Below are 57,236 nucleotides of genomic sequence, written 5' to 3' on the forward strand. Positions count from 1 at the left end.
TGCCCGGGCACGATCACGCCGGACGAACTGAAGATCGGCATCATGCCGGGTCACATCCACCGCAAGGGCCGCATCGGCGTCGTGTCGCGTTCGGGCACGCTGACGTATGAAGCAGTTGGCCAGCTGACCGCGATCGGCCTCGGCCAGTCGTCGGCAGTCGGTATCGGCGGCGACCCGATCAACGGTCTGAAGCACATCGACGTGATGAAGATGTTCAACGACGATCCCGACACGGACGCCGTGATCATGATCGGCGAAATCGGTGGCCCGGACGAAGCGAACGCTGCTTACTGGATCAAGGACAACATGAAGAAGCCGGTGGTTGGCTTCATCGCTGGCGTCACGGCGCCTCCGGGCAAGCGCATGGGCCACGCCGGCGCGCTGATCTCGGGTGGTGCGGATACGGCCGACGCGAAGCTGGAAATCATGGACGCCTGCGGTATCAAGGTCACGAAGAACCCGTCGGAAATGGCGCGTCTTCTGAAGGCGATGCTGTAAGAAGTGTTGCGATAAGCTCAAGAAACGTCGGCTATTGCTGACGTTTTTTGATACTCTTACGAAGGCCTTTCGTAAGACGCGACGACAAGCGAGGGAGCGAGCAATTGCTGCCTCGCTTTTTTGTTGCCGTTCGCTTTCGCTACCTTCTATCCTGCTTTCCATGCTCGAATTCCTCACCACGCTCCATTGGGGCGCCGTCTTCCAGATCATCGTCATCGACATCCTGCTGGGTGGCGACAACGCTGTCGTGATCGCGCTCGCCTGCCGCAACCTGCCACCCGCGCAGCGCACCAAGGGCGTGCTGTGGGGCACACTGGGCGCCATTCTGCTGCGCGTGGCGCTGATCGCGTTCGCCGTCGCGCTGCTCGACGTGCCGTTGCTCAAATTCGCGGGCGGCATGCTGCTGCTGTGGATCGGCGTGCGCCTGCTGGCACCCGCGCCCGACGCGCACGCGAATGTCAAACCCGCCGACAAGTTGGTCGCGGCCATCAAGACGATCATCGTGGCCGACGCCGTGATGAGCCTCGACAACGTGATCGCGATTGCCGGCGCCGCCGAGGCCGCCGAGCCGCATCACCGCATCGCCCTCGTCGTGTTCGGGTTGATCGTCAGCATTCCGCTGATCGTCTGGGGCAGCCAGCTCGTGCTGAAGCTGCTGGACCGTTACCCCTTCGTCATTACGCTGGGCGGCGCGCTGCTCGGCTGGATCGCGGGCGGCCTCATCATCAACGACCCGGCGGGCGACCGTTGGCCCGTGCTCGATACGCCGGTTGCCGAGTACGGCATGAGCATCGCTTGCGCGCTGTTCGTCGTGATCCTTGGTTATGCGATGAAGCGGCGCAACGCCCACCGCATCGCCGGCGACACGCCGCCGGGAACGCATTGACCGCACTCACTCTACCGATGCATCCGCCCGCGCACCATTAGCCATTCGGCCGACTGCCGGCGCGATTCGCGGCTCGCTACGATCGAAGCGCCTGTCCTGATTCCCCGGGGCAGGCGCTTTCGTTTTGAGGAGTCTGCTGATGACCGCTATCGTTGCCGTTGCTTCGTTGTCCACGTTTTGTGCGCCCTGGATGCGCGCCCACTCGCCGCGCACATGGCCTGTCCCGCTTGCTAGCGTCAGGCGTTGGTGGGGCTTCACGCTGATCGAGCTGATGATCGTGCTGGCCATCGTCGGCGTGATCGCCGCGTATGCGATTCCCGCGTATCAGGACTATCTCGCGCGAAGCCGCGTCGGCGAGGGGTTGTCGCTGGCGTCGGCGGCGCAGTTGACCGTCGGTGAGAACGCCGGCAGCGGCAATGCATTCGGCAGCGGCTACGCGTCGCCGCCCGCCACACGCAACGTGCAGTCGATCCATATCGATGACGACACGGGCCAGATCACCGTCGCGTTCACGGCGCGCGTCTCGGACGAAGGCGCGAACACGATCGTGTTCGTGCCGTCTGCGCCCGACAGCGCCGACACGCCCACAGCCCGCGTCGCGCTGACGAAAGGCGCGGCGCAGAAGGGGACCATCACATGGGAATGCTTCGCGGGCGGCAAGGCTGCCTCGTCGCTGCCGGCTCCGGGAGCCGGTCCGTTGCCCGCCGATGCGCCGACGCTGCCGTCGAATCTCGCGCCGCCCGAGTGCCGCAGCTGAGCGAACGTGGGAGATTCGCGACGTAAGTCGGGCGTGAGCCCGGCATGAGCCCGGTATAAACCGAACCCGCATCAAAGGCCGTGGCAAAAGTGTCCATGCCACGGCCGGATTCCGGGTTATTTCCGCCGAGCCGGCGCACAGCGTAAGGATTTTTTTGTATAGTGCGCCGGTTGCTGACGTCCCCGGTTACTCATGCCCAACCCTTTCGCACGCTATCTTTCACTGTTCCTATTGGCGTGTGCGTTGATCCTGCCGTATGCAGTCGTCAACCACACGTATCCGATTCCGACCTTCTACGCCGAGTTTACGGCGCTGTCGCTCTATCTGCTGCTGGGCGCGGGCATCGCGTTTCTGGTGTCGACGGCACGGCCGCGCGTCGCGTTCGCTTCGCCCGTCGTCGCGCTGGTGCCGCTGGGGTTCGGCCTCGTGCTGGTCGCGCAGTCGCTCGTGCTGCCCGTCGCGCAACCGTCGATGAACTGGCTCGGCGCCGGCTTCCTGCTCGCCGCATTCATGGCGACACACGCCGGCTTCGGTTTCAGCAGGGCGAATCTGGCGGAGAACGCGTTCACGGTGGCGGCGTTCGCGCTGGTCGTGGGCGGCCTCTTTGCCGTGTTCTGCCAGACGATCCAGCTGTTTCACCTCGAGGTGAAGGTGACTCCACTCGTGGTCGCCTACAGCGTGATGACCGAGCGCCGTCCGTTCGGCAACATGGCGCAGGCCAATCACCTCGCGACGTACATCGCGTTCGCAACGGCAGGCGCGATGTACCTCGTGCAGACGCGGCGTATCAACGTGCTCATCTGGCTGCTCGTCACGGCGATTTTTTCGGGCGGCCTGGCGTTGACGGTGTCCCGCGGACCTTGGCTGCAGATGGGCGTGATCGTCGTCGCCGGTTTCTGGATGGCGTTTGCCGAGCAGCGCCGCAATCCTTCGCGCCGTCGTAGCAATCGCGAGTGGCTGATTCCCGTCGTGCTTGCCGTGTTGTTTTTCGCGGTGAATGCGGCGATCCGCTGGGCGAACGTTCACTACGATCTCGGTCTGGCCCAGTCGGCTGCCGAGCGCATGAAGGATTCGAGCCAGATCGCGCCGCGTCTCGCGCTGTGGAAGTACGGCTGGACGATGTTCCGCACGCATCCGTTGCTGGGCGTTGGTTGGGGCGAATTTCCGCGCTATCAGTTCGATCTGGCGAAAGCGCTGGGCGGCGTCGAGATTGCCAATAACTCGCACGACATCTTCATCGATCTACTCGCAAAGACGGGCCTGATCGGACTGGGTATCGTGCTGCTCGGTCTCGCTGCGTGGTTCGTGCGCGTCGTGCGCGCGCCGCATACGGCCGCGCGCGTGTTCGGTCTTGCGCTGATCGGCGTGCTGGTGATGCATGCGCTCGTCGAGTATCCGCAGCAGTACATGTTCTTCCTGCTGCCGGCGATGTTCGTGATCGGCCTGCTCGACACGAAGCCGCTGCGGCTGATTCCGGGCGGCATGTCGTTCGGCGCGTTCCTTGTGATCGTGTTCGGCGGACTGGCTGCGCTGTATCCGATCTATCGCGACTATGCGCGCTCCGAAGTGCTGTATTACGGCTCGCATCCGTTCGACCAGTATCGTGAAGACCCGTCGTTCCTGTTCGGCGCGTGGGGCGAGTACGGGATGGCGACGCTCCTGCCGATGAACTCCCAGGATCTGCCGCACAAGCTCGCGATGCATCGCCAGGCAATGGCGCTGTTGCCGGGCGAAACGGTGCTGCGCCGTTATGCCGTGTTGCAGGCGTTGAGCGGCGACACCAACGGCGCGTTCGATACCGTCGACCGTCTGAAGATCTTCGCCGAGGAGCTGCACGACTGGCCTTCGCAGCTCGCGTATCTGTACGATTTGTGCGATCAGCAGAAGACGCTGGGGGCGTTCAAGGCGGAACTGATGAAGAAGTACGGCACGCCGCCGAAGGACATCAACAACGACGACGAAGAGGGCGACGACGAGGATTGATGCGTTGGCCGTCAAATACGAAAGCGGCGCGTTGGACGCGCCGCTGATTCAGCGAAGAGTGAGGCCAGGTCTAGCGGCAAGCGCGCCGCAAATCCTCACTCCGCCACCCAATCCCCCGACTTTCCCCCATGCTTCTCCATCACCTTCACATCGGTGATGGTCATCCCGCGATCGACTGCCTTGCACATGTCATAGACCGTCAGCAGTCCGACCTGCACGGCCGTCAGCGCTTCCATCTCGACCCCCGTCCTGCCGAGCGTCTCGACCTGCACGCGGCAATGCACCGCTGGGCCCGACTCGTCGAGCTCGAAATCGACCGCAACGCGGGTGAGCGCCAGCGGATGACACAAGGGAATCAGATCGGCGGTGCGCTTCGCGCCCTGGATCGCGGCGATACGCGCGATGCCGATCACGTCGCCTTTCTTCGCTTCGCCTTTGCGGATCAGATCGAACGTGGCGGGCAGCATGCGGATCGTTCCGCGCGCGATCGCGATGCGTTTCGTCTCCGCCTTGCCGCCGACGTCGACCATATGCGCCTGGCCGGCTGCATCGAAATGAGTGAGTTCGGGCATGGTTGGCTCCTACAGAGGGCGCCTATCATAGCAGCGTGAGCGCCGCGGGGCAGTCGGGCGCAGGACGGCGAAGAGTCACGATAGCGCACAAAGCGTGCGGATGCCCGACTGTGGGCAACCCGCCATCCATGAACTGACGAGGAAGCCGAAGCACCCACATCACCCGGTACAATCAAAAACAAGGCCCATTCCTTCCGGCACCTTACGCCGCTTTCGATTTCGCACATCGTCCGCAATGCGTCTGAAACGGTTTCTCGCTGCATTGTTGTCCGTCACGCTCGCCGTCCCGCCCGCGATCATCGCGCAGCCGTCGAACCTGTCGGAACTGCCGCTCGTCACCGGGCCGCTCGACACGTATGGCGCGACAGCCGTGCCGCCCGACATCGCGCCAGGCGTGTTCGGCCTCTACGGCGGCGCGCAGTCGCGCTTCTCGGGCAATCCCGGCGGCAACGCGAGCCTGCGCGCGCCAATGTCGACGCAACAGTTGCCCGATCTCGGCGACGGCTCGGGCGGTTCGCTCACGCCGCAAGCCGAACGCAAGCTCGGCGAGCGCGTGATGCGCGAAGTCCGCGCAGATCCTGACTATATCGACGACTGGCTCGTGCGGGACTATCTGAACTCGATCTCCGAAAAGCTCGCGGCGGCTGCAAGTGCGCAGTTCATCGGCGGCTATCGTCCGGACTTCGATCTATTCGCGATGCGCGACGCGCAGATCAACGCCTTCTCGCTGCCGGGCGGCTTTATCGGCGTGAACACCGGGCTGATCGTCACGACGCAGACGGAATCGGAGCTCGCGTCCGTCGTCGGGCACGAAATGGGTCACGTGCTGCAACGGCACATCGCGCGGATGATCACGGCGGGCGAGCATAGCGGCTACGCGGCGCTCGCGGGCATGCTGCTCGGCGTGCTGGCGGGCGTCCTCGCGCATAGCGGCGATCTGGGCAGCGCGATCGCCATCGGCGGGCAGGCCTATGCCGTTGACAACCAGTTGCGCTTCTCGCGCGCGGCCGAGCACGAAGCGGACCGCGTCGGCTTCCAGATGCTCGCGGGTGCGGGTTACGACCCATACGGGATGGTGTCGTTCTTCGAGCGGCTCGATCGCGCGTCGATGAGCGACGCGGGCGCGCCCGCCTACGCGCGCACGCACCCGCTGACGGGCGAGCGTATCGCCGACATGTCCGATCGCGCGCGCCGCACGCCGTATCGGCAGCCGCGCCAGTCGTCGGAATACACGTTCGTGCGCGCGCGGGCGCGCGTGCTGCAGGACCGCTCGCGCAGCGAATACGCGGACGACATCTCGCGGATGCGCTCCGAGATCGAAGATCGCACCGCGCTCAACGTGGCGGGCAACTGGTACGGCATCGCGTACGCGCAGATGCTGCTCGAGCGATACGACGACGCTTCGGCTTCCCTGGCGACCGCGCGCTCTGCGTTCGACGCCAACGTGCGCGCCGAGGGCGATCCTTCGCGCAGTTCGCCGAGCCTCGATGTGCTCGCCGTCGATATCGCCCGGCGCGCCGGACGCAACGACGAAGCCGTGCGTCTCGCGGAAATCGCGCAAAAGCGCTGGCCGCAATCGCACGCGGCCATCGAGATGCGTCTGCAGACGCTGCTTACCGCACGCCGTTTCGGCGAAGCGCAAGCGCAGGCGCAGCGCGAGACGCGCGCCGATCCGCAGCAGCCCGTCTGGTGGCGTTATCTCGCGCAGGCGAGCGTCGGTACGGGGGACGCGCTGACGCAGCATCGCGCGCTCGCCGAGAAGTTCGCGCTGGAAGGGGCGTGGCCGTCGGCGATCCGGCAGTTGAAGGAAGCGCGCGACATCAAATCGGTCGGCTACTACGACCTCGCGACGATCGACGCGCGACTGCATGAGTTCGAGGCGCGCTATAAGGAAGAGCGCGAGGACGAGAAGAACAGCAGCTAGCGGTTGTCTTAGGAGGAGGTGCCGCCCGCAGCGACACGCGCTGCAGGACTTGCGACGAATCCGAAGCGCTTCTCAACCTCGGCCTTGCGCAAGGGTTCGAGCTTCAAGATCTCACTGTCACGCCAGCGGAAGTCACCGCTTTGGCCGTCGCTCGCAAGATCCGTGTGCTCGGAGAAGAGATCGAGATCGTGATCGTGCAGCACCGCGGTACGCGCGGGTGTGGAGCGATCGATGAAAAGAATGCCGCCTTCGTCATCGAGATACGCGGCGGCCGGTTCGAACGCCTTGCCACCCTGATCCGTCAGCAAGAGCTTTCCGCTTACGTCATCGCGAGCGAGCCGCACGACGAACGGCGTGTAGCCGAGTTCGACATACACGCGCTGCGGTCCGTTCTGGAAGAACCATTGGCCTGTCTGATCGGCTTCGTAGTTGCGGTTGATGAAGCCGAGCAGGGCCGTATGCCGGATCGGCTCGCCGGGCGCGCCTGCGGCTTGCGCCGCTTCGTCGCGCATACGCCAGTTGCCGCGCCGGTCGAGCAGCAGCCAGCCTGTGCAATGCGGCACGTTCGGCCATTTGGCCAATGCCTGCTTGACGATGTCATCCATGTCGCGTGAACGGGTCGAGGTAGCCGAAGATCCGGCGCGAAAGCCAGTCGATCCGGCCGGGGAAGGGGCCCGTCATGAAGCCGACGTGTCCGCCATGCTCCGGTTGATCGAGTTCCACCGTCGATGATACCTCGCTGCGCGACGGCAACACCGCGCCCGGCAGGAACGGGTCGTTGCGCGCGTTGAGCACGAGCGTCGGCACGGTGATTTCGGGGAGCAGCGGGCGGGTGGTCGAGCGCGTCCAATAGTCGTCCGCGTTCCGAAAGCCGTGCAACGGCGCGGTCACGACCTCGTCGAACTCATGCATCGTGCGGCTGGCGAGCACGTCGTTCAGATCGTACAGGCCGGGATACTGCTCAAGCTTTTGCTGTGCCTTCAGCTTGAGTGTCTTCAGGAAGCTGCGTGTGTAGATCAGCCCGAAGCCTTGCGACAGCGCGCGGCCGCCCGCGTGGACGTCGAGCGGCGCGGAGATCGCCGCCGCCGCCGCGATGATCGACGCGTCCTCGCGGCGCTCGCCGAGCCAGCGCAGCAGCACGTTGCCGCCCAGCGACACGCCGGCCGCCACGATCGGCCCCGGGTGCTGCTCGCGCAGCCGCCGCAACACCCAGTCGACTTCGTTGCTGTCGGCGAGGTGATAGAAGCGCGGCAACAGGTTCATCGGGCCGCTGCAACTGCGAAAGTGCGGTACGACGCCATGCCAGCCGCGCATCTGGGCGCTCGCCATCAAGGTGCGTGAATAGTGAGAGTCCGAGCTGCCTTCGAGCCCGTGAAACAGCACGAACAGCGGCGCATCGGCGGCTGCGGGAGAGGCCGCGAGCGGATCGGGCACGAGCCAGTCGAGATCGATGAAATCGCCGTCCGGCGTATTCCAGCGCTCGCGCCGGTAGGTCACCTCGGGAGGGCGGCCGAACAGCGCGGGAACAATGGTCTGGATGTGGCTGTTGGGAAGCCAGAGCGGGGCGCGGTAAAGCATGTCGACAGTCGCCTCGACTGACGTGCCCACGGCAGCCCCAACCGCAGCCGCGGCTGCATCGAGGGCCGGTCTGGAAGAAACTTTATTGTCGTGGGTCGTGCTCATGCCAACACCGGTATTCAGTCGAAGCCCCGAGCCATGGTCTTTGCCGGGACTTCCGTCAAGCTGGTCTCGCGGGGCGCGTCAGTGCAGCGCGCCCTGACCATGTCTCATTTTCGCAGCAAACTGCGAGGCAGTTTCGTTCGGCATCGCACTCGCGTGAATATGCGCGATCTTCCATTCACCGCGCTCGTGGACCATCACGTAGGTCGTGAAGACCATTGCCGGGATGGCAGCGGGGTCGGCGGGCCGATGCGCTTCAGCAATCGCGTAGACAACGGTGCCGAGACTGTCGTAAACGCGGATGTCGAGCGGTTCGATCGACACCGGCTGCGCTTCGAGCTGAACGGTCAGCCCCGAGCGGATCGCGTCGAGCCCATGCAGATGCGCGCCATCGGCGCAGATACAACTGACGAATTCCTCGTCGATCCACAAGCCCATCAAACTGTCGATATTGACCTCCGCGACTGCCTGGTAATAGGCATTCAACGTGTCCGCAGCGGCTTCGAAGATGTGGGCAAAACGTGGCATGGCTCGTCAGTCTCTTGCGCGCAAGGCGCGCGGTTGCGGGTCAGTGATGTGCAGCAGGCCATCCGCCAGCATGCTCGCGCCTCAAGACGCGGGCATGACGCTGCAGGCGCACGGGACGGCGCCCCGCGCGAAGCTCGACGGATAGCGCAGCAGGCGCTTTGACGATCCGACGGTCCAACGCTCAGCGTTGCGCGAGCAACATTCCACGTAGATCGTCGAACACCTGTTCGGCGCTCAGTTGCCGCAGGCAGTTCAGATGGCCCAACGGACATTCGCGCTGAAAGCACGGACTGCACTCGAGATGCAGCCATTGTACCTTTGCGAGGTCCGACAAGGGCGGGGTGTGGCGCGGATCGGTCGATCCGTACACGGCGACCAGCGGACGGCGCAGCGCGGCTGCGACGTGCATCAGCCCGGAATCGTTGGTGACGACGGCGCTCGCCCGCGAGATCAGCGCACAGGCTTCGCCCAGCGCCGTCTGGCCGCACAGGTTGCGCACGTTCGGCGCGCGGTCGGCGATGGCCTGGGCGATTGGCGCGTCTTTCGGCGAGCCGAGCGCGATGATCTTCGTGTACGGGAACGACTGGCCGACCATCTGCGCAAGCGCCGCGAAATGCTCGGGCGGCCAGCGTTTCGCCGGACCGTACTCGGCGCCTGGGCAGAACACCAGCAGCGGCACGCGCGTGTCCAGATTGAAGCGCGTCGACACGCGCGACGCTTCGTTCAGGTCGGCGTCGAGCCGGGGCGGCGGAAGTTCGTCGGGCGCTTTCGCGCCGGGCGTGTACGCAAGCGCCGCGTATTGGCCGACCATCGGCGGACGCTCGTCCTTGCGCGGGTTCGCGTGCCGCACGTTCAAGAGCCCGTAGCGGCTTTCGCCCGTGTAGCCGATGCGCAGCGGAATGCCCGCCATCCACGGAATCAGTGCGGACTTCAGCGAATTGGGCAGCACGTAAGCCGCGTCGTAACCGACGTCGCGCAAGTCGCTCGCGAGTTGCCAGCGGCGCAGCATCTGCAGCTTGCCGTGCGCGAGATCGGTCGCGTAGACATCACGGATTTCCGGCATCCGTTCGAGCACGGGCGCGACCCAACTGGGCGCGACGGCATCGATCGCGATACGCGGATGCAATTTCACGAGGCGCGCAAACAGCGGCTGCGCCATCAATGCGTCACCGATCCAGTTCGGTGCGATAACCAACGCGCGACGCATCAGGGTGAGTTTCCGATGTCGAAAATAAGGCGCCGCGCGCTCGAGGCGCGCGGTGCCGGGTTGTCAGGGAATGTGGACTGCAGCTCAGGCTATATCGGCGCGCGCGGCGGGAAGTTCAGCCTTCCGCCCGCGCCATCGAGCGATGCGCGGCGCCGCAGCCCATGCGGCAGTCGAAGCAGTGCAGCGGATCAGTGACCTTTGATCACTTCGCCGTCGCGCAGCTTGTAGCGCGTGCTGCAGTAGGGGCAGCGCGCTTCGCCGTGCGTCACGTCGATAAAGACGCGCGGATGGTTGCTCCAGCGCGGCATCGACGGGTTCGGGCAATACGCGGGAAGATCTTTCGCCGACAGTTCGACCAGCGGCATTTCCTTGATTTCGCTCATAGGGACTTTCTCGTTGTATGCACAATGCGGGCGCGCCCGGCTTTCTGCCTGCCGCGACGTGCCCGTTCAGATTCAGATCTTCGTCAGCCAGTGCGCGTACTTCGCGCTCTTGCCGTTCACGATGTCGAAGAAGCCCGTTTGCAGCTTCTCCGTGATCGGGCCGCGCGTGCCCGAGCCGATGGTGCGGTTGTCGAGTTCGCGGATGGGCGTGACTTCGGCGGCCGTGCCCGTGAAGAACGCTTCGTCGCACGTATAGACTTCGTCGCGCGTGATGCGCTTTTCGATCACTTCGATGCCCGCATCTTTCGCCAGCGTGATGACCGTATCGCGCGTGATGCCGTCGAGGCACGACGAGAGATCCGGCGTGTACAGCTTGCCGTTGTTCACGAGGAAGAAGTTCTCGCCCGAGCCTTCCGACACATAGCCGTCGACGTCGAGCAGCAGCGCTTCGTCGTAGCCGTCGGCCGTGGCTTCCTGGTTCGCGAGGATCGAGTTGACGTACCAGCCCGACGCCTTCGCGCGGACCATCGACACGTTCACGTGATGGCGCGTGAACGACGACGTCTTCACGCGGATGCCCTTCTTGATGCCATCTTCGCCGAGATACGCGCCCCACGGCCATGCGGCGATCGCGACGTGAATGGTGTTGCCCTTGGCCGACACGCCCAGTTTTTCCGAGCCGACCCAGATGATCGGGCGCAGGTAGCAGGACTCCAGCTTGTTCTCGCGGACGACTTCGCGCTGCGCGGCAGCGAGCGTTTCGTGGTCGAACGGGACGTCCATCTGGAAGATCTTGGCCGAGTTCAGCAGGCGCTTGGTGTGTTCCTGAAGACGGAAGATCGACGTGCCGCCGTCAGCCGTCTTGTAGGCGCGCACGCCTTCGAAGACGCCCATGCCGTAGTGCAGCGTATGGGTGAGGACGTGGATCTTGGCGTCGCGCCAGTCGATGAGCTTGCCATCCATCCAGATCTTGCCGTCGCGGTCGGCCATTGACATACGATTCTCCAGGCGGTGCGGGTTCGCGGGTTCAGATTCTGACGTCCGATCGTGACGTCGCTAGTGACGTTCGACTGTGGCGTCGGTTTTCAGTGTTCGGCGCGTGGCGAGACCACGACAGATGCGTTCGGGCCACGCAGCGAAAAGCGATATTTTAGCGTCTTTTGCACAATCAACGGGCATTTGCGGGCACCCCGGACGCTATAATCCGGCGGTCGCTGAAAACTAACCGGATGCGCCAGCGGCTGCTACACGATCTGGCGCTGACCTCCTGTCATCGTGGCGCTTATCGCGCCGCGCTGCATTCGCCTCATGCTCGCTCGTTTGTCCGATCTCGATCGCCGCGCTTTCCGTGATGGCGCGCGCGCCTACTCGCCGACGCTGATGGCGATCTTCTCCTGGGGCCTCGTGACGGGCATCGCGATGAGCAAGTCGGTGATGACCGTGCCGCAGTCGCTCGCGATGTCGCTGCTGGTCTACGCCGGCTCGTCGCAACTGGCCGTGCTGCCGCTGATGCTCGCCAAGCTGCCCGTCTGGACGATCCTGCTGACGGCTGCCATGGTCAACACGCGCTTCGTGATCTTCAGCGCGGGTCTCGCACCGCATTTTTCGTATCTGCCGCTGTACCGGCGGCTGCTGGTCGGCTATTTCAACGGCGACGTCATCTATCTGCTGTTCCAGAAGAAGGCCTTCAAACCAGGCTACGTGCCCGGCAAGGAAGCGTATTTCTGGGGCATGGCCGTCTCGAGTTGGCTGTCGTGGCAGGTCTCGTCGATCATCGGCATTCTGCTGGCCAGTCTCTTTCCCGATAACTGGGGCCTTTCGCTCGCGGGCACGCTCGCGCTGATTCCCGTGATGGTGTCGGCGATCTCGTCGCGCTCCACGCTGGCGGCCGTGAGCGTCGCGGGTATCGTCGCGCTGGTCGCGTTCGATCTGCCGTATCGCCTCGCGCTGCCGCTCGCAGTCGTGACGGCGATCCTCGCGGGCACCGCCGCCGACGCGCTGGTCGAGCGCGCCGACCTGCGCCGCATCCGCAACAGAGCGGGAACGCCGGGAAGCCAGGGCCATCCAGGAGATACGCGATGAGCACGCTGCAGATCTGGCTCGCGATCATCGGGATGACGTTTGTCACAGCGCTGACACGCGCGCTGTTTCTGATCGGGGGTGAGCGCACGGTGCTGCCGGAGCGCGCGCAACGGATGCTGCGTTACGCGCCCGCGGCGGCGCTCGCGGCTGTGGTCGTGCCGGACGTGCTCGTGACGGACAGCGGCGTGTCCATCGCGCTGTCGAATCACGAGCTGTACGGCACGCTGGCGGGCCTTGCGTGGTTCCTGTGGCGGCGGACGATGCTCGGCACGATCGTCGTCGGGATGCTGGTGTTCACGGCGCTGCGGTTGATTTTCTGAGACGTTTGACGGGATGCAAGCGAACGCACGTGCGGATGTTGCGCTGCAATATCGCGCAACGCCCGCTGTAGCCGGCAAATACTGGGATTCGCTCGGACGGGCTTAGATCGGTCCGTCGATCGGTTAAAATGGCTGTCTCCCGGAACACGCGCGAAGCCGCCGGCACCGTTCTCGATTGGCTGTTCGCGCAGCGTCCGCACCGCCTTCCAATCAACTCGCATATCAATCATGAAACAGGTATTGCGTCTCTCCGATCTGATCGCCGAAGGCAAACTATCCGGCAAACGCGTGTTCATCCGCGCCGACCTGAACGTGCCGCAGGACGACGCCGGCAACATCACCGAAGACACCCGTATCCGTGCTTCCGTGCCCGCCATCAAGTCCGCGCTGGACGCGGGCGCGGCCGTCATGGTCACGTCGCACCTGGGCCGCCCGACGGAAGGCGACTTCAAGCCTGAAGACTCGCTCGCGCCCGTCGCGAAGCGTCTGGCCGAACTGCTCGGCCGCGACGTGCCGCTCGTGCAGAACTGGGTCGAGAACGGCGTGAATGTCGCGCCGGGCCAGGTCGTGCTGCTCGAAAACTGCCGCGTGAACAAGGGCGAAAAGAAGGATTCCGACGAACTCGCGCAGAAAATGGCGAAGCTCTGCGACATCTACGTGAACGATGCGTTCGGCACGTCGCACCGCGCCGAAGCGACCACGCACGGCATCGCGAAGTACGCGAGCGTTGCGTGCGCCGGCCCGCTGCTCGCGGCTGAACTCGAAGCGCTCGGCAAGGCGCTCGGCGCGCCGAAGCGTCCGCTGGTGGCGATCGTTGCGGGCTCGAAGGTGTCGACCAAGCTGACCATTCTGAAGTCGCTGGCCGACAAGGTCGATCAGCTGATCGTCGGCGGCGGCATCGCGAACACGTTCATGCTGGCGGCGGGTCTGAAGATCGGCAAGTCGCTGGTCGAAGCGGATCTCGTCGAAGAAGCGAAGGTCATCATCGAAGCCGCGAAGGCACGCGGCGCATCGGTGCCGATTCCGTCGGACGTGGTCACCGCGAAGGAGTTCTCGCCGACGGCCAAGGCCGAAATCAAGCAGGTCGCCGACGTCCAGGACGACGACCTGATCCTCGACATCGGACCGGAAACGGCGAAGGCGCTCGCGTCGCAGCTCGAAAAGGCTGGCACGATCGTCTGGAACGGCCCGGTCGGCGTGTTCGAGTTCGATCAGTTCGGCAATGGCACGAAGACGCTCGCGGAAGCCATCGCGAAGTCGTCGGCATACTCGATTGCAGGCGGCGGCGACACGCTCGCGGCCATCGCCAAGTACGGCATCCACGACAAGGTGAGCTATATCTCGACGGGCGGTGGCGCTTTCCTCGAGTTCCTCGAGGGCAAGAAGCTGCCCGCAGTCGCTGTGCTGGAATCGCGGGCCTGATAATGGCGACGCGCTCCCCCAACAAGCCTCAGAAGACGCGCAACGCGTCGCGCACGGCAGCGGCAGGGGAGCGCGTAGCGCGCTCCGCACAAGCGCTGCAACCCGAGGGCGCCGAACAGGCGGCCTCGCAACTTTCCGGCAACGCGCCAGTGGCACAGACCGCAGCCGTCGCCGAATACATGAATACCGAACTGGCTGTGATCGATGTCGCGCAACAAGACGCGGCAGACGCGGCAGAAGGTTCAACCGCTACGGTGTCTCTCGCCTCAAACACCGAAGCCGATGCATCTCGACCCACGGCGCACGAAGCACCGCGGGCAGCAGATATCGCAGCAGTCCCCCACGATTCGACGCCGGGCCTTCAAGGTTCGAAGGGAACGAACGGCGCACCACCCCATGTAGCATCTGTCGTTGCGCAGCCTCCGCATCCGACTCCCAACGTTCATCCCAGCGATCTTATCCAGACGAGGAGACTCATGCATCGCGCCACCAAGATTGTCGCAACCATCGGACCCGCATCCAGCACGCAGGACATCTTGCTGCAGATGATTCAGGCGGGCGCCGACGTGGTGCGTCTCAACTTCTCGCACGGCACCGCCGACGACCATCGTCAACGCGCGGAGTTCGTACGTGAAGCGGCCCGGCAGGCAGGCCGCGAGGTTGGCATCATGGCCGACCTGCAAGGCCCGAAGATTCGTGTCGGCAAGTTCGAAAACGGCAAGACCACGCTGATTGCCGGCAACACCTTCATCCTCGACGCCGAGTGCGAACTCGGTAACGACGACCGCGTCGGCCTCGATTACAAGGATCTGCCGCGCGACCTGAAACCCGGCGACACGCTGCTGCTCAACGACGGCCTGATCGTGCTAAACGTCTCGCGCGTGATCGGCACCGAGATTCACACTATCGTGAAGATCGGCGGCGACCTGTCGAACAACAAGGGCATCAATCGCCAGGGCGGCGGCCTGACGGCGCCGGCGCTGACCGCGAAGGACATGGAAGATATCCGCACGGCGATGTCGCTCGGCGCGGATTACGTGGCCGTGTCGTTCCCGAAGAACGCGACCGACATGGAAATGGCGCGTCAGCTCGCGAATATCGCGGGCGCGCCGTACGGTATCAAGCCGAAGATGATCGCGAAGATCGAGCGCGCCGAGGCAATCCCGGCGCTGCAAGGCATTCTCGAAGCATCGGACGGCATCATGGTCGCGCGCGGCGACCTCGCCGTCGAAGTCGGCAACGCGGCTGTGCCCGCGCTGCAAAAGCGCATGATCAAGATGGCGCGCGACGCCAACAAGTTCGTCATCACGGCCACGCAGATGATGGAGTCGATGATCCACGCGCCCGTGCCGACGCGCGCCGAAGTGTCGGACGTCGCGAACGCGGTGCTGGACGGCACGGATGCCGTGATGCTGTCGGCGGAATCGGCGGCGGGCAAGTACCCGGTGCAGACCATCGAAACGATGGCTGCCATCTGCGTCGAAGCCGAGAAGTCCGAGCATGTCGAACTGGACAAGGATTTCCTCGACCGCACGTTCACGCGTATCGACCAGTCCATCGCGATGGGCGCGCTGTTCACCGCTTACCACCTGGGTGCAAAGGCGATCGTCGCGCTGACTGAATCGGGCTCGACGGCACTGTGGATGTCGCGTCACTGGACGCATGTGCCGATTTTCGCGCTCACGCCGCGTACGGGCAGCGAGCGCGCCATGGCGATCTACCGCAACGTGACGTCGCTGCAGCTCGACACCAGCAGCGACCGCGACATCGCGCTTGCCCAGGCGCTCGAAGTGGTGGTCGGCAAGGGCTACGCGGCGCGCGGCGACATGGTCGTGCTGACGGTTGGCGAGCCGATGGGCCAGGCGGGCGGCACGAACACGCTGAAGATCGTGCGCGTCGGCGAGCCGGTCTGATCGGCGTTTAATGAGCCAGCCATAAACCGCCGTCAGAGCGAGTTAAGGCACGCAACCCCGGCAAGCCGGAAACGGCACGGCTGAACGGCACACGTGAAGCAGAGTGCCGTGTCCCCGAAAGAGGCGGCGCACCCAGTTTGGGAGAGTGCGCTCGGGACACGGTCTGCTTCGCGATAAAATTGCACGAAATTGCATAAATAGATGCCGTCGGCACAGATTTCGTTTCAATCTATGGAGTAATCAATGCCTCTCGTATCAATGCGTCAACTGCTGGACCATGCCGCCGAACACGGTTATGGCCTTCCGGCATTCAACGTAAACAATCTGGAGCAGGTGCAGGCCATCATGGCGGCGGCGGATCAGGTCAATGCGCCCGTGATCATGCAGGCGTCGGCGGGCGCGCGTAAGTACTCGGGCGAGCCGTTCCTGCGTCATCTGATCGAAGCGGCTGTGGAGTCGTATCCGCACATTCCCGTCGTGATGCACCAGGACCACGGCCAGTCGCCGGCAGTCTGCATGGCCGCGATCCGCAGCGGTTTCACGAGCGTGATGATGGACGGCTCGCTCGAAGCCGACGGCAAGACGGTGGCGTCGTACGAGTACAACGTCGATGTGTCGCGCAAGGTCGTTGAAGCGGCGCATTCGATCGGCGTGACAGTTGAAGCGGAACTAGGCGTGCTCGGTTCGCTGGAAACGATGAAGGGCGACAAGGAAGACGGCCACGGCGCGGAAGGCACGATGACGCGCGAGCAACTGCTGACGGACGTCGAGCAGGCCGCCGACTTCGTGAAGCTCACGCAATGCGACGCACTGGCGATTGCGATCGGCACGTCGCACGGCGCATACAAGTTCTCGAAGAAGCCGACGGGCGATATCCTGTCCATTCAACGCATCAAGGAAATTCACCAGCGCATTCCGAACACGCACCTGGTGATGCACGGTTCGTCGTCGGTGCCGCAGGAACTGCTCGCCGAGATCCGCGAATTCGGCGGCGACATGAAGGAAACCTACGGCGTGCCCGTCGAGGAAATCCAGGAAGGCATCAAGTACGGCGTGCGCAAGGTCAACATCGACACCGATCTGCGTCTTGCCATCACGGGCGCGATCCGCCGGTACATGGCGGAAAATCGTTCGAAGTTCGATCCGCGCGACTACCTGAAGCCGGCTCGCGAAGCCGCGAAGAAGGTGTGCGTGGACCGTTATCTGGCGTTCGGCTGCGAAGGCCAGGCATCGAAGATCAAGCCGGTCTCGCTGGAAAAGATCGCTGAGAAGTACAAGGCGGGCGAGCTCGCGCAAGTCGTTCGCTAAGCGGCGGGCGGGCGCGCTTGGATGCCTGTCTGGCGCCCGTTTGTTCGCTGTTTGCGTATTGTTTGAGTAGTACGCAGCTGGCCATCTGGCCAGGTTGTCGTCAGATCGCCGTTCCCGCATGATCAGGGGAACGGCGTTTCCCTTTTGTTTCGGGCAGTTTTTGCCCCATTTTTGTGAATCACGACGATGTCTACCCTCTACGAATCCACGCTCCGCTCGCTGCCGCTGCTCGGCCGCGGCAAGGTCCGCGACAACTACGCGGTGGGCAACGACCAACTGCTGATCGTCACGACGGACCGTCTGTCCGCGTTCGACGTCATCATGGGCGAGCCGATTCCGAGTAAGGGTCGCGTGCTGAACCAGATGGCCAATTTCTGGTTCGACAAGCTCGCACACGTCGTGCCGAATCATTTGACGGGCGTCGCGCCGGAAACGGTTGTCGCGCCCGACGAGGTCGAGCAGGTGAAGGGCCGCGCAGTCGTGGTCAAGCGCCTCGAGCCGATTCTCGTCGAAGCGGTGGTGCGCGGTTATCTGGCGGGCAGCGGCTGGAAGGACTATCAGGCGACGGGTTCCGTGTGTGGCGTGCAGCTGCCGGAAGGCCTGCAGAACGCGCAAAAGCTGCCCGAGCCGATCTTTACGCCGGCAGCGAAGGCCGAGATGGGCCATCACGACGAAAACATCACGTATGAAGAGATGGAGCGCCGCATCGGCACCGAACTGTCGGCGACGATCCGCGACATCTCGATCCGCCTGTACAAGGAAGCGGCCGACTACGCGGCCACGCGCGGCATCATCATCGCCGACACGAAGTTCGAATTCGGTCTGGACGACAAGGGCCAGCTGTACCTGATGGACGAAGCGCTCACGGCGGATTCGTCGCGCTTCTGGCCAGCGGACCAGTACCAGGTGGGAACGAACCCGCCGTCGTTCGACAAGCAGTTCGTGCGCGACTGGCTCGAAACGCAGCCGTGGAAGAAAGAGCCGCCCGCGCCGAAGCTGCCGGACGAAGTCGTCACGAAGACGGCCGAGAAGTATCAGGAAGCGCTCGAGCGCTTGACGGGTCAGAAACTGGCCTGAGCGCCACGCATACGGAAAACAGGCAAGATGAGTGAAGTTCAGACAGCACACACGCACAGCGCGCCGCTCGTCGGCGTGCTGATGGGTTCCAGTTCCGACTGGGACGTCATGAAGAACGCGGTCGCGATCCTGCAGGAATTCGGCGTGCCGTATGAAGCGAAGGTCGTGTCCGCGCACCGCATGCCGGACGAAATGTTCGCCTATGCTGAAAGCGCGCGCGAACGCGGCATCCGCGCAATCATCGCGGGCGCGGGCGGCGCGGCGCATTTGCCGGGCATGCTCGCGGCGAAGACGACCGTGCCCGTGCTGGGCGTGCCCGTCGCGAGCAAGTATCTGAAGGGCGTCGATTCGCTGCATTCGATCGTGCAGATGCCGAAGGGCGTGCCCGTCGCGACGTTCGCGGTTGGCGAAGCAGGTGCCGCGAATGCTGCGTTGTTCGCGGTGTCGCTACTCTCCGGCACGTCGCCGGAATATGCGGAGAAGCTCGCCGCGTTCCGCGTGCGCCAGAACCAGGCAGCGCACGCGATGACGCTGCCGCCGCTGTAACGCGTAGCAGTCAGACGTTGTAGTCCAGCGTCGCACTGCAACGTCGTACTCCAATGTCGCAGTTCAATGTTTCACCCGGCCGATCCCCACATCGGCCGCGACCGACCACCAAGATGAATCCAGACAACACTCCGGTATCACCGATTCTGCCCGGCGCATGGCTTGGCATGGTCGGTGGCGGCCAGCTTGGCCGCATGTTCTGCTTCGCCGCGCAGGCAATGGGCTATCGCGTCGCCGTGCTCGATCCGGACGAGACCAGTCCGGCGGGCGCCGTCGCGGATCGCCATCTGCGTGCCGCCTACGACGACGAAGCGGCCCTCACCGAACTCGCGCGGCTGTGCGCGGCGGTGTCGACCGAGTTCGAGAACGTGCCGGCCGCGAGCCTCGATTTCCTTGCGCGCACCACGTTCGTCAGCCCGGCAGGGCGCTGCGTCGCCGTTGCGCAGGATCGCATTGCGGAGAAGCGCTTCATCGCTTCGTCGGGTGTGCCCGTGGCGCCGCATGTCGTGATCGAATCATCGGATGCGCTCGCTGCGCTCAAAGATGCCGCGCTCGAAGCCGTGCTGCCCGGCATTCTGAAGACAGCGCGCATGGGCTACGACGGCAAGGGGCAGGTGCGGGTCGGCAACGCAGCCGAAGTGCGCGCGGCGCATGCGTCGCTGGGCGGCGTGCCGTGCGTGCTCGAAAAGCGTTTGCCGTTGAAGTTCGAAGTGTCGGCGCTGATCGCGCGCGGCGCGACGGGTTGCTCGACCGTGTATCCGCTCGCGCAGAACACGCATCGCAACGGCGTGCTGTCGCATACCATCGTGCCCGCGCCTGACGCGAGCGCGACGCTCGTCGAGCAGGCACAGCAGGCCGCGCTGCAGATCGCGGACAAGCTCGGCTATGTCGGTGTGCTGTGCGTCGAGTTCTTCATTCTCGAAGACGGCACGCTGGTCGCGAACGAAATGGCGCCGCGTCCGCACAACTCCGGCCATTACACGGTCGACGCCTGCGCGACGAGCCAGTTCGAACAGCAAGTGCGCGCAATGACGGGCATGCCGCTCGGCGACACGCGCCAGCATTCGCCCGCCGTGATGCTGAACATCCTCGGCGACGTGTGGTTCCCGGTCAACGGGAAGGGCGAGCGGCCCAGCGCCGCCGTTACGCCGCCGTGGCACGAAGTGGCTGCGATGCCGGAAGCGCGTCTGCATCTATACGGGAAGGAAGACGCGCGTCCCGGCCGCAAGATGGGCCACGTGAACTTCACGGCCGCGACGCTCGAACACGCGCGCGCGGCCGCACGCGATTGCGCGCGCCTGTTGCATATCCCGACGAGCTGAGCACGAGCCTTTATGCCGGATCAAACGAAACCTGCCGACGTGACGTCGAGCGTCGGCGCCGACGAGATCGCGCGTGCTGCGGCGCTGCTCGATGCAGGGCAACTCGTCGCGTTTCCCACGGAGACCGTCTACGGGCTGGGCGGCGATGCCGAAAGTCCTGATGCTGTCGCGCGCATTTATGCGGCGAAGGGCAGGCCGGCCAATCACCCAGTGATCGTGCATCTGGCGCCGGGCGGCGATCCGAATTATTGGGTCGAACAACTGCCGTCCGATGCGCAGCGTCTGATCGACGCGTTCTGGCCCGGTCCGCTGACGTTGATTCTCAAACGAGCCGCGCATATTCCGGCGGCAGTAAGCGGCGGTCAGGATTCGGTTGGATTGCGTTGTCCGTCGCATCCTGTTGCGCAGGCGCTGCTGACGGCCTTCAGCGCGTTGCGCAATGGACATGGCGGCGTGGCAGCGCCGTCGGCGAATCGCTTCGGTCACGTCAGTCCGACTACGGCGCAGCATGTGCGCGAGGAATTCGGCGAGGCGATTCACGTGCTCGACGGCGGATCGTCGGACGTGGGCATCGAATCGACGATCGTCGATCTGTCGCGCGGCTTTCCGGCGCTGCTGCGGCCGGGACATGTGACGCCGCAAGACATCGCCGACGTGCTCGGCGAAATGCCCCGTCTGCCCGACGGCTCGGACGCCAGCGCGCCGCGTGCGTCGGGTACGTTGAAGGCGCACTATGCGCCGCGCACGCCGCTCGCGTTGCTGCCGTTCGATGTGCTCGAGCCGTTGCTGGCCGCGCGCGCGCCCGGCGAACGCGTTGCACTGGTTGCGCGTGTTTCGCGCGCAGGGCGCTGGGCAGAAGCGGAGGGCGTGCATTTTGTCGCCGCGCCGGAAGATCCGCATCTGTATGCGCGCGATCTGTATGGCTTGCTGCGTGCGCTGGATCGCGCGAATGTAACGCGGATATTGATCGAGAAGTTGCCGGATACGATCGAGTGGATCGCCGTCAACGACCGGCTGGGACGCGCGGCTGCGGCGTTCGAGGCGCACGACGCCTGACGTTCGGCTACGCGCGGCACGCATGCCGCGCGATCAAAAACGCAATCGCAAAAGCAGACGTACCCAATCAAAAAGCCCGGCTCGTGAGAGCCGGGCTTTTTTCACATCGAGCGAAGCCGACAGCGGCGGGGCAACCCCGCCGGATACCGTTTACTTGCCCAGACCCGTCGCCGCGATCTTCCCTTCGACGTACGTCGCAAACGCGGCATGCGCGTGCGTCGTCGGGTGGATCGTGTCGGCGAACACATACGACTGGTCCGCGCCCGCGACCGTCAACGTGTTCGGCGAGCAGAACAGCGACGACGCGAATTGCTGGCCATACTGCGCAGCCGTCATGCCGCCGACCAGCACAGAAGGGTTCGCCGTCGCGTAAGCCGTTGCGTTTGCGGCCATCTGCGTGATGTTGCAGGCCGTGCCCGTCGTATTGCTGAACCCTTGTGCCGACGGATTGGCGAGCAGCGGCGTGAGCCAGCCGCTGGTCGACACAAAGACCACCTTGGTCGACAGGCCGCCAACGGCAAGCGCCTGCTGCAGCACGCCGTTATAAGTCGCGACTATGCCGGAAACAATCGAAGGAATCTGCGTCGACCCCAACTGCGTGGCAAGCTGCGCAGCCAGTGGCGTCTTGCCGATATCGGGCACGTCCATCACGACCACATGCGTCGCGCCCTTCGCGAGGATCGTGCCGATCTGCGTCGCGAGCGTCTGCGCCATCGGGCCGACGGTGCTCGCCGCGACCGACTGCACGATTTGCGAAGCCTGAGTCGGATTGGCCGCGACCTGCGTCGAGATCGACGTCAGCATTGCGGACAGGTTCTGCAGGATATCGTTGGCGCCGCCATTGATCAGCACGAGCTGATTCGAATTGAAGCTGCCGTGATCGGTCAGGTATTGCTGAACCTGCTGCGTCACCGGCCATGTCGTGGCTGCCTGGCTGTTAGGCGCGAAGCCATTACCGTCCACGCGCGACACATCCGAGCCGCCCTGTGCGTAGCCGAAGCCGCCATTTGCCGCGAGCGGCTTGCCGAAGCCGCCCAGGTAAGCCGGCGTCAACGTATCGCCGTAGTACTCGGCGACTTTCTGCGTCCACACTTCACCGGGGTTCGTCGTGAAGCGTCCGCCGCCGAAGCTCGATGTGATCACGGGCGAATATGTGCCGACATCCGACAGACTGTCCCCGAACGACACCACCTGCAGTTTGACCCCGCCCGCAGGCGTGGCGCTCGCGTTGTTGTTATTGTTGTTGTCACTGCCGCCGCCGCATGCGACGAGCATGGCGAATGCCGCGCAGGCGACGGCGATGCGCGCGTAGCGCACGACGCCCGTGTTGTTTGATGCTTGCTTCATAAGGTCCTTATCTCCTCGTATGTATCTGGCCTGAGTCTGGTGTCTCGTGAGCCATTTGATGCAGGCGTCGTCTGGACGCGGCGACGAACCTGCAAAGCCTTCCCTGGTTATCGCAGCCTCTAGACGGCCGCGTTGTTGTTCTGTTGTGTGTGTCCAGCGGTATCGGGCGCAAGCTCGCCGCCGCGCAGGCTCGCGTGATACTGCACGGCCCACGCGGGCGGCGCGAACAGCGCGCTCAGCCTGTTGCGCAAGCCGCGCACCTGCACGAAGTCCTGCGCCATCGAAGCCCATTCATGAAACGTCGCCTTCAACGGGTTGTACGTATGAAGCGGCTCGACGATCCCATACACGGGCGGCTCGTTCGGATCTTCGTCGACATAGCTGCCGAACAGCCGGTCCCAGATCACCAGCACGCCCGCATAGTTGCGGTCGATATACCGGTCATTGCGCGCGTGATGCACGCGATGGATCGACGGCGTGTTCAGCACGTATTCGAGCCAGCCGAGCTTGCCGATCGACTGCGTATGCACGAAGAACTGAAACCCCAGATTGATCAGCACGACGCCGACGATCTGCTTCGGCGGAAAGCCGAGAAACGCGAGCGGAATCCAGAAGAGCCACATGCCCGCAACGGGATACATGAGGCTCTGGCGAAACGCCGTCGAGAAGTTCATCCGCTCCGACGAGTGATGCACGACATGCGCCGCCCACAACCAGCGCACGCGATGGCTGCAGCGGTGAAACACGTAGTAGAGCAGATCCTGCGCGATGAACAGCACGACGAACGACACCCAGCCAGCATGCCAGTCGAGCAGGCGGTAGTGCTCGTAGCAATACGCATAGACGGGAATGACGAACAGCCACGCAAGCTTGTCGGCGCCCTGGTGCATCAGCGCGAGCGCGGTATTGCACAACGTGTCGCGCCAGCTGTACATGCGCGCTTCGGGCTGCGTGCGCTGCGCGCGCCACGCCTCCCAGCCGATGCACGCGAGAAAGATCGGCGCCATGGCGAGCAGAAGCAATTCGGCATCGAATTGCATTGACGTCTCCCTCCGAGGGTCCCTGCGGCCTCCTCGAGGAGGCCGGCATTGTCTTTATTGTTTGAATGCGGCGCTGTTCATCATGCGGCGCCTGTGGCGCGCGCCGTCATGCTTGTTTGTCTGCGCCTTTTTCATACTGCCCGACAGCGTACAACGCCTCGCGGCGCGTCGCGCACCGCTTCAATAGAAGGAATCCTCAGTGCGCGCCGCGCTTCTGAGGGTTTTTCCTGATCTTGCGACGCGGCTCGTCCGCGGCTTCTGTCGTGGCCGGCGCGGCGGCGCTGGCGAGCATCGCGGACGGCCCCTGATACACCCATTCGAGCAGTTCGTCATGCGCGGCGCGCGCAGCTTCCGCGTGTGGATCGTTGATCAGGCTGACGACGACATAGCTTTGTCCATCGGACGATGCAACATAGCCCGCGATCGCGCGCACGTCGCGCAGCGTGCCCGTCTTGATGTGCGCGTTGCCGTTGACGGGCTTCGACGTCAGGCGGTTGCGCATCGTGCCGTCCACGCCGACGATAGGCAGCGAATCGACGAACACCTGCGCGACGGGGCTGGTGTTCGCGCTTTGCAGCAGATCGGCGAGTGCGAGCGCGGTGATGTGCTCGTCGCGCGACAGGCCGGAGCCGTTGTCGAGGCTCAGATATTCCATCGGCATCGCGCTGCGATGCAGGAACGATTCGATTGCTTCCGCCGACTTCGCGGGCGTCGCGGGCGGCCGGTTGATGACGGCGCCGATCGTCAGAAAAAGATTGCGCGCCATCGTGTTGTTGCTGAACTTGTTGATGTCGCGAACGATGTCGGACAGCATCGGCCCCTGATGGGTCGCGACGAGCTTTGCGTCGATGGGTACGGGGCCTTCGCGCGTCGTCCCGTTGAACGTGCCGCCCGTCTGCTGCCACAACGCGAGGAAGCCGCCCGCGAAGAACGTGGTGTGATCGAGCACGGCTACGTTGACGGTGCGCTCGCCGCAGCGCACCGGATAGTCACCGATGAACGACGCATTGACCACGCCATTCGCCGCCGGCGTGACGGCGGGCGTCACCAGTTCGCCGCGGCACGGGCCGCGCGTCGCATGCAATTCGTTGTCGATCTGCAATTGCGCGAGCGCGGGCAGCACGTCGATCTGCACCTTGCCGTCCTCGGACGGCGACATCGTGAATGACAGCGACTTGAACGCGTACAGCAGCGGATCGGGGCCGACATTATAGGGCGAATTGACGTCGCTGTCGAAGGCGGGCAGATCGCGCGTAGACGGATCGAAGAAGCGCTTGTCGAGCACCAGCGCGCCGTCGATGCCCGTGATGCCCGCCTTGTGAATCTTCTGGACGAGATCGATCAGCTCTTCGGGCACGAGCTTCGGGTCGCCCGTACCCTGGATGTACAGATTGCCGTGCAGCACGCCGTTGCCGTCGATGTTGCCCTGCGCGTACGCCGTCGTCTTCCAGCGGTAGTCGGGGCCGAGTAGCGACAGGCCCGAGTAGGTGGTGACGAGTTTCATCGTCGAGGCGGGCATCATCGGCTTGCCGGCGTTCAGCGCGAGCACAGGCGTGCGGTCGCCGACCTTCTCGACGACCACGCTGATCGACGACAGCGGCACGTGCGCGCGCTGCAGGCCCGCCATCACGGCAGGCGGCAATACGGTGGTGACGTTGACGGCGGGTTGCTGCGCTTTCTTGCGCGCGTCGGCGGGCGCGGCGACGGCGAGCGCGGCGCATGCGAACAGAACGGCAGCAGCGCGCGCGGCGGCGCGGCGGTGGGAAGGCGAAAGTGACGGCGTCGGCGTGACGGCGCGACCGGTTGTGGACAGCGCAGCCGCCGCGTCAGCGTGAGCGGACGTCAGCGTCCTGAAGCGGCGCCCGAGCGAACAGGCATACGACGAAGCAAGTGAAACGAAGGCGAGCGGCATGTACGGACAGGATCGGCAAAAAGCAGCGAAATAGCAGCGAAATAGCGATGCGCGGCGGGCGGCGCGGAAAGGCAAATGCAAGCGCGACGAGTGCAACGAATGTCACGCCAGGCCTGCAAAATCAGCTGCGCCGTGCAAAAGCGCTCATTGTAGAGAGTTGCGATGACGTCGCGAAAAAAATGATGTCGTGTGTTTCGTGCGCGTCACGCAATCGCGGCGCAGCGTGCAAAGCCGATATGCAGCCAGCATCCATCAGGGATGAAAAAAGCACTCGGGCGCTAGAATGCTGGCATCGAAAACACATGGCCGGGACGCGAGTGCCGGAACAGCCGGAGCGGATGGATAGCGATGCGCATACTTCTCGTTGAAGACGACCGGATGATCGCGGAGGGCGTGCGCAAGGCGCTGCGCGGCGAAGGCTTCGCTGTAGACCTGGTGCAGGACGGCGAATCGGCGTTGAACGCGGTCGCGGGCCAGCCTTACGATCTCGTGCTGCTCGATCTCGGCTTGCCGAAGCGTGACGGCCTCGATGTGCTGCGCACGCTGCGCGCGCGGGGTCATCAGTTGCCCGTGCTGATCGTCACCGCGCGGGACGCCGTCGCGGATCGCGTGAAAGGACTCGATGCGGGCGCCGACGATTACCTGGTAAAACCGTTCGATCTCGACGAACTGGGCGCGCGGATGCGCGCGCTGATTCGCCGCCAGTCGGGGCGCAGCGAATCGACGATCCGCCACGGCAATCTCACACTCGATCCCGCCTCGCATCAGGTGACGCTCGACGGGGCGCCCGTCGCGCTGTCCGCGCGCGAGTTCGCGTTGCTCGCCGCGCTGATCGCGCGCCCGGGCGCGGTGCTGTCGAAGAGCCAGCTCGAAGAGAAGATGTACGGCTGGGGCGAGGAGATCGGCAGCAATACCGTCGAGGTCTATATTCACGCGCTGCGCAAGAAGCTCGGCGCGGAACTGATACGCAACGTGCGCGGTCTCGGCTACATGATCGCCAAGGAAGCCTGACACGATGCGTTCGATTCGCCGTCAATTGTTGTTCTGGCTGCTCGCTATCGTGTTGCTCGGCGTCGGCATTGCGGGTTGGCTCATCTACCGTCAGGCGCTCGCCGAAGCCAACGAACTATTCGATTACCAGTTGCAGGAAATCGCCGCCGCGCTGCCCGCCGAGCCGTTCTCGCAAGTGCTCAGCTCGCGCGATACAGGCGACGAAGGCATCGTGCTGCAAATCTGGAATCGCAACGGCGTGCTGATGTACTACTCGCATCCGCGCGCACCGCTCGCGCCGCGCGCCGAACTCGGTTTTTCGACGGAGCGCACCGAGCGCGGCGATTGGCGCGTGTATGGCGCGATCGTTGGCGATAACGTGGTGCAGCTGGCGCAGCCGCTGTCGGTGCGCAACCGGCTCGCGGCGAATGTCGCGCTGCGTACGCTGTGGCCGCTGATCGTGCTGCTGCCGCTGATGGGCGTTGCGGTGTGGGGCGTGGTCGGGCGCGGGCTCGCGCCTTTGCGGCGCGTCACGGGCGCGCTCGACACGCGTCATCCCGAAGCGCTCGATCCTCTGCCTGATTCGCGCCTGCCGCTCGAAGTACAACCACTCGTGCGCGCGCTGAACGGCCTGCTGGAACGGCTCGCCATTGCGCTCGACACGCAAAAAGCCTTCGTCGCCGATGCCGCGCACGAACTGCGCACGCCGCTTGCCGCCGTGCAGATCCAGTCGCAACTGGTGGCGCGCGCGCATGACGAAACCGAGCGCCGCGAAGCGCTGGTCGATCTGCAAGCGGGCGTCACGCGCGCGACGCGTCTTGCCGAACAGCTACTCGCGCTCGCGCGTTCCGAGCCGGATGGACACGCGGCAACGGGCAGCGTCGATCTCGACGCGCTCGTGCATGAATGCGTGACAGCCTATCTGCCGCTCGCGCAAAAGCGCGGCGTCGATCTCGGCATCGAGGCTAGCGAGCCCGCAACCGTCACAGGCGATGCGGAATCACTGCGCGTGATGCTCAACAACCTGATCGACAACGCAACCAAATACACGCCGGACGGCGGACGTGTCGATGTCTGCCTGCGTGTCGAAGACGGCCGGCCGCTCGTGCAGATCGCCGACAGCGGTCCCGGCATTCCGCCCGACGAGCGCGACCGCGTATTCGACCGCTTCTACCGCGTTGGCGCGGGCGCCAACCGCGCGCGCACCGACGTTGCGGGCAGCGGCCTCGGTCTCGCGATCGTGCGGCGCATCGCGCTTCAGCATCACGCGAATGTCACACTCGACGACTCCGCGTCGGGCGGTCTGCGGGTCAACGTGCGTTTCTGAATCCCTTGTCCAGCAAGGGTTTGCGCAAGGCTTTCATCTAGTTGGCATTGTTTAAGATTGATTTAAGCGACGCCACGTACTCTTCGACTCATCAAAGAGTCAACTCTCCCAATCAGGAGTACACGATGCAAGCAAAAATACTGACCCGTAGTGCCGTTGCAGCGGCCGTCGTTATCGCATTGTCGGCGGGCTACGTGGCCGGTCATCGCGACGTGCCCGCGCCCCAGGTGATCTCGCCCGCCGCCGCCGCGATGATGCCTGCGGAAGCCGCGGCGAAAACGGGCATTCCCGATTTCTCGGGCCTCGTCGAAACGTATGGCCCCGCGGTCGTCAACATCAGCGCGAAGCATGTCGTGAAGCAGACCGCGATGCGCGGCGGCAATGGCGGTAACGCCGGCCAGTTGCCCATCGATCCGAGCGATCCGTTCTATCAGTTCTACAAGCACTTCTTCGGCCAGATGCCGGGCGGCCCCAATGGCGGCGGCGGTGGCGATGACGGCGACCGTCCGAGCGCGAGCCTCGGCTCGGGCTTCATCATCAGCAGCGACGGCTATGTGCTGACCAACGCGCACGTCGTCGACGGCGCGAACGTCGTCACCGTCAAGCTCACCGACAAGCGCGAGTACAAGGCGAAAGTGGTCGGCGCGGACAAGCAGTCGGATGTTGCCGTGCTAAAGATCGACGCGAAGGATCTGCCGACGGTAAAGATCGGCGATCCGCGCTCGAGCAAGGTCGGTCAGTGGGTCGTCGCGATCGGCTCGCCGTACGGCTTCGATAACACCGTGACGTCGGGCATCATCAGCGCGAAGTCGCGCTCGTTGCCGGACGAGAACTACACACCGTTCATCCAGACCGACGTGCCCGTGAATCCGGGTAACTCGGGCGGCCCGCTGTTCAATTTGCAAGGCGAAGTGATCGGCATCAACTCGATGATCTATTCGCAGACGGGCGGCTTCCAGGGCCTTTCGTTCGCCATCCCGATCAATGAGGCGATGAAGGTCAAGGACGATCTCGTCAAAACGGGCCACGTGAGCCGCGGCCGTCTTGGCGTCGCCGTGCAGAGCGTGAACCAGACGCTCGCGGATTCGTTCGGCATGAAGAAGCCGCAAGGCGCGCTCGTGAGTTCCGTCGATCCGGGCGGTCCGGCCGCGAAGGCAGGGTTGGAGCCGGGCGACGTGATCCTGTCGGTGAATGGCGTCGATGTTGCGGACTCGTCGGCGCTGCCATCGCAGATCGCGGGCATCGCGCCGGGCACGCAGGCCAGCGTCCAGGTGTGGCGCGACAAGTCGACCAAGGATCTGAAGGTGACGATCGGCTCGCTGTCGGACGCGAAGGTCGCATCGAACGCCGACAGCGGCCCGGCGCAGATGCAAGGGCGCCTTGGCGTTGCCGTGCGTCCGCTCACGCCGCAGGAAAAGAGCGGAGCGTCCGTGTCGCACGGTCTGCTGGTGCAGGATGCGAGCGGTGCGGCCGCCAGCGCCGGCATCCAGCCGGGCGACGTGATTCTGGCCGTCAACGGGCGGTCGGTATCGAGCATTGACCAGTTGAAGCAGGCGGTGTCGGCGGCGGGCAATAGCATCGCGCTGTTGATCCAGCGCGACAACTCGCAGATCTTCGTGCCCGTCGATCTCGGTTGATGCGCCAAACGCGGCAGTGCTGGCCGGCGCCATGGGCGCCAGCCGGTAAAAGCTGCCGGTGATGGAAAAAATGGAAGGTGTGCAGCTTGCGCACTGCGTGAGTTGCAAACAGAACAGGCCCGATTTTCGGGCCTGTTCTGTTTGTGGGACTTGATGGGGCGGGATGGGCATGCAGATTGCGTCTGGATACGCGTTAGAACCGTTTGGTTTGCCCAACAAGGAGCCACGCAATGACTCATCGTCATATCGTCGCCCGCGCCGTTTCGGTTGCGGCAGCGACAGTTCTCACGCTCGGCCTGTCGGGCGGCGCGTACGCGCAGCAGGCAAGCGAAGTCACGGGCGGTACCACCTCGGATAGCACCAGCGCGGGCAATGTCAACGGCGAAGGCCTGCCGCAAGTGCAGCAACAGGGCGACGTGTCGTACACGTCGGGCGGCGTCGGCCTCGATGAATCGAAGGCGCTGCAGTCCGCGCAGAGCCAGTGGCCGTTGTCGCTGCGCTTCACGGGTCCCGGTTCGGACTATCTCGCCGATGTGAAGGTGAAAATCGTCGACGCACACGGCGGCAGCGTGCTCGACACCACGTCGCGCGGGCCGTACATGCTCGTCAAGCTGCGCCCGGGCCGGTACACGGTCCACGCGGCGTACAAGGAAAACGATCAGTCGAAACCCATCACCATTCCGGCAAAGGGTACGGCAAAGGCCGCGTTCTACTGGAAGACGCAGTAAGCGGCGCGAAAGAAACGGGCAAGAAGGCGGCGGAAACAAGGCGGGAATGCACGCGTCGAATCGCCGCCGGGGCAGCTCGCAACGGCCGCGACGCGACGCGCGCGCCGCTGCAATCGGTAGAGACCCGATGCTCCAACGAAGGCCGCGCAATCGCGGCGCGTTTGGTCAATAATGAAGCCACGGACACGCTCCGTGGCTTCCGCATTTCGGAGCCGACGCTGCGCGGCCCGGAAGACGCGCGCCGCAAAATGACAACGACGCGGCGCGTGCCAAGGGTGCCGGGCTGACGGTTCAGCCAGGCGGCTGATCGGAGCGTGCGCGAACGTGCCAGCAGCGGAGCGGATCACATGAACGATGCCCCATCCGGCGGAAGCGCCGAAGACGCGGACAGCGGTAGCGCCGGGCACGGCGGCCATGCATCTGGCGGTGCGCCAGCGCACGGAGGCGACGCCGAAGCGGGGCATACGATTTCCATCAAGGCCAACCGGCATCGGGTACGGGTGATCCACCAGGGCGTGACGTTCGCGGACACGCATGCCGGATTCACGCTGTGCGAGACAGGCTGCCCCGAAGTGTTTTATTTTCCCAGGGCCGACGTCAACATGGCGCGGCTCGAACGATCGACTCACACGTCGCACTGCCCGTTCAAGGGCGAAGCGTCGTACTACCATCTGCGAACGGAAGACGAGACGATCGAGAATGCAGTCTGGAGCTACGAAAATCCTCTGGAGCGGGTGAAGCAGATCGCGGGGTATCTTGCGTTTTACGCATCGAGTGTCGACCGCATCGATCAGACATCCTGATCCCGCAGTCGCACGGTTATCGGGGAGGCTGCCATGGAATTGAACGACGCGTTGAGAGTGCCGCTGGCGCCGTCCGAAGTCTGGGACGCGCTGCAGGATCTCGCGTTGCTGCGCGCGAGTCTCGACAATTGCGAGTCCTTGCGCCGGCTCCAGGGCGGCGAATATCTGCTGACGATGACCGTGCCGCTCGGACCGTTGCGCGCGCACTATCACATACGTGCGCACGTCGCGAGCGAGGACGGCGTGAACAGCGCGAAGCCGCATCGCACGCTCAACTTCAAGGCGCGCGCCGAGGGCGTCGGCTCGCTGCGCGGACAGATCGACGTGTCGCTGCGCACCGACGATCACCTTCATCTGCATCTTCCCGGCCGTGGCCCGAGCACGCGCATCGACTATTCAGTGTGGGCGACGTCGACGGGACCGCTCGCGCAACTGCCCTCGCGGCAGATCGAAAACGCGCTGCACGAACTGGCCGACGACTTCTTCACCGAGTTCTGCGCCGTCGTCCAGGCGAAGCACGGCAAAGGGCCGAACCGCGCGACGGGCACGCAAGGGCGGCGCCAGCACGTGTTTCTGCGGCCGATCAGCCTTTCGGGCGTGGCGCGCCGCGCGCGGCTGCACGACCATCATCAAGGCGGCACGCTGACGGGCCGCGCCGCGCATTCGCTGCTGCACGGCCTGCATCACGAGCATGATCCGCATGTGCTGCCGAACTGGGCGTGGGCGGCGATGATTTTCTTCGTCGCGCTGCTGCTTTACGTCGCGCGGTACTTCACGCAAGGCTAGTCTTTACCTTCGCTTTGCGCGCGGCGGCTTACACGCCGCGAAACTCTCTGCGCCATGCGGACGGCGACGTCCTGAACGCGTCAGTGAAATGCTGGCGCAGCGACGCCGTCGAACCAAACCCCGCCATTCCCGCAATCGACTCGATCGACTCGTCGGTGCTTTCGAGCAGCTGCTGCGCGCGCGCAAGCCGTTGCGCCAGCAGCCACGCGCTCACGGTCGTTCCCGTCGCGGCCTTGAAATGCCGCGTGAACGTGCGGCGGCTCATCGCGGCGCGCCCGGCGAGGGAATCGAGGGTATGCGGCGCGTCGAGCGTGCCGTGTACCCAGTCGAGCAGCGCGGATAAGCGGTCGCCGCGCAGGTCGGGCGGCATGGGCTGCTGGACGTATTGCGCCTGGCCACCCTGACGATGCGGCGGCACGACGAGGCGCCGCGCGATGTAGTTCGCGCGTTGCGCGCCACACAGCTTGCGCACCACATGCAGACAGCAATCGAGCCCCGCCGCCGTGCCCGCCGACGTGAGGATGTCGCCGTCGTCGACATACAGCACCTGCGGATCGACCTTCACGTTCGGAAAGCGCCGCGCGAAGTCGGCGGCCCACGCCCAGTGCGTCGTCGCCGCACGTCCGTCTAGCAGGCCCGCGGCGGCGAGCACGTAGGCGCCCAGACACAGGCCGACCAGTTGCGCGCCGCGTGCGTGCGCGGCGCGCAATGCGTCGAGCAGCGCGCCGGGCGGTGTTTCGTCAGGATCGCGCCAGGTGGGAACGATGATCGTATCGGCGTCGGCGAGCGCGTCGAGACCGTGCGTCGCGGCGATCGAAAAGCCGGCTGTCGTCGCAAGTGGCCCGGGGTCGATCGAGCAGACCCGGAACTCGAAGCCGAGCACGCCGCCGTCGCTGCGATCCTCGGCGAACACGACACACGGCACGGACAGGTGGAACGGGCTGATGCCGTCGAAGGCGACGGCCGCCACGACATGCGGCGTCTTCGGGGCGGTGCGGCACGTCTGCGTTTCCTGGCGTTCAGGACGCGCGCGGGATGTCCGCCGCTTCGCGGGTTTCGAAGCAGCCTTTGACGCAGGCGTTGCAGCGGCACGGACAGCGGAGCGGGCCATCACGGCCTCCCGTTCGAAATGCGAATGGCCCAATCCTAGCGAAAATTGTCATTCGGGTCACTGTCGCTTGATAGGCGGAACGCGAACAATGCGCACATCGCGGCTGCAACCGCCAGCCGCCGACTTCAACCATCAAGGAGAGTTGCCATGCCGACGCCCCGCCGAGCCCTGATCGTCATCGATGTCCAGAACGAATATGTGACGGGCGACCTGCCGATCGAATACCCGGACGTGCAGACGTCGCTTGCGAACATCGGCCGCGCGATCGATACGGCGCACGCCGCGCAGATTCCCGTGGTCGTCGTGCAGAACTTCACGCCGCCCGGCTCGCCGATCTTCGCGCGCGGCAGCGAAGGCGCGGAACTTCACAGCGTGGTCGCATCGCGCAAGCACGATCACCACGTCGAGAAAGCACTGCCGAGCGCGTTCACCGACACCGATCTGGCCGACTGGCTCGCCACGCGTGAGATCGACACGCTTACCGTGATCGGCTACATGACGCACAACTGCGACGCGTCGACGATCGTTCACGCGTTGCACATGGGCCTCGCCGTCGAGTTTCTGCACGACGCGACGGGTTCCGTTCCATATGAAAACAGCGCCGGTTTGGCAAGCGCGGAGGAGATCCATCGCGTGTTCAGCGTCGTGCTGCAGTCGCGCTTCGCGGCCGTCGCGAGCACGCAGCAATGGATCGGGGCCGTGCAGTCGGGTGGTCAACTGGAACGCGGCTCGATCTACGCGTCGAACCAGAAGGCGCGGGCGAAGACGGCAGCCTGAGTGAACGGAAAGTGAAGGTAAAAGGGCGGCCGGCTTGCCGGCGCCCATGCGGCGCATCAGCTTTCAGGGCTGGGCGCCGCTGTGAAGTCTTGCGAAAGCGCTCTCAGGCGCCCATGCGCAGCGCCGGGCTGCGCAACGCATCAATCATGCTTTCGACCATCTGCCGCGCGTGCCGGCCGAAGTCCAGCACTTCCGGCACGAACAGCATGTCCTTCAACGATCCGCTGATGAACGCATGCACCATCGACGCCGCCACGGGCACGTTCATGTCGGCGGGCAACTGCCCTTTGGAAATCGCGTTGCGCATGCCCGCCTGGATGCTCGTGAGGCTCTCGCGCATCGTGTTCTGATAGCGCGCCATCACGGGCCCCATCTCTTCGACGAACTCGCACTTGTGAAACAGGATGTCGAACACCCGGCGGCGGTGCGGATCGTTCGCGGTGTCGCGCAGACAGACGGTGCAGATATCGACGAGGCGACCGAGCGGATCGGCCTCGTTGGGATCGACGGAAGCGGCTTTCAGTTCGTCGAGCGGCAGCAGCACGCGGTCGAACATTTCCGTGAAGAGCTCGCCCTTGTTGGCGAAGTGCCAGTAGATCGCGCCACGCGTGACGCCTGCCGTCTGCGCGATGTCGGCCAGCGAAGTCCGCGACACGCCTTTCTCCGAAAACACCTGTTCTGCTGCATCGAGGATGCGGGTGCGCGTCTCCTGCGCTTCTTCCTTGGTTCGACGGACCATTCGTATTGCCCTGCAATAAATGCGGGGTTTCCCCTGACGTTTTTAAACGCGCCTGATAAAGATCATTCCGCGCGCACGTTAATGCCTGGCAGATCTTCCGGAGGAAACCCTTTTTCCCGGTTTAACACACTTTTACGTGCATTCATGAATGTATATATAATAGCACCCCATCGATCGGATGGCTTACGTTTGGGTGAACGGATAAGATCCGTCACTGTTGTCTTTGCAAGCATCTTTGCGCCATCTCAAGAGATGAGTGGCGCGGTGCGGCATTTCCCGGTTTGGCGCATTTCGCAGTGAATGCACCCGCAGGAAAAGCATTCGTGAGCGTCCGGTCATGGCGTCTTCGAGACGCCAATTTGCGCAGCCTTCTCCGGAGAGAGATGCACGCATTTTTTCCTTCTCAGTCTTTGACAGAGGTCGCTCCATGCGCGTCGAACGGGTTCCATTCCGCTTACTCACTGCCGCGACGGCTGCCGTAATGCTGGCAGCATGCGGACAAAAACAATCAGCACCTCCGCCTCAAACCCCTGAAGTCGGCGTCGTCGAGGTCCAGCCTCACGCCGTGCCCGTCGTCACCGAACTGCCGGGCCGCACCAGCGCGTTCCTCGTCGCGCAGGTGCGCGCGCGGGTCGACGGCATCGTGCTGCGCCGCGAGTTCACGGAAGGCACGCAGGTCAAGGCGGGGCAACGTCTCTACAAGATCGATCCGGCGCCGTACATCGCGACGCTGAACAACGCGAAGGCGTCGCTCGCGAAGGCGCAGGCGAACCTCGTGTCGACCACCGCGCAGGCCAATCGCTTCAAGGTGCTGGTCGCGGCGAACGCGGTGTCGAAGCAGGACTACGACAACGCCGTCGCTTCCGAAGGCCAGGCCGCCGCCGACGTCGCAGCCGGCAAGGCCGCTGTCGATACCGCGCAGATCAACCTCGGCTATACGGACGTCGTGTCGCCCGTCACGGGCCAGGTCGGTATCTCGCAGGTGACGCCGGGCGCTTACGTGCAGGCGAGCCAGGCGACGCTGATGTCGACCGTGCAGCAACTCGATCCCGTCTACGTCGACGTTACGCAGTCGAGCCTCGCGGGCCTGAAGCTGCGTCGCGAAATCCAGGCTGGCCGTCTGAAGACCTCGGGCCCGGACGCCGCGAAGGTCGAACTGGTGCTTGAAGACGGCCGCGTCTATTCGGAGAAGGGCAAGCTGCAGTTCACCGACGTCACCGTCGACCAGACCACGGGTTCCGTGACGATCCGCGCCATTTTCCAGAACAAGGATCACGTGCTGCTGCCGGGCATGTTCGTGCGCGCGCGCATCGAGGAAGGCGTCAACGAAAACGCGCTGCTGGTGCCGCAGATCGGCGTCACGCACGACCAGAAGGGCCAGCCGACGTCGCTCGTCCTCAATAAGGAAGACAAGGTCGAGCTGCGCACGCTGCAGGCCACGACGACGTACGGCCAGTACTGGGTGGTCGAAGGTGGCCTGAATGCGGGCGACCGCGTGATCGTGAACGGCGTCGACAAGGTGCGTCCGGGTGCAACGGCCAAGGCCGTGCCGGGCCAACTGCCGCCGTCGCCCGCATCGGACGCAGCCGCATCGGCTCCGGCCGGTGCACAGCCAGCTAGCGGCGCAGCCGCGGCCTCCGCTGCATCGGGCGCGTAAACAAAGGGAGCCTGCTTCATGGCAAAGTTTTTTATCGATCGCCCGATTTTTGCGTGGGTGATCGCCATCATTCTGATGCTGGCGGGTCTGGCGTCGATCTTCACGCTGCCGGTTGCGCAATATCCGACGATTGCGCCGCCGGCCGTGCAGATCAGCGCGACGTATCCGGGCGCATCGGCGAAGACGGTTGAAAACACCGTTACGCAGGTGATCGAGCAGCAGATGAGCGGCCTCGACCACTTGCTGTACCTGTCGTCGACTTCGGACGACTCGGGCACGGCCACCATCACGCTGACGTTCGCGGCGGGCACCAACCCCGACATCGCGCAGGTTCAGGTGCAGAACAAGCTGCAGCTCGCGACCCCGCTGCTGCCGCAAGCGGTGCAGCAGCTCGGCACGAAGGTGACGAAGTCGAGCAGCAGCTTCCTGCTGGTGATGGCGTTCGTGTCGACCGACGGCAGCATGAACAAGTACGACCTCGCGAACTATGTCGCGTCGAACGTACAGGACCCCGTTAGCCGGATCGACGGCGTGGGTACTGTCACGCTGTTCGGCACGCAGTACGCGATGCGGATCTGGCTCGACGCCAACAAGCTGACCAACTTCGGCCTCACGCCGGTGGATGTCCAGGCCGCGCTGCAGGCGCAGAACGTCCAGGTGGCGGGCGGCTCGCTCGGCGGCACGCCGTCGGTGCCGGGCCAGCTGCTACAGGCAACCATCAGCGAAGCAACGCTGCTGACCACGCCTGAGCAGTTCGGCAACATCCTGCTGAAGGTCAACCAGGACGGTTCGCAGGTGCGCCTCAAGGACGTCTCGCACATCGATCTGGGCGGCGAAAACTACAACTTCGACACCAAGTACAACGGTCAGCCGACGGCGGGCTTCGGTATCCAGCTGGCGACGGGCGCAAACGCGCTGGCGACGGCGAAGGCCGTGCGCGACAAGATCGACCAGTTGTCGAAATACTTCCCGCACGGTCTCGTCGTGAAGTATCCGTATGACACGACGCCGTTCGTGCGCCTGTCGATCGAAGAAGTGGTCAAGACGCTGCTCGAAGGTATCGTGCTGGTGTTCCTGGTCATGTATCTGTTCCTGCAGAACCTGCGCGCCACGCTGATCCCGACGATCGCGGTGCCGGTGGTGCTGCTCGGCACGTTCGCGATCATGAGTGCCGTCGGCTTCTCGATCAACGTGCTGTCGATGTTCGGTCTCGTGCTCGCGATCGGCCTGCTGGTGGACGATGCGATCGTGGTCGTGGAAAACGTCGAGCGGGTGATGTCCGAGGAAGGGTTGTCGCCACGCGAGGCAACCCGCAAGGCGATGGACCAGATCACGGGCGCGCTGATCGGCGTGGCGCTGGTGCTGTCCGCCGTGTTCGTGCCCGTCGCGTTCTCGGGCGGTTCGGTCGGCGCGATTTACCGTCAGTTCTCGCTGACCATCGTCGCGGCGATGGTGCTGTCCGTGCTGGTCGCGCTGATTTTGACGCCGGCGTTGTGCGCGACGATCCTCAAGCCGATTCCGCAGGGCCATCACGAAGAGAAGAAGGGCTTCTTCGGCTGGTTCAACCGCAACTTCGACAAGAGCCGCGACAAGTACCACTCGGGCGTGCATCACGTGATCAAGCGCTCGGGCCGCTGGCTCATCATCTATCTGGTGGTGATCGTCGCGGTGGGTCTGCTGTTCGCGCGTCTGCCGAAGTCGTTCCTGCCGGACGAAGACCAGGGCACGATGTTCGTGCTGGTGCAGACGCCGTCGGGCTCGACGCAGGAAACCACGGCGCGCGCGTTGAAGGACGTGTCCGACTACCTGCTGAACGATGAAAAGAGCATCGTCGAATCGACCTTCACGGTGAACGGCTTCAGCTTTGCCGGCCGCGGTCAGAACGCCGGTCTCGTGTTCGTGCGGATGAAGGACTACGCGGAACGCCAGCATGCGAACCAGAAGGTGCAGGCGCTGGTGGGCCGGATGTTCATGCACTTCGTCGGCTACAAGAACGCCACCGTGTTCCCGGTCAATCCGCCGTCGATTCCCGAACTGGGTACGGCGTCGGGCTTCGACTTCGAACTGCAGGATCGCGCGGGTCTCGGTCACGAAAAGCTGATGGCGGCGCGTAACCAGCTGCTCGGCATGGCAGGGAAGGACCCGATGCTCGCGCAGGTGCGTCCGAACGGCCTGAACGACACGCCGCAGTTCAAGGTGTCGATCGATCACGAGAAGGCGGCATCGCAAGGCGTAAGCCTCGCGGCCATCGACCAGACGTTCTCGATTGCCTGGGCGTCGCAGTACGTGAACAACTTCCTCGATACGGACAGCCGGATCAAGAAGGTGTACGTGCAGGCCGACCCGCGTTTCCGCATGACGCCGGAAAACCTGAACGACTGGTACGTGCGCAACTCGGGAGGCACGATGGTGCCGTTCTCGTCGTTCGCAAGCGGCCAGTGGACCTACGGTTCGCCGAAGCTCGAGCGCTACAACGGTATCTCGGCTGTCGAAATCCAGGGTCAGGCGTCGCCGGGCAAATCGACGGGTCAGGCGATGACGGCGATGGAAGCGCTCGCGGCGAAGCTGCCGGCGGGTATCGGCTACGAATGGACGGGCCTGTCGTTCCAGGAGCGCCAGTCCGGTTCGCAGGCGCCGATCCTCTACGGCATCTCGATCCTCGTCGTGTTCCTGTGTCTGGCCGCACTGTATGAAAGCTGGTCGATTCCGTTCTCGGTGATCATGGTGGTGCCGCTCGGCGTGCTGGGCGCGCTGCTCGCCGCGACGCTGCGCGGGCTGGAAAACGACGTGTTCTTCCAGGTCGGTCTGCTGACAACGGTGGGTCTGTCCGCGAAGAACGCGATTCTGATCGTCGAATTTGCGCGCGAGTTGCAGCAGGGCGAAGGCATGGGGCCGGTGGAAGCGGCGCTCGAAGCGGCGCGTCTGCGGCTGCGCCCCATCTTGATGACATCGCTCGCGTTCATTCTCGGCGTGCTGCCGCTCGCGATCAGTAACGGCGCGGGCTCGGCAAGCCAGCACGCGATCGGTACGGGCGTGATCGGCGGTATGCTGACGGCGACCTTCCTCGCGATTTTCATGATCCCGATGTTCTTCGTCGTGATTCGCGCGAAGTTCACCGGCGACAAGGAAGACCCGGACGAAGCGATGAAGCACTACAACGAGCACCATCCGCATGACCCGCAGGGTGGCAGCGGCCCGGGCAACGCCAGCTAAGGACATTGAGATGCCTAAATATTCTTTGATGGCAGTGGCCGTCGCGCTGGTCGCCGCGGGCTGCACGATGGAGCCGAAGTACCACCAGCCGGCCGCGCCCGTGTCGGGTGCTTTCCCGAGCGACGGCGTCTACGCGACGCAGCCGGCGCCTGGCGCGGGCGGGCGCTCGGCGAGCGGTCAGGCCGCCGTCGACATCGGCTGGCGCGACTTCTTCGTCGATCAGCGCCTGCAACAGTTGATCGAGATCGCGCTGAAGAACAACCGCGATCTGCGCGTGTCGGTGCTGAACATCGAGGCTTCGCGCGCTCAGTATCAGATCGCGCGCGCGGCGTTGATGCCAACGCTCGACGCGTCCGCGTCACAGTCGAAATCGCGTACGCCGAAGGATCTGTCGTTCCTGGGCCAGACGATCTCCAACCAGTATTCGGTTGGCCTGAACGCGTCGTGGGAAATCGACTTCTTTGGCCGGATTCGCAGCCTGAAGGATCAGGCGCTCGCGGAGTATCTGTCGACGGCGCAGGCGCGCAAGGCGGCGGAGATTACGCTTGTTGCATCGGTGGCGGATCAGTATCTGACGGTGCTGTCCTTTGACGATCTGCTGACAGTCACGGAGAACACGCTCAAGACCGCGCAAGAGTCGTATCGCATCACAAAGCTGCAGTACGACACGGGCACGGGTTCTGAGTTGGATCTGCGTCAGGCTGAGACGGTCGTCGAGCAGGCGAAAGCGGATCTGCAGTCGCAGGCGCGTCTGCGCGCACAGGCTGAGAATGCGCTCGTTCTGCTGGTCGGCGAGCCGTTGCCGCCTGATCTTCCGGGCGGTCTCGCGCTCAACGACCAGGACCTGCTGACCGACATTCCCGCCGGTTTGCCGTCGGATCTGCTGACGCGCCGTCCCGATATCGCCGAAGCCGAGCAGAACCTGCTCGCGGCGAACGCGAATATCGGCGCGGCGCGCGCGGCGTTCTTCCCGCGCGTCTCGCTGACGGGCAGCTTCGGCACGCTGAGCCCGACGCTTGGCGGGTTGTTCAAGCCGGGCTCGGCGGCGTGGAGCTTTGCGCCGCAGATCACGCTGCCGATTTTCGAAGGCGGCCAGAACAAGGCGAACCTCGATCTCGCGACCGTGCAGAAGAACATCCAGATCGCGCAGTACGAGAAGGCGATCCAGACCGCATTCCGCGAAGTCGCGGACGGGCTGGCCGCGCGCGGCACGTACGATCAGCAGATCGCGGCGCTCGAGCGCAACACGTTTGCGGAACAGCGCCGTCTCGATCTGTCGGACCTGCGCTACCGAAACGGCGTCGACAGCTATCTCTCCGTGCTGACCGCGCAGACCGGCCTGTACGACGCGCAGCGGTCGCTCATCACGGCACGCGCGGCGCGCCTGACGAACCTCGTCGATCTGTACAAGGCACTGGGCGGCGGATGGATCGAGCATGCGGGCGAACAGCCGCGTCCCGCCGACGCACCCGTCGACTACGGCGCAGCGAGCGCGCCCGTTGCCGCTTCGGCGGCGACGGCAGGCTGAACGCATCAGACTCGAGCGACAGCAGCTTCTCATTGCTTGCAGTACGAAACGCCACGGCATGCCGTGGCGTTTTTTTTGAGCCGCTCTCCTACAAACCTTGTCCAGATGGCCAGTTCAGTTCTCCAGATCGTTTTTGAGCAGAGTTAGCCGTTAGCATCGCGTACGGATCAACCAAGATTGATGATCCGCAGCTTGGTTGTCAATTGACAACTAATTGAGGGCGCTCTACACTGGAGTTACTGATGAGTCGTCGAAGTCATTCGAAGAAGGAAATCGAGTCGGCGCTCGGCCATGCGGAAGCAAACGGCTGGCGCGTCGTGCCTGGTACGGGCACCGGGCACGCGTGGGGGCGCATGTACTGCCCATACAACGACACCGATTGCAGATGCGGCGAGTTCTGCATCGCCAGTATCTGGTGTACGCCGCGCAATGCGACCGGTCACGCAAGAACGTTGCGTCGCATTGTCGAGAACTGTGCGCCGCATCGTCAGAAGGTCATCTCTTTGCGCGTGATCGCTGAATCAAAACGGCGCACTCACGAGCAGGATCAGCACGGGCAGCAACAGGAGCAGCAACCAGGGAAGGAAAAGGAGCAAACATGGAATACACCTTCACGTTGAAGTATCGTCTGAGCGCGGAAGACTGCGATTTCGACGAGATCGTCGAGCGTCTCGCGGCCGAGGGTTGCGACGATGCCACCGTGGGTGTCGGTCAAGCGGGGCGGCTTGCACTCGCGTTCGCGCGCGAGGCGAAGAGCGCGACACATGCACTCGTGAGCGCGTTGAAGGACGTACTTCGCGCGGTGCCCACGGCGCAGTTGGTCGAGGCCGCGCCGGACTTCGTCGGGCTGACGGATGTCGCGGAAGTGGCGGGCGTATCGCGCCAGAACATGCGCAAGCTGATGCAATCGCATGCCACGGAATTCCCCGCGCCTGTCCACGAGGGCAGCACGTCGTTGTGGCATCTGTCGGACGTGCTCGAATGGATGCACGATCGTGGCGATTACGATATCGCGCCGGAAGTCTTCGAAGTCGCGAGGTCGGCGAAACAGCTCAATCTGATGAAGGAGGCTCGCAATCTGGAGCCGAAGGTGACGCGACACTTCAACAATCTGGTCGCGTGATGGTCGCGCGGGTGCGAGTGCTTGGCTGACGGCGTGCGCACGACTCGGGGTCATGCGCACGCGGTAGAGATGGCTGTGGCTATCGGTTAGTGCATGTCGGCGGCACGCAGCATGTCGTCGCCGGCAATGGCGTCGTCTTTGCCGCCGCGTCCGTCGAAGTCGTGGCCGGCGCGGCGAATATCGCGAGTCGCGGCGCGTTCGCCCTTCACACCGTTGAAGATCAGGTTCAGCACGACAGCCGAAACCGACGCCAACAGAATGCCACTATGCAAAAGCGGTGACAGCGCGGGCGGCAGCTTCGAGAAGAAGTGCGGCGAGACGACGGGCACGAGACCAAGACCAATGCTGACCGCGACGATAAAGAGGTTGTGATGGTTCTTCACGAAGTCGACTTTCGAAAGCACCTTGATGCCGTTCGCCGCCACCATCCCGAACATCACAATGCCTGCGCCGCCCAGCACGAACGACGGCACCGACGCGACCACCTGCGCCATCTTCGGGAACAGGCCGAGCAGCACGAGAATCACGCCGCCCATCGCACAGACAAAGCGGCTCTTGACGCCCGTCACGCCGATCAGGCCGACGTTCTGCGAGAAAGAGGTATGCGGGAACGAGTTGAAGAGGCCGCCAATCAACGTGCCGAGTCCGTCCACGCGCAAGCCGCGCACGAGCGTCTTCTGGTTGACGGGCCGGTCCACCATGTCGCCGACCGCGAGGAACATCCCTGTCGATTCAATGAACGTGACGAACATCACGGTGACCATCGTCGCGATCGAAAGCGGATCGAAGTGCGGCAAGCCGAAGTGAAACGGCATCACGAAGCCGACCCACGGTGCATTCGTCACGCCTTCCATGTTCACACGGCCCAGCAACGCGGCAATCACGAAGCCGGCCACGATACCGAGCAGCACCGAGATGTTGGAGACGAAGCCTTTGCCGAACTTGTTGATGAGCAGAATCAGCATGAGCACGACGAACGACAGCCCGAGGTAGACGGGATTGCCGTAGTCCGGGTTGCCGACGCCGCCCGCCGCCCAGTTGATGCCGACTTCCATCAGCGAAAGCCCGATCACCGAGATCACCACGCCCACCACGACGGGCGGGAAGAAGCGCAGCATCTTGCCGATCATCGGCGCGGCGATGATGCCGATCACACCCGCCGCGATCGTCGATCCGAAGATGTCGAGTATGCCAAGGCTGGGATTCGTGCCGATCGCGATCATCGGGCCGACGGCGGCGAACGTGCAACCCATGATAACGGGCAAGCGGATGCCGAAGATCCACAGGCCGAGCGTCTGGATCAGTGTGGCGATACCGCAGGAAAAGAGGTCGGCGCTGATGAGAAAGGCGATTTGCTCTTTCGGCAGCTTGAGCGCGCTGCCGATGATCAGCGGCACGGCAACGGCCCCTGCGTACATCACCAGTACGTGCTGAATGCCGAGCGTCAGCAACTGGCCGAAGGGCAGTCGCTCGTCGCACGGATGAACCGTGTTCGAGTGCATCTTGTCTCTCTCCACATCTGGTTTTGGGATGACTCCAAGGTATGCGGGACGAAAAAGCGCGACAAGACCACTGCTTCCTATTTCAACCTTTGCCGGGGCGATATGCGTGGACCAGATTTGGAACGGCTGCGTTATGCGAGATTGGAGAAATTCGCCGGAAGTCCTTGTGCCGTGGTGGCTTGCGGGAATTTCATCAATCCGGCGCGCCGTTGCCACGTACGTGTGCCCATATGATGTGTATTGCGGTTCGCACATAATGCGTTTTCGGGGTGCGCTGCGTTTGGGGTGGGTTAACCCGCGCCAATGGGCGGTGACGTGTGAAAATGATCGTCCGCCGCCCGGTTCGCGCGAAGCAGGCGCCCGCGTGCAATAACCTCCACAGCAACCACCTACTCAACGCATCGCATTCATGTCCTTTCTTGGTATCGATCTCGGCACAGGCTCGCTGAAACTCGCGATCATCGACGACGAAGGCCGCGAGCAATGCGCGACCAGCGTCGCGTATGCAATCGATACGCCGCGCCCCGGCTGGGCGGAAATCGATCCGCAGGTCTGGTGGCGCGCACTGTGCGAAGCGGCGTCGCGATTCCCCGATGCGCAACGCGGTGCTGTGCGCGCGGTCGGTTTTTCCGGTCAGATGCATGGCGTCGTGCTGAGCGACGCGCAAGGCAAGGCCGTACGTCCTGCGATGCTTTGGCCCGACACGCGCGCATTGCCCCTGCTCGATGCATGGCCCGCGCCGCAACCCAACCCCGTCGCGCCTGGCATGGCCGGCCCGCTGCTGCGATGGGTCGCGCAGCACGAGCCGCAATCGATGCACGCAGCGCGCTGGGCTTTGCAACCGAAAGACTGGCTGCGCTTCAGGTTGGGCGGCACGATCGAAACCGATCCCTCTGATGCCTGCGCGACCGCGCTTGCCGATCCATCCGGTGCGTGGGACAACGCGTTGCTCGAGCGGCTCGGGCTGCCGCGCGACTGGTTCGCGCCGCTCGCTGCGTCGTATGCCGCGTGCGGCACGCTGTCCGCCGAAGCGGCAAATGCGCTTGGCTTGCGCGCCGGCATCGTGCTTGCCACGGGTGCCGGCGACACGCCGTGCGCGGCGCTCGGCAGCGGTCTTGCAAACGACGGCGACGCGCTGCTCACCACGGGCACGGGTGGCCAGATTCTCGTGCTCGCCACCGACGAACCCGACGCTGCGCCGGGCCTGCATCGCTATCGGGCTGCGACTGATCACTGGTATCGGATGGCCGCGATGCAAAACGTCGGTGTCGCGCTCGAAGCCGTGCGTGGCTGGCTGTCGTATGAATGGAATGACGCGTATCGCGATGCGTTCGAGTTCGAGGCAGCCCCGGGCCTTACGTTCTTGCCGTATCTGACGGGCGAGCGCACGCCGTGGCTCAATCCGGCCGCGCGCGGCGGATGGCTTGGCCTTGCGCTCGGCACATCGCGCGGCGCGATGATGCGCGCGGCATTCGAAGGCGTCGCGTTTTCGTTGCGCGCGGGGCTCGACGCGATCCGGCAAAGCGGCGCGCGCGTGCCGGCGCTGCGTCTCGCGGGCGGCGGTTCCGTCGATGCGCGCTGGCGCCAGCTGCTCGCCGATGCGTTGCAAGTCGAACTGCATGCTGTCGATTGTCCGAACGCGGCGGCGCGTGGCGCAGCGATGCTCGGTGGCATCGCGGTGGGTCACTGGAACGCAGGCGATCTTGCAGCGCTCGCGCCTGCCGCGACGCGCGTCGCCGGGCCGCGTGACGAGACGGAACTTGCCGCGCGTTATGCGCGCTTTATCGATCTGTATGGCCGCGTCGAACCTTGGTTTGCGTCGCCTTCCGCATGATGTGCGCTCGTCACGCGCCGTCGCATGAGGACAATCGCGCGGCGCGGCGTGCCATTCACGCACCTTGCATTTGCGCGATCATGTTCACAGCGCGGCGCGCGAACATCAGCGACAATCCGGGCCACAACGGTTCACGGCAGTAACGGACAGATTCAAAGATCATCAGCTTTAGGTAACGGATCTACAGAACCACAGGAGCATTCACGATGAAGACGAAAGCAGCAATCGCATGGAAGGCAGGCGCACCGTTGACGATCGAAGAAGTCGATCTCGAAGGTCCGCGCGCGGGTGAAGTGCTGATCGAAGTGAAGGCGACGGGCATTTGCCACACCGACTACTACACGCTGTCGGGCGCGGACCCGGAAGGCATCTTCCCGGCGATCCTCGGCCATGAGGGCGCGGGCGTCGTCGTCGATACCGGTCCGGGCGTCGGCACGCTGAAGAAGGGCGATCACGTGATTCCGCTCTACACGCCCGAGTGCCGCCAATGCAAGTTCTGTCTGTCGCGCAAGACTAACCTGTGTCAGGCGATCCGCTCGACGCAAGGCAAGGGTTTGATGCCCGACGCGACGTCGCGCTTCTCGCTCGACGGCAAGCCTTTGTTCCACTACATGGGCACGTCCACGTTCTCGAACTACATCGTGGTGCCGGAGATCGCGGTGGCGAAGATCCGCGAAGACGCACCGTTCGACAAGGTCTGCTACATCGGCTGCGGTGTGACGACGGGTGTCGGCGCTGTCGTCTATTCGGCCAAGGTCGAGGCGGGCGCGAATGTCGTCGTGTTCGGTCTGGGCGGCATCGGTTTGAATGTGATCCAGGGCGCCAAAATGGTAGGTGCGGACAAGATCATCGGTGTCGATATCAATCCGGGCCGCGTCGAACTCGCAAAGAAGTTCGGCATGACGCACTTCATCAACCCGAAGGAAGTCGAGAACGTCGTCGATCACATCGTGCAACTGACGGATGGCGGCGCGGACTATTCGTTCGAATGCGTCGGTAATACGACGCTGATGCGCCAGGCGCTCGAATGTACGCACAAGGGCTGGGGCCAGTCGTTCATCATCGGCGTGGCGGCGGCGGGCGAGGAAATCAGCACGCGACCGTTCCAGCTGGTCACGGGCCGTCAGTGGAAGGGCTCGGCGTTCGGCGGCGCGCGCGGTCGCACCGATGTGCCGAAGATCGTCGACTGGTACATGGAAGGCAAGATCAACATCGACGACCTGATCACGCATCACCTGAAGCTCGACCAGATCAACGAAGGCTTCGATCTGATGAAGAAGGGCGAGTCGATCCGCTCGGTCGTCATCTACTAAAGGAGTGGCGCGATGCTCGAACTGATCGAATCGCACGCGTCGTTCGGCGGCACGCAGCGTATCTATAAGCATGAGTCGAAGGCGATCGGGTTGCCGATGCGCTTTTCGGTCTTCATGCCTGAAGCGGCGTCGCAGAAGAAGGTGCCGGCGCTGTTCTATCTAGCCGGGTTGACGAGTACAGAAGAGACGTTTCCGATCAAGGCGGGCGCACAGCGGTTCGCCGCGCAACACGGCATCGCGCTGATCTCGCCGGATACCAGTCCGCGCGGCGCAGGCTTGCCGGGCGAGACGGACGCGTGGGACTTCGGCGTCGGCGCGGGCTTCTATGTCGACGCGACGCAGGCGCCCTGGTCGAAGCACTACCGGATGTATTCGTACGTGCGGGACGAACTGCGCGAGACGGTCATCAACGAGTTGCCTGTCGATGGCGCGCGGCTCGGCATCTTCGGCCACTCGATGGGCGGCCACGGCGCGCTGATGCTCGCGCTGCGCAATCCGGACATCTATCGGTCGGTGTCGGCGTTCGCGCCGATTGCCGCGCCGACGCGTTGTCCATGGGGCGAGAAGGCGTTCAGCGGCTATCTGGGCGCGGATCGCGAAGCGTGGAAGCAATACGACGCGAGCGAACTCGTGGGCAAGGCGACGCGCAAGTTTGCGGAAGGGATATTGGTCGATCAGGGTATGGCCGACCAGTTTCTGAGCCAGCAACTGAACCCTGACGTATTCGAAGCCGCATGCAAGGGCGCCGGACAGCCGCTCACGCTGCGCCGGCATGAAGGCTACGACCACGGCTATTTCTTCATCTCGACGTTCATCGAGGATCATCTCGCGCATCACGCGAAGGTGTTGCTCGGCTGATCTTTTGGTGTCGTTGGCGCCATAGCAAAACGGGGTGGCCTCGCGAGCCACCCCGTTTTTTTATCGGCATCACCAGCGCGTGTTTCGTGCCAGCAAAGCTGCGTTTGCATTACCGGCGCATGTGCTGCGCCAGCAAACTTGCGCCATAGACGAGCGCCGCGAGCAACGTGATCCAGAAACTCGTCGGCCAGTCGGTATAGAAAGCGAGCGTCACGCCGATCCACGCCTGCGCGAGCGCGAGCAGCGCGGCGAGTACGAGTCCGACGGTAAGACGCGTCGACAGGTTTTGCGCCGCGGCCGCCGGTCCGACCATCAGCGTGAACACGAGCAGCACGCCGACGATCTGCGTACACGCGGCGACTGCGAGCGCCGCGATCGCGAGAAACAGCACCGACACGAGACGCAGCGACACGCCTTTCGCTTCAGCCAGTTCCGGCTGCAACGAGGCGAACAGCAAAGGCCGCATGATCGCAGCCAGCGCAACCAGACTGACGACGCCGAGCGCGGCCAGTACCACCAGCGTCGACGAACTGACGCCGAGCACGTTGCCGAACAGCAGCGCCGTGACTTGCGTCGCGTATGCGGTGAAGAAGTGCAGAAACAGCAAGCCGAAGCCAAGCGCCAGCGACAGCACCACGCCGATCGCGACATCTCGCCCCGCGAGCTTTTCACCCAGCGCGCCCATGCCGACGCCTGCCGCGAGCGTGAAGCCGATCATCCCCCAGATCGGCGAAACGCCGATCAGCACAGCGCCCGTCGCGCCCGTGAAGCCGACGTGCGACAGCGCGTGCCCCGCAAAGGTCTGCCCGCGCATCACGAGGAAGTAGCCGACGATGCCCGACAGCACCGCGACGATCCCCGACGCCGCGAACGCGTTCACCATGAAATCGTATTCAAACATCGTGCGTGTGTCCGTCGCTTGAGGCGTGATGATGGGCATGCTTTTGCCCATGTGCGTGACCGTGCGAATGTCCGTGGCCATGCGGCTCGCCATGCTGGTGGTCGTCGTCTTCGTGCTCGTGATCGTGCTTCTCGACGTCGAAGTCGCCCGACATCACGAAGATGCGGCCATTCACGCGCATCACGTCGATGGTCGAGCCGTACAGGCGCGAGAGCACCGGCTTCGTAATCACTTCATCGACAGTGCCGAGCGCGGCGACGCCATTGCCGAGATACAGCACGCGGTCGAGCGCATGCAGCAGCGGATTGAGTTCGTGCGCGGAAAACAGCACCGCGATGCCGAGTTCCTGCTGCACGCGCTTCACCAGTTCGACGACGGTCTTCTGATGATGCGGATCGAGACTGATGAGCGGCTCGTCGAGCAGCAGCAGACGCGGATTGCCAAGCAGGCATTGCGCGAGCAGCAGCCGCTGCCGCTCGCCACCCGACAGCTCCGACAACGGACGCGCAGCCAGCGCCGTGCCGCCGACCAGCTCCAGCACACGCTCGACATCGGCGCGCGCCTTCGCATCCGCATGCGGCAAGCCCCAGCGATGACCGTCGGCGGCCATCGCGACGAAATCGCGGCCACGCACACGACGGCCGGCAAGCGCGCTACGCGTCTGCGGCATGTAGCCGATCGACGGGTTGCCGCGCACGACGGGCTCGCCGAGCACGCGCACGGTGCCGCTCGCCGCCGGGACGAGGCCGAGCACGGAGCGCATCAGCGTCGTCTTGCCCGCGCCGTTCGGCCCGAGCACGCCGATGAATTCGCCCTGGCGGATCGTGAAGCTGGTGTCGCGCAGGATCGTGCGGTCGCCGAGTTCGAGCGTCACGCGATCCAGTTCGAGCACGGGCGCGTTGCCCGACGACATGTTCATTGGGTCGTTCCCTTGTTCGCGCTGCCTGCGGCGAGCGCGTTGCCGAGCGCATCGAGTTGCGCCAGCATCCATTGCTGGTAGTTCTTGCCGGCCGGTTGCGTCTCCGTCACGCTCACCGTCGGCACATGCGATTGCTGCGCGAGTTTCAGCATGCGTTTGGTCAGCGCCTCGGTTGCCTGGCTGTTATAGATCAGCGCGCGCACGCGTCGCTCGCGAAGATCGCGTTCGAACGCGGCGATATCCGACGCGCTCGCTTCCGTGTCGTTCATCGCGGCCAGCTGGAAGCGCTGGTTGCGCATGTCCAGGCCGATCGCATCCGACATGTAGCCGAACACCGGCTCCGTCGCCGTCACGCTCACGTGCGCATACTGGCTGCGCAGCGCGGCGACCTTGTCGGCGATCGGCTTGAGCGAGTCGAGAAACTTCGCGAGGTTCGCATCATACGCCGCCTTGTGCGCCGGATCAGCCGACGCGAGCGCCGCGCTCACCGCGCGCGCGACAGCGGGCATCGTCGACGGGTCGTACCACAGATGCGGATTGTCGCCGCTTTTCTTGCCGATGAGTTCTGCCGCGACGATCGTCTTGCGCTTGTCGTTTTTCGATACGTTCAGCAGCTTCGCCATCCACGGATCGTAGTCGGCGCCGTTGTAGACGACAAGGCTTGCGTGCTGCAACGCGCGCGCCGTCTTCGGGCTGGCTTCGAAGAGATGCGGGTCCTGGTCCGGATTGCTGAGAATGCTCGTCACGTCGACGCGGTCGCCGCCCAGTTGCTGCACGACATCGCCGTAGAAATTCTCCGCGGCGACCACGGGAATCTTCGTGTCCTGCGCGTGCGCGGCCTGGCCGAATGCAAAGACGAAAACCGTCGAAGCGACGGCGCGCATCAGAAACTTCCACATCGAATTGTTCTTCTTCATCGGGGTGACCTGTTGCCTGAGAGGCGTCTGGGTTGAATGGAGCGGTTTGTATTGATCAGGGATGGCCGTGCTTGCAGGCGGCGCACAGCCCGCTCAGTTCGACGACCTGGTGATGCACTTCGAATCCATGCGCGGGCGCGCTGCCCGAGAGTTGCGCGGCCAGTCCGTCGCCGGGGATCTCGACCGTTTCGCCGCACGAATCGCACATCAGGAACTGGCTCTGATGCGGCTCGCCCATCTGGCAGCACGCGAAAAACGCATTCTTCGATTCGATCCGATGCACGAAGCCATGCTCGACGAGGAAATCGAGCGCGCGATAGACGGTAGTGGGTGGCACGCGGCCGCGCTGCGGTTCCAGTGCGGCCAGCAGGTCGTACGCGCCGATGGGACGCTCGCTCTGCGCAATAAGCGCGTAGACCTGGCGACGCAGCGTCGTCAGCGCGAGACCGCGCTCGGCGGCGAGCACATCGGCGCGCGCGAGCTTGTGCGTGAGCCGTGCAGCTTGCTGTGCAGGATCAGCAACAGGATGAACATGAGCATCGGATGAGCGGGCCATGGCGCGAACTCCGGACAGCGTCAGATTGAACGAAGGCGCAATGATATAACGTATCTCGAAAAAATGTCATTGCCCGTTGCAAAGTCATCGCCGATTCTTAGGAGGGAACAACCGTAGGTGCCCATTCCGGTGCTGCCGCGCTGCACCATCGAAAGTGCGCTGCGCGCCTTGACATGACCGGACACGTATCCGATCATTCGATCACAACGAGAGCAATTGCTCGATTGCCGAGCGTTAGCTCAGGTTGAATCGAAGAATCAAACGAACCGGAGACAGGTTGTGACAGCCCGACTGCAAGGCAAGGTGGCGATTCTCACGGGCGCCGCGAGCGGTATCGGCGAAGCGGTGGCGCGCCGGTATCTCGACGAGGGCGCGCGCTGCGTGCTGGTGGACGTGAAGCCGGCCAACGAATTCGCGCACGCACTGCGCGAAACGGACGGCGACCGCGTGCTGACGCTCAGCGCGGACGTCACCAAGCGCGACGACATCGCACGCATCGTCGAGCAGACGGTGCAGCGCTTCGGTCAGATCGACATTCTCTTCAACAACGCGGCGCTGTTCGACATGCGTCCGATCCTCGACGAATCCTGGGACATCTTCGACAAGCTCTTCGCGGTCAACGTGAAGGGCATGTTCTTTCTGATGCAGTCCGTCGCACAGCGCATGGTCGATCAGGGCCACGGCGGCAAGATCATCAACATGTCGTCGCAGGCGGGCCGCCGCGGCGAGGCGCTTGTGTCGCATTACTGCGCGACCAAGGCAGCCGTGCTGAGCTACACGCAGTCGGCCGCGCTGGCGCTCGCGCCGCACAAGATCAACGTGAACGGCATCGCACCGGGCGTCGTCGATACGCCGATGTGGGAACAGGTCGATGCGCTTTTCGCGCGTTACGAGAACCGGCCGCTGGGCGAGAAGAAGCGTCTCGTCGGTGAAGCGGTGCCGCTGGGCAGGATGGGGCTGCCCGCGGATCTGACGGGGGCGGCGCTGTTCCTCGCGTCTTCGGATGCGGATTACATCACCGCGCAAACCCTGAACGTCGACGGCGGCAACTGGATGAGCTGACCGTCATTCATTCACCGGCATCCGCAATACGGCGCCACACAACCGCAAGCGCCGCTCACGTACCGATCAAGTACCAAAACGCAAAGTACGAATAAAGGAGACAAACGATGAAGCCCACCTGCAAACCCGCGCTCAACGTATTCGGCGCAGCGGCACTCGCGTGCGCCGCATTCAGCGCGAACGCGGCGACCGTCACGATCGCAACGTTGAACAACCCGGACATGATCGAGTTGAAGAAGCTGTCGCCGGCATTCGAGAAAGCGAATCCCGACATCAAGCTCAACTGGGTGATTCTCGAAGAAAACGTGCTGCGTCAGCGCGCCACGACGGACATCACGACAGGCAGCGGCCAGTTCGACGTGATGACGATCGGCGCCTATGAAACGCCGCAGTGGGGCAAGCGCGGCTGGCTTACGCCGCTCACGAACCTGCCCGCTGATTACGACCTGAACGACGTCGTGAAAACGGCGCGCGACGGCCTGTCGTACAACGGATCGCTGTACGCGCTGCCGTTCTACGTCGAAAGCTCGATGACGTATTACCGCAAGGATCTGTTCGCGGCGAAGGGCCTGAAGATGCCCGATCAGCCGACCTACGACCAGATCGCCCAGTTCGCCGAGAAGCTGACGGACAAGGCCAACGGCGTCTACGGCATCTGTCTGCGCGGCAAGGCGGGCTGGGGCGAGAACATGGCCTACGCGACGACGGTCGTGAACACGTTCGGCGGCCGCTGGTTCGACGAAAAGTGGAACGCGCAACTGACGACGCCCGAATGGAAGAAGGCGATCTCGTTCTACGTCGATCTACTGAAGAAATATGGCCCGCCGGGAGCCAGCTCGAACGGCTTCAACGAGAACCTCACGCTTATGTCGTCGGGCAAGTGCGGGATGTGGATCGACGCGACGGTTGCCGCGGGCATGCTCTACAACAAGCAGCAATCGCAGATCGCCGACAAGGTCGGCTTTGCCGCCGCACCGACGGCCGTCACGCCGAAGGGCTCGCACTGGCTGTGGGCGTGGGCGCTCGCGATTCCGAAGTCGTCGAAGCAGACGGACGCGGCGAAGAAGTTCATTACGTGGGCGACGTCGAAGCAGTACATCGAGCTCGCCGCGAAGGATGAAGGCTGGGCCTCGGTGCCGCCCGGCACGCGTCAGTCGACGTACGCACGCCCCGAGTACAAGCAGGCCGCGCCGTTCAGCGACTTCGTGCTGAAGGCGATCGAAACTGCCGACCCCGATCATCCGACGTTGAAGCCGGTGCCGTACACGGGCGTGCAGTTCGTTGGCATCCCCGAGTTCCAGTCGTTCGGCACGGTGGTCGGTCAGAGCATTTCGGGCGCGGTGGCAGGCCAGATGACGGTCGATCAGGCGCTGGCAGCCGGCAACGCGACGGCGGATCGCGCCGTCAAGCAGGCCGGCTATCAGAAGTAAGCGTCAAAGCCTAATGGAACGCCATCTGCTCGATCTCCGCGCAGACGGCGTGTCCAGGAGCTGAATCGCAGCCTCTAAGTCAGTAAGCCGGATCAGATGGAAAGCGCCGGCTGACAGCGCATCGTCAGCCGGACCCTGGCAGCACAGCGTGCCGCACGCCCCGCGGACCGCGCACTACCGAAGAGGTGGTCCATCATGCGTCAACACTTGCGTCTACCCCTCATGCATGCCCATCCCCAAACCGAACACGAGCGCGAAGAGCGCAAAGCCGCGCACGCGCGCTGGCTAGCCATGCCGTCCGTAGGCGTCCTCGTCTTATGGATGGCCATACCGCTAGCGATGACGATCTGGTTTTCGTTCTCGCGCTACAACCTGCTGAATCCGGACGTAAAGGGATTCGCGGGTCTCGAAAACTACAAGTTTCTTGCCAGTGACCCGTCCTTCGGCCCGTCGATCCTGCACACGATGCAGTTGATCATCTCGGTGCTGGTGATCACGGTGGTCGGCGGCGTGCTGCTCTCGGTGCTGTTCGACCGCAAGTTCTACGGGCAGGGTGTCGCGCGGCTGCTCGCCATCGCGCCGTTCTTCGTGATGCCTACCGTCTCCGCGCTGATCTGGAAGAACATGATCCTGCACCCGGTGTACGGGCTCATCGCGCAAGGCATGCGTGCGCTCGGTATGACACCGATCGACTGGTTCGCCGACTATCCGTTGATCGCCGTGATCATCATCGTCGCGTGGCAGTGGTTGCCGTTCGCGTTCCTCATTCTGTTCACGGCGATCCAGTCGCTCGATCAGGAGCAGAAGGAAGCGGCGAAGATCGACGGTGCCGGTCCGTTCGCGATGTTCTTCTTCATCACGCTGCCGCACCTGAAGCGCGCGATCGCGGTCGTGGTGATGATGGAAACCATTTTCCTGCTGTCGATCTTCGCTGAAATCTACACGACGACGGGCGGCGGTCCGGGCAACGCGACGACCAACCTGTCGTACCTGATCTACGCGCTCGGCCTGCAACAGTTCGACGTCGGTCTGGCATCCGCAGGCGGGATTCTCGCTGTGGTGCTCGCGAATATCGTGTCGTTCTTCCTCGTGCGCATGCTCGCGAAGAACCTGAAAGGGGAGTACGAAAAATGAGCCAGGTCGCCGCTACACCTGTTACGACGAATCTTTCGAAAACGAACTCGCCGTTGGCCATCGTCCGGCGCAGCATTCCGGGCATCCTTGCGTGGCTGATTGCGCTGCTGCTGTTCTTCCCGATCTTCTGGATGACCATCACGGCATTCAAGACGGAGCAGCAGGCTTACGCGTCGTCGCTGTTCTTCATGCCGACGCTCGAAAGCTTCCGCGAAGTGTTCGCGCGCAGCAATTACTTCGGCTTCGCGTGGAACTCGATCCTGATCTCGGTTGGCGTCACGCTGCTGTGCCTGATTCTGGCCGTGCCGTGCGCCTATGCGATGGCGTTCTTCCCGACGCGCCGCACACAGAAAGTGCTGCTGTGGATGCTGTCGACGAAGATGATGCCGTCCGTCGGCGTGCTGGTGCCGATCTATCTGCTGTGGAAGAACAGCGGCTTGCTCGACACCGTGAGCGGCCTCGTGATCGTCTACACGCTGATCAACCTGCCCATCGCGGTATGGATGTCGTTCACGTACTTCGCGGAAATTCCGCGCGACATTCTCGAAGCGGGGCGCATCGACGGCGCGGCGACGTGGCAGGAGATCGTCTATCTGCTGATGCCGATGTCGCTGCCGGGGCTTGCGTCGACGGCGCTGCTGCTCGTGATCCTGTCGTGGAACGAGGCGTTCTGGAGCATCAACCTGTCCAGTTCGAACGCCGCGCCGCTGACAGTGTTCATCGCGTCGTATTCGAGTCCTGAAGGCTTGTTCTGGGCAAAGCTGTCGGCGGCGTCGCTGCTGGCCGTCGCGCCGATCCTGATCGTCGGCTGGGTTTCGCAGAAGCAGCTGGTGCGTGGCCTTACCTTCGGGGCGGTCAAGTGACGGAGATCAGAACAGAGGCGAAGCTTGCGCTCATCTGCGATTGCGACGGCGTGCTGATCGACAGCGAAGCCGTCGCCGCCGCGGTGCTCGTCGAGGAGCTGGAAGCGCGCTGGCCCGGCACGGACGTCGCGCCCGTCGTGATGCCGTTGCTTGGGCTGCGCACGGAACGCGTGCTGGCAGGCACGGCTTCGGCGCTCGGCAGGACGCTCGACGAGGTTGATGTCGAAGCGATTCGCAGCGCAGTCGAACGCGCTGCCGTCAAGGCGCCGATGGTCGACGGCATCGAGGCCGCGCTCGCGAGCATTCCGTTGACCAAGGCCTGCGCGAGCAACAGCTTTCGCGCGTATGTCGAAGCGGCGCTGGCGCGCACGGGCCTCGTGAAGCATTTCGGCGACCGGCTTTTCTGCGCGGATTCCGTCGCGCATCCGAAGCCGGCGCCCGACGTCTATCTCGCCGCCGCGAGCGGGCTGGGCGTGAACCCGGAAGCGTGCCTCGTGATCGAGGACAGCGTGGCGGGTGTGACGGCTGCGACGGCCGCGGGCATGACGGTGTATGGTTTTATCGGCGGCGGCCATGCGAGCGAGGATCAGGTCGGCGCGCTGCGCCGCGTGGGCGCGCAACACGTATTCGACGACATGACGCAACTGCCGGAACTGGTCGCGCGATGGCTGCAGCGCGTGACCGTCGCGTGAGAAAGCACGCGGGTTTCGGGACAAGACGATTGAAAGCAGCAGTGAATTTCGGAGACACATCATGGCAAGCGTAACTCTGCGCAACATCAGAAAGGCTTACGACGACAACGAGGTGATGCGCAACATCAACCTCGACATCCAGGACGGCGAGTTCGTCGTGTTCGTCGGCCCAAGCGGCTGCGGCAAGTCCACGCTGATGCGGATGATTGCCGGCCTCGAAGACATCTCGGGCGGTGACCTGAATATCGACGGCACGCGCATGAACGACGTGCCGCCCGCCAAGCGCGGCATCGCGATGGTGTTCCAGTCGTACGCGCTGTATCCGCACATGACGCTGTACGACAACATGGCATTCGGCCTGAAGCTCGCGGGCACGAAGAAGCCTGAGATCGACGCCGCCGTGCGCAACGCCGCGAAGATCCTGCACATCGACCATCTGCTCGAACGCAAGCCGAAGCAGCTGTCGGGCGGCCAGCGTCAGCGCGTGGCGATCGGCCGCGCGATCACGCGCAAGCCGAAGGTGTTCCTGTTCGACGAACCGCTGTCGAACCTCGACGCCGCGCTGCGCGTGAAGATGCGCCTCGAATTCGCGCGCCTGCATGACGAGTTGAAGACGACGATGATCTACGTGACGCACGATCAGGTCGAAGCGATGACGCTCGCCGACAAGATCGTCGTGTTGTCGGCGGGGAATCTGGAGCAGGTCGGCAGCCCGAACATGCTGTATCACGCGCCGGCGAACCGGTTTGTGGCGGGCTTTATCGGCTCGCCGAAGATGAACTTCCTCGAAGGCGTCGTGCAGTCGGTGTCGGCGAGCGGCGTGCTCGTCAAGTACGAAACGGGCGAGACGCAACTCGTGCTGGTCGAACCGGGCCGCGCGAAAGAAGGCGACAAGGTGACGGTCGGCATTCGCCCCGAGCACCTACATCTCGACCTGCCCGACAATGGCGTGTCGGCCAGCGTCATGGCGATCGAATCGCTCGGCGACGCCGCGTATCTGTACGCCGAAAGCAGCGTTGCGCCGGATGGCCTGATCGCGCGCATTCCGCCGCTCGAGCGGCATGAGAAGGGCG

51 protein-coding genes and 1 pseudogene (1 of these 52 running past the window's edge) are annotated in these 57,236 nt (G+C 64.0%); 35 read left to right on the forward strand and 17 right to left on the reverse strand.

Annotation, left to right across the window (positions count from 1 at the left end):
* The 4 genes and pseudogenes from BLT65_RS37835 to BLT65_RS37850 all read left to right on the forward strand — a co-directional run.
* A pseudogene (locus BLT65_RS37835) lies at positions 1-498 on the forward strand (succinate--CoA ligase subunit alpha); the annotation flags it as partial.
* 160 nt (positions 499-658) lie between these two features.
* Positions 659-1,384 (forward strand): TerC family protein, encoded by a 726-nt coding sequence (locus BLT65_RS37840; RefSeq protein ID WP_091788124.1) that lies wholly within the window; start codon positions 659-661, stop codon positions 1,382-1,384.
* Between the two features lie 139 nt (positions 1,385-1,523).
* Entirely contained in the window at positions 1,524-2,141 is a 618-nt protein-coding gene (locus tag BLT65_RS37845) for a pilin (RefSeq protein ID WP_091788127.1), read from the forward strand.
* 192 nt (positions 2,142-2,333) lie between these two features.
* Positions 2,334-4,124, forward strand: a complete 1,791-nt coding sequence (locus BLT65_RS37850) for a PglL family O-oligosaccharyltransferase (RefSeq protein WP_091788130.1) — start codon at positions 2,334-2,336, stop codon at positions 4,122-4,124.
* Positions 4,125-4,219: 95 nt separating this feature from the next.
* Here BLT65_RS37850 and moaC read toward each other — a convergent pair whose 3' ends face one another.
* The gene (moaC, locus tag BLT65_RS37855; protein ID WP_042311030.1) at positions 4,220-4,696 is read right to left on the reverse strand and encodes a cyclic pyranopterin monophosphate synthase MoaC; all 477 of its coding nucleotides are present in this window, start codon (positions 4,694-4,696) and stop codon (positions 4,220-4,222) included.
* A 235-nt stretch (positions 4,697-4,931) separates the two neighbouring features.
* On the opposite strand from moaC, the gene BLT65_RS37860 reads away from it, so the two are divergent.
* Positions 4,932-6,620: a M48 family metalloprotease gene (locus tag BLT65_RS37860; protein ID WP_091788133.1), complete on the forward strand. Its 1,689-nt coding sequence runs from the start codon at positions 4,932-4,934 to the stop codon at positions 6,618-6,620.
* A gap of 8 nt (positions 6,621-6,628) precedes the next feature.
* Here the strand turns inward: BLT65_RS37860 and BLT65_RS37865 are convergent, their stop codons facing one another.
* The 6 genes from BLT65_RS37865 to BLT65_RS37890 form a co-directional block, all read right to left on the reverse strand.
* On the reverse strand, positions 6,629-7,225 hold the full coding sequence (locus BLT65_RS37865; protein ID WP_091788136.1) for a DUF2946 family protein: 597 nt from the start codon (positions 7,223-7,225) through the stop codon (positions 6,629-6,631).
* Positions 7,218-8,303, reverse strand: a complete 1,086-nt coding sequence (locus tag BLT65_RS37870; RefSeq protein WP_229512564.1) for a hydrolase — start codon at positions 8,301-8,303, stop codon at positions 7,218-7,220. Before BLT65_RS37870 ends, BLT65_RS37865 begins: the two co-directional genes overlap by 8 nt.
* A 78-nt stretch (positions 8,304-8,381) precedes the next feature.
* The gene (locus BLT65_RS37875) at positions 8,382-8,828 is read right to left on the reverse strand and encodes a nuclear transport factor 2 family protein (protein ID WP_091788142.1); all 447 of its coding nucleotides are present in this window, start codon (positions 8,826-8,828) and stop codon (positions 8,382-8,384) included.
* 181 nt (positions 8,829-9,009) lie between these two features.
* The gene (gene waaF, locus BLT65_RS37880) at positions 9,010-10,035 is read right to left on the reverse strand and encodes a lipopolysaccharide heptosyltransferase II (RefSeq protein ID WP_042311019.1); all 1,026 of its coding nucleotides are present in this window, start codon (positions 10,033-10,035) and stop codon (positions 9,010-9,012) included.
* 188 nt (positions 10,036-10,223) lie between these two features.
* Entirely contained in the window at positions 10,224-10,418 is a 195-nt protein-coding gene (locus BLT65_RS37885) for a zinc-finger domain-containing protein (RefSeq protein ID WP_007590092.1), read from the reverse strand.
* Positions 10,419-10,490: 72 nt separating this feature from the next.
* A complete protein-coding gene (locus BLT65_RS37890; protein WP_042311017.1) occupies positions 10,491-11,414 on the reverse strand; it encodes a branched-chain amino acid transaminase in 924 nt (307 codons plus the stop codon).
* A 312-nt stretch (positions 11,415-11,726) separates the two neighbouring features.
* Between BLT65_RS37890 and BLT65_RS37895 the strand changes: the two genes are divergently transcribed.
* From BLT65_RS37895 to BLT65_RS37935, 9 genes are all read left to right on the forward strand, one after another.
* Positions 11,727-12,500 carry an AzlC family ABC transporter permease gene (locus tag BLT65_RS37895; protein ID WP_042311079.1) on the forward strand — a complete coding sequence of 258 codons (774 nt, stop codon included), beginning with the start codon at positions 11,727-11,729 and terminating at the stop codon, positions 12,498-12,500.
* Positions 12,497-12,820: an AzlD domain-containing protein gene (locus tag BLT65_RS37900; protein ID WP_035986440.1), complete on the forward strand. Its 324-nt coding sequence runs from the start codon at positions 12,497-12,499 to the stop codon at positions 12,818-12,820. Before BLT65_RS37895 ends, BLT65_RS37900 begins: the two co-directional genes overlap by 4 nt.
* A gap of 228 nt (positions 12,821-13,048) precedes the next feature.
* Complete coding sequence (locus BLT65_RS37905; RefSeq protein WP_007742613.1) at positions 13,049-14,242, forward strand: phosphoglycerate kinase; 1,194 nt, start codon at positions 13,049-13,051, stop codon at positions 14,240-14,242.
* 476 nt (positions 14,243-14,718) lie between these two features.
* Complete coding sequence (gene pyk, locus BLT65_RS37910; protein WP_091788282.1) at positions 14,719-16,155, forward strand: pyruvate kinase; 1,437 nt, start codon at positions 14,719-14,721, stop codon at positions 16,153-16,155.
* A 243-nt stretch (positions 16,156-16,398) separates the two neighbouring features.
* A complete protein-coding gene (gene fba, locus BLT65_RS37915) occupies positions 16,399-17,463 on the forward strand; it encodes a class II fructose-bisphosphate aldolase (RefSeq protein ID WP_042311011.1) in 1,065 nt (354 codons plus the stop codon).
* Positions 17,464-17,649: 186 nt separating this feature from the next.
* Complete coding sequence (locus BLT65_RS37920; RefSeq protein ID WP_042311008.1) at positions 17,650-18,540, forward strand: phosphoribosylaminoimidazolesuccinocarboxamide synthase; 891 nt, start codon at positions 17,650-17,652, stop codon at positions 18,538-18,540.
* 27 nt (positions 18,541-18,567) lie between these two features.
* The gene (gene purE / locus BLT65_RS37925; protein WP_042311006.1) at positions 18,568-19,086 is read left to right on the forward strand and encodes a 5-(carboxyamino)imidazole ribonucleotide mutase; all 519 of its coding nucleotides are present in this window, start codon (positions 18,568-18,570) and stop codon (positions 19,084-19,086) included.
* A gap of 113 nt (positions 19,087-19,199) precedes the next feature.
* Entirely contained in the window at positions 19,200-20,408 is a 1,209-nt protein-coding gene (locus BLT65_RS37930) for a 5-(carboxyamino)imidazole ribonucleotide synthase (RefSeq protein WP_091788145.1), read from the forward strand.
* A 12-nt stretch (positions 20,409-20,420) separates the two neighbouring features.
* Positions 20,421-21,464 (forward strand): L-threonylcarbamoyladenylate synthase, encoded by a 1,044-nt coding sequence (locus tag BLT65_RS37935; RefSeq protein WP_091788149.1) that lies wholly within the window; start codon positions 20,421-20,423, stop codon positions 21,462-21,464.
* Between the two features lie 150 nt (positions 21,465-21,614).
* On the opposite strand, the gene BLT65_RS37940 is transcribed toward BLT65_RS37935, so the two are convergent.
* The 3 genes from BLT65_RS37940 to dacB all read right to left on the reverse strand — a co-directional run bounded on the left by BLT65_RS37940 (position 21,615) and on the right by dacB (position 25,763).
* Positions 21,615-22,811, reverse strand: coding sequence for an SGNH/GDSL hydrolase family protein (locus BLT65_RS37940; RefSeq protein WP_091788152.1), 1,197 nt, complete (start codon positions 22,809-22,811; stop codon positions 21,615-21,617).
* Between the two features lie 119 nt (positions 22,812-22,930).
* Positions 22,931-23,851, reverse strand: a complete 921-nt coding sequence (locus BLT65_RS37945; protein WP_091788155.1) for a sterol desaturase family protein — start codon at positions 23,849-23,851, stop codon at positions 22,931-22,933.
* A 196-nt stretch (positions 23,852-24,047) separates the two neighbouring features.
* Positions 24,048-25,763: a D-alanyl-D-alanine carboxypeptidase/D-alanyl-D-alanine endopeptidase gene (gene dacB / locus BLT65_RS37950; protein ID WP_091788158.1), complete on the reverse strand. Its 1,716-nt coding sequence runs from the start codon at positions 25,761-25,763 to the stop codon at positions 24,048-24,050.
* Between the two features lie 348 nt (positions 25,764-26,111).
* On the opposite strand from dacB, the gene BLT65_RS37955 reads away from it, so the two are divergent.
* The 6 genes from BLT65_RS37955 (at position 26,112) to BLT65_RS37985 (ending at position 32,034) form a co-directional block, all read left to right on the forward strand.
* Positions 26,112-26,774, forward strand: coding sequence for a response regulator (locus tag BLT65_RS37955; RefSeq protein ID WP_007581415.1), 663 nt, complete (start codon positions 26,112-26,114; stop codon positions 26,772-26,774).
* A 4-nt stretch (positions 26,775-26,778) separates the two neighbouring features.
* On the forward strand, positions 26,779-28,080 hold the full coding sequence (locus BLT65_RS37960) for an ATP-binding protein (RefSeq protein ID WP_091788161.1): 1,302 nt from the start codon (positions 26,779-26,781) through the stop codon (positions 28,078-28,080).
* A 125-nt stretch (positions 28,081-28,205) separates the two neighbouring features.
* Complete coding sequence (locus BLT65_RS37965; protein ID WP_091788164.1) at positions 28,206-29,717, forward strand: DegQ family serine endoprotease; 1,512 nt, start codon at positions 28,206-28,208, stop codon at positions 29,715-29,717.
* Between the two features lie 230 nt (positions 29,718-29,947).
* A complete protein-coding gene (locus tag BLT65_RS37970) occupies positions 29,948-30,445 on the forward strand; it encodes a hypothetical protein (RefSeq protein WP_091788167.1) in 498 nt (165 codons plus the stop codon).
* Between the two features lie 347 nt (positions 30,446-30,792).
* Positions 30,793-31,248 (forward strand): DUF427 domain-containing protein, encoded by a 456-nt coding sequence (locus BLT65_RS37980; RefSeq protein ID WP_042310993.1) that lies wholly within the window; start codon positions 30,793-30,795, stop codon positions 31,246-31,248.
* Between the two features lie 33 nt (positions 31,249-31,281).
* Complete coding sequence (locus BLT65_RS37985) at positions 31,282-32,034, forward strand: SRPBCC family protein (RefSeq protein ID WP_091788171.1); 753 nt, start codon at positions 31,282-31,284, stop codon at positions 32,032-32,034.
* 28 nt (positions 32,035-32,062) lie between these two features.
* Here the strand turns inward: BLT65_RS37985 and BLT65_RS37990 are convergent, their stop codons facing one another.
* Entirely contained in the window at positions 32,063-33,145 is a 1,083-nt protein-coding gene (locus BLT65_RS37990; protein ID WP_091788174.1) for a helix-turn-helix domain-containing protein, read from the reverse strand.
* 147 nt (positions 33,146-33,292) lie between these two features.
* Here BLT65_RS37990 and BLT65_RS37995 point away from each other — a divergent pair, with 147 nt between their 5' ends.
* Positions 33,293-33,922 (forward strand): cysteine hydrolase family protein, encoded by a 630-nt coding sequence (locus BLT65_RS37995; protein ID WP_091788177.1) that lies wholly within the window; start codon positions 33,293-33,295, stop codon positions 33,920-33,922.
* Positions 33,923-34,025: 103 nt separating this feature from the next.
* Here the strand turns inward: BLT65_RS37995 and BLT65_RS38000 are convergent, their stop codons facing one another.
* Positions 34,026-34,661 carry a TetR family transcriptional regulator gene (locus BLT65_RS38000; RefSeq protein ID WP_042310986.1) on the reverse strand — a complete coding sequence of 212 codons (636 nt, stop codon included), beginning with the start codon at positions 34,659-34,661 and terminating at the stop codon, positions 34,026-34,028.
* Positions 34,662-35,088: 427 nt separating this feature from the next.
* Here BLT65_RS38000 and BLT65_RS38005 point away from each other — a divergent pair, with 427 nt between their 5' ends.
* The 5 genes from BLT65_RS38005 to BLT65_RS38025 all read left to right on the forward strand — a co-directional run bounded on the left by BLT65_RS38005 (position 35,089) and on the right by BLT65_RS38025 (position 42,182).
* The gene (locus BLT65_RS38005) at positions 35,089-36,318 is read left to right on the forward strand and encodes an efflux RND transporter periplasmic adaptor subunit (protein ID WP_091788180.1); all 1,230 of its coding nucleotides are present in this window, start codon (positions 35,089-35,091) and stop codon (positions 36,316-36,318) included.
* A gap of 18 nt (positions 36,319-36,336) precedes the next feature.
* The gene (locus BLT65_RS38010) at positions 36,337-39,531 is read left to right on the forward strand and encodes an efflux RND transporter permease subunit (protein WP_079484378.1); all 3,195 of its coding nucleotides are present in this window, start codon (positions 36,337-36,339) and stop codon (positions 39,529-39,531) included.
* Between the two features lie 10 nt (positions 39,532-39,541).
* Positions 39,542-41,059 (forward strand): efflux transporter outer membrane subunit, encoded by a 1,518-nt coding sequence (locus BLT65_RS38015; RefSeq protein ID WP_091788183.1) that lies wholly within the window; start codon positions 39,542-39,544, stop codon positions 41,057-41,059.
* A 242-nt stretch (positions 41,060-41,301) separates the two neighbouring features.
* A complete protein-coding gene (locus tag BLT65_RS38020; RefSeq protein ID WP_091788186.1) occupies positions 41,302-41,679 on the forward strand; it encodes a hypothetical protein in 378 nt (125 codons plus the stop codon).
* Positions 41,658-42,182, forward strand: a complete 525-nt coding sequence (locus BLT65_RS38025) for a helix-turn-helix transcriptional regulator (protein ID WP_007581387.1) — start codon at positions 41,658-41,660, stop codon at positions 42,180-42,182. Before BLT65_RS38020 ends, BLT65_RS38025 begins: the two co-directional genes overlap by 22 nt.
* Positions 42,183-42,268: 86 nt before the next feature.
* Here the strand turns inward: BLT65_RS38025 and BLT65_RS38030 are convergent, their stop codons facing one another.
* Positions 42,269-43,684, reverse strand: a complete 1,416-nt coding sequence (locus tag BLT65_RS38030) for a nucleobase:cation symporter-2 family protein (RefSeq protein ID WP_042310978.1) — start codon at positions 43,682-43,684, stop codon at positions 42,269-42,271.
* Positions 43,685-44,093: 409 nt separating this feature from the next.
* Between BLT65_RS38030 and BLT65_RS38035 the strand changes: the two genes are divergently transcribed.
* The 3 genes from BLT65_RS38035 to fghA all read left to right on the forward strand — a co-directional run bounded on the left by BLT65_RS38035 (position 44,094) and on the right by fghA (position 47,689).
* Positions 44,094-45,518 (forward strand): xylulokinase, encoded by a 1,425-nt coding sequence (locus BLT65_RS38035; RefSeq protein ID WP_091788188.1) that lies wholly within the window; start codon positions 44,094-44,096, stop codon positions 45,516-45,518.
* Positions 45,519-45,724: 206 nt separating this feature from the next.
* Positions 45,725-46,831: an S-(hydroxymethyl)glutathione dehydrogenase/class III alcohol dehydrogenase gene (locus BLT65_RS38040; protein WP_028364542.1), complete on the forward strand. Its 1,107-nt coding sequence runs from the start codon at positions 45,725-45,727 to the stop codon at positions 46,829-46,831.
* A gap of 12 nt (positions 46,832-46,843) precedes the next feature.
* On the forward strand, positions 46,844-47,689 hold the full coding sequence (gene fghA / locus BLT65_RS38045) for an S-formylglutathione hydrolase (protein WP_091788191.1): 846 nt from the start codon (positions 46,844-46,846) through the stop codon (positions 47,687-47,689).
* A 109-nt stretch (positions 47,690-47,798) separates the two neighbouring features.
* Here the strand turns inward: fghA and BLT65_RS38050 are convergent, their stop codons facing one another.
* Genes BLT65_RS38050 through BLT65_RS38065 form a run of 4 tightly spaced genes read right to left on the reverse strand, consistent with a single transcriptional unit; the run spans position 47,799 to position 50,982 of the window.
* Positions 47,799-48,590 (reverse strand): metal ABC transporter permease, encoded by a 792-nt coding sequence (locus tag BLT65_RS38050; protein ID WP_091788286.1) that lies wholly within the window; start codon positions 48,588-48,590, stop codon positions 47,799-47,801.
* Positions 48,583-49,509, reverse strand: coding sequence for an ABC transporter ATP-binding protein (locus BLT65_RS38055; protein WP_054929812.1), 927 nt, complete (start codon positions 49,507-49,509; stop codon positions 48,583-48,585). The genes BLT65_RS38050 and BLT65_RS38055 overlap by 8 nt, the downstream gene beginning before the upstream one ends.
* Complete coding sequence (locus BLT65_RS38060) at positions 49,506-50,426, reverse strand: metal ABC transporter solute-binding protein (RefSeq protein WP_091788194.1); 921 nt, start codon at positions 50,424-50,426, stop codon at positions 49,506-49,508. The genes BLT65_RS38055 and BLT65_RS38060 overlap by 4 nt, the downstream gene beginning before the upstream one ends.
* A 55-nt stretch (positions 50,427-50,481) precedes the next feature.
* A complete protein-coding gene (locus tag BLT65_RS38065; protein ID WP_091788197.1) occupies positions 50,482-50,982 on the reverse strand; it encodes a Fur family transcriptional regulator in 501 nt (166 codons plus the stop codon).
* Positions 50,983-51,261: 279 nt separating this feature from the next.
* Here BLT65_RS38065 and BLT65_RS38070 point away from each other — a divergent pair, with 279 nt between their 5' ends.
* The 6 genes from BLT65_RS38070 to BLT65_RS38095 form a co-directional block, all read left to right on the forward strand.
* Positions 51,262-52,044: an L-iditol 2-dehydrogenase gene (locus tag BLT65_RS38070; protein WP_091788200.1), complete on the forward strand. Its 783-nt coding sequence runs from the start codon at positions 51,262-51,264 to the stop codon at positions 52,042-52,044.
* 107 nt (positions 52,045-52,151) lie between these two features.
* The gene (locus BLT65_RS38075; protein ID WP_042310964.1) at positions 52,152-53,474 is read left to right on the forward strand and encodes an ABC transporter substrate-binding protein; all 1,323 of its coding nucleotides are present in this window, start codon (positions 52,152-52,154) and stop codon (positions 53,472-53,474) included.
* 195 nt (positions 53,475-53,669) lie between these two features.
* Positions 53,670-54,608 carry a carbohydrate ABC transporter permease gene (locus BLT65_RS38080; RefSeq protein WP_042310962.1) on the forward strand — a complete coding sequence of 313 codons (939 nt, stop codon included), beginning with the start codon at positions 53,670-53,672 and terminating at the stop codon, positions 54,606-54,608.
* The gene (locus BLT65_RS38085) at positions 54,605-55,471 is read left to right on the forward strand and encodes a carbohydrate ABC transporter permease (protein ID WP_042310960.1); all 867 of its coding nucleotides are present in this window, start codon (positions 54,605-54,607) and stop codon (positions 55,469-55,471) included. Before BLT65_RS38080 ends, BLT65_RS38085 begins: the two co-directional genes overlap by 4 nt.
* The gene (locus BLT65_RS38090; RefSeq protein ID WP_091788203.1) at positions 55,468-56,163 is read left to right on the forward strand and encodes an HAD family hydrolase; all 696 of its coding nucleotides are present in this window, start codon (positions 55,468-55,470) and stop codon (positions 56,161-56,163) included. The genes BLT65_RS38085 and BLT65_RS38090 overlap by 4 nt, the downstream gene beginning before the upstream one ends.
* A 61-nt stretch (positions 56,164-56,224) precedes the next feature.
* Positions 56,225-57,236, forward strand: the 5' portion of a protein-coding gene (locus BLT65_RS38095; RefSeq protein ID WP_007578929.1) for an ABC transporter ATP-binding protein. It continues 98 nt past the right edge of the window; the window shows 1,012 of its 1,110 coding nt (coding positions 1-1,012); the start codon lies at positions 56,225-56,227; the stop codon falls past the right edge of the window.

Origin of the sequence: Paraburkholderia steynii (assembly GCF_900100565.1) — a bacterium.
Taxonomy (GTDB): Bacteria; Pseudomonadota; Gammaproteobacteria; order Burkholderiales; family Burkholderiaceae; genus Paraburkholderia; species Paraburkholderia terrae.

Coding starts and splice junctions, on each gene's coding strand:
- BLT65_RS37840 (WP_091788124.1), top strand. CDS start 659: ATGCTCGAATTCCTCACCACGCTCCATTGGGGCGCCGTCTTCCAGATC.
- BLT65_RS37845 (WP_091788127.1), top strand. CDS start 1,524: ATGACCGCTATCGTTGCCGTTGCTTCGTTGTCCACGTTTTGTGCGCCC.
- BLT65_RS37850 (WP_091788130.1), top strand. CDS start 2,334: ATGCCCAACCCTTTCGCACGCTATCTTTCACTGTTCCTATTGGCGTGT.
- moaC (WP_042311030.1), bottom strand. CDS start 4,696: ATGCCCGAACTCACTCATTTCGATGCAGCCGGCCAGGCGCATATGGTC.
- BLT65_RS37860 (WP_091788133.1), top strand. CDS start 4,932: ATGCGTCTGAAACGGTTTCTCGCTGCATTGTTGTCCGTCACGCTCGCC.
- BLT65_RS37865 (WP_091788136.1), bottom strand. CDS start 7,225: ATGGATGACATCGTCAAGCAGGCATTGGCCAAATGGCCGAACGTGCCG.
- BLT65_RS37870 (WP_229512564.1), bottom strand. CDS start 8,303: ATGAGCACGACCCACGACAATAAAGTTTCTTCCAGACCGGCCCTCGAT.
- BLT65_RS37875 (WP_091788142.1), bottom strand. CDS start 8,828: ATGCCACGTTTTGCCCACATCTTCGAAGCCGCTGCGGACACGTTGAAT.
- waaF (WP_042311019.1), bottom strand. CDS start 10,035: ATGCGTCGCGCGTTGGTTATCGCACCGAACTGGATCGGTGACGCATTG.
- BLT65_RS37885 (WP_007590092.1), bottom strand. CDS start 10,418: ATGAGCGAAATCAAGGAAATGCCGCTGGTCGAACTGTCGGCGAAAGAT.
- BLT65_RS37890 (WP_042311017.1), bottom strand. CDS start 11,414: ATGTCAATGGCCGACCGCGACGGCAAGATCTGGATGGATGGCAAGCTC.
- BLT65_RS37895 (WP_042311079.1), top strand. CDS start 11,727: ATGCTCGCTCGTTTGTCCGATCTCGATCGCCGCGCTTTCCGTGATGGC.
- BLT65_RS37900 (WP_035986440.1), top strand. CDS start 12,497: ATGAGCACGCTGCAGATCTGGCTCGCGATCATCGGGATGACGTTTGTC.
- BLT65_RS37905 (WP_007742613.1), top strand. CDS start 13,049: ATGAAACAGGTATTGCGTCTCTCCGATCTGATCGCCGAAGGCAAACTA.
- pyk (WP_091788282.1), top strand. CDS start 14,719: ATGCATCGCGCCACCAAGATTGTCGCAACCATCGGACCCGCATCCAGC.
- fba (WP_042311011.1), top strand. CDS start 16,399: ATGCCTCTCGTATCAATGCGTCAACTGCTGGACCATGCCGCCGAACAC.
- BLT65_RS37920 (WP_042311008.1), top strand. CDS start 17,650: ATGTCTACCCTCTACGAATCCACGCTCCGCTCGCTGCCGCTGCTCGGC.
- purE (WP_042311006.1), top strand. CDS start 18,568: ATGAGTGAAGTTCAGACAGCACACACGCACAGCGCGCCGCTCGTCGGC.
- BLT65_RS37930 (WP_091788145.1), top strand. CDS start 19,200: ATGAATCCAGACAACACTCCGGTATCACCGATTCTGCCCGGCGCATGG.
- BLT65_RS37935 (WP_091788149.1), top strand. CDS start 20,421: ATGCCGGATCAAACGAAACCTGCCGACGTGACGTCGAGCGTCGGCGCC.
- BLT65_RS37940 (WP_091788152.1), bottom strand. CDS start 22,811: ATGAAGCAAGCATCAAACAACACGGGCGTCGTGCGCTACGCGCGCATC.
- BLT65_RS37945 (WP_091788155.1), bottom strand. CDS start 23,851: ATGCAATTCGATGCCGAATTGCTTCTGCTCGCCATGGCGCCGATCTTT.
- dacB (WP_091788158.1), bottom strand. CDS start 25,763: ATGCCGCTCGCCTTCGTTTCACTTGCTTCGTCGTATGCCTGTTCGCTC.
- BLT65_RS37955 (WP_007581415.1), top strand. CDS start 26,112: ATGCGCATACTTCTCGTTGAAGACGACCGGATGATCGCGGAGGGCGTG.
- BLT65_RS37960 (WP_091788161.1), top strand. CDS start 26,779: ATGCGTTCGATTCGCCGTCAATTGTTGTTCTGGCTGCTCGCTATCGTG.
- BLT65_RS37965 (WP_091788164.1), top strand. CDS start 28,206: ATGCAAGCAAAAATACTGACCCGTAGTGCCGTTGCAGCGGCCGTCGTT.
- BLT65_RS37970 (WP_091788167.1), top strand. CDS start 29,948: ATGACTCATCGTCATATCGTCGCCCGCGCCGTTTCGGTTGCGGCAGCG.
- BLT65_RS37980 (WP_042310993.1), top strand. CDS start 30,793: ATGAACGATGCCCCATCCGGCGGAAGCGCCGAAGACGCGGACAGCGGT.
- BLT65_RS37985 (WP_091788171.1), top strand. CDS start 31,282: ATGGAATTGAACGACGCGTTGAGAGTGCCGCTGGCGCCGTCCGAAGTC.
- BLT65_RS37990 (WP_091788174.1), bottom strand. CDS start 33,145: ATGGCCCGCTCCGCTGTCCGTGCCGCTGCAACGCCTGCGTCAAAGGCT.
- BLT65_RS37995 (WP_091788177.1), top strand. CDS start 33,293: ATGCCGACGCCCCGCCGAGCCCTGATCGTCATCGATGTCCAGAACGAA.
- BLT65_RS38000 (WP_042310986.1), bottom strand. CDS start 34,661: ATGGTCCGTCGAACCAAGGAAGAAGCGCAGGAGACGCGCACCCGCATC.
- BLT65_RS38005 (WP_091788180.1), top strand. CDS start 35,089: ATGCGCGTCGAACGGGTTCCATTCCGCTTACTCACTGCCGCGACGGCT.
- BLT65_RS38010 (WP_079484378.1), top strand. CDS start 36,337: ATGGCAAAGTTTTTTATCGATCGCCCGATTTTTGCGTGGGTGATCGCC.
- BLT65_RS38015 (WP_091788183.1), top strand. CDS start 39,542: ATGCCTAAATATTCTTTGATGGCAGTGGCCGTCGCGCTGGTCGCCGCG.
- BLT65_RS38020 (WP_091788186.1), top strand. CDS start 41,302: ATGAGTCGTCGAAGTCATTCGAAGAAGGAAATCGAGTCGGCGCTCGGC.
- BLT65_RS38025 (WP_007581387.1), top strand. CDS start 41,658: ATGGAATACACCTTCACGTTGAAGTATCGTCTGAGCGCGGAAGACTGC.
- BLT65_RS38030 (WP_042310978.1), bottom strand. CDS start 43,684: ATGCACTCGAACACGGTTCATCCGTGCGACGAGCGACTGCCCTTCGGC.
- BLT65_RS38035 (WP_091788188.1), top strand. CDS start 44,094: ATGTCCTTTCTTGGTATCGATCTCGGCACAGGCTCGCTGAAACTCGCG.
- BLT65_RS38040 (WP_028364542.1), top strand. CDS start 45,725: ATGAAGACGAAAGCAGCAATCGCATGGAAGGCAGGCGCACCGTTGACG.
- fghA (WP_091788191.1), top strand. CDS start 46,844: ATGCTCGAACTGATCGAATCGCACGCGTCGTTCGGCGGCACGCAGCGT.
- BLT65_RS38050 (WP_091788286.1), bottom strand. CDS start 48,590: ATGTTTGAATACGATTTCATGGTGAACGCGTTCGCGGCGTCGGGGATC.
- BLT65_RS38055 (WP_054929812.1), bottom strand. CDS start 49,509: ATGAACATGTCGTCGGGCAACGCGCCCGTGCTCGAACTGGATCGCGTG.
- BLT65_RS38060 (WP_091788194.1), bottom strand. CDS start 50,426: ATGAAGAAGAACAATTCGATGTGGAAGTTTCTGATGCGCGCCGTCGCT.
- BLT65_RS38065 (WP_091788197.1), bottom strand. CDS start 50,982: ATGGCCCGCTCATCCGATGCTCATGTTCATCCTGTTGCTGATCCTGCA.
- BLT65_RS38075 (WP_042310964.1), top strand. CDS start 52,152: ATGAAGCCCACCTGCAAACCCGCGCTCAACGTATTCGGCGCAGCGGCA.
- BLT65_RS38080 (WP_042310962.1), top strand. CDS start 53,670: ATGCGTCAACACTTGCGTCTACCCCTCATGCATGCCCATCCCCAAACC.
- BLT65_RS38085 (WP_042310960.1), top strand. CDS start 54,605: ATGAGCCAGGTCGCCGCTACACCTGTTACGACGAATCTTTCGAAAACG.